Source organism: Paracoccus marinaquae (assembly GCF_018860165.1).
GTDB classification, from domain to species: Bacteria; Pseudomonadota; Alphaproteobacteria; order Rhodobacterales; family Rhodobacteraceae; genus Paracoccus; species Paracoccus marinaquae.
Genome location: NZ_JAHKNG010000025.1, coordinates 1 through 51,543, shown reverse-complemented (window position 1 = coordinate 51,543; position 51,543 = coordinate 1). Strand labels below are relative to the sequence as shown.

The 51,543-nt window shown below is 61.4% G+C and carries 55 protein-coding genes; 28 read left to right on the top strand and 27 right to left on the bottom strand.

Annotated elements, in window-relative coordinates:
- Positions 1-149: 149 nt before the first annotated feature.
- Complete coding sequence (locus tag KNW02_RS13700; RefSeq protein ID WP_216033846.1) at positions 150-1,352, bottom strand: DNA polymerase Y family protein; 1,203 nt, start codon at positions 1,350-1,352, stop codon at positions 150-152.
- A 72-nt stretch (positions 1,353-1,424) separates the two neighbouring features.
- On the opposite strand from KNW02_RS13700, the gene KNW02_RS13695 reads away from it, so the two are divergent.
- The 6 genes from KNW02_RS13695 to tnpC all read left to right on the top strand — a co-directional run bounded on the left by KNW02_RS13695 (position 1,425) and on the right by tnpC (position 6,286).
- On the top strand, positions 1,425-1,736 hold the full coding sequence (locus tag KNW02_RS13695; protein ID WP_216033845.1) for a hypothetical protein: 312 nt from the start codon (positions 1,425-1,427) through the stop codon (positions 1,734-1,736).
- A gap of 17 nt (positions 1,737-1,753) precedes the next feature.
- Positions 1,754-2,440, top strand: a complete 687-nt coding sequence (locus KNW02_RS13690; protein ID WP_216033844.1) for an SOS response-associated peptidase — start codon at positions 1,754-1,756, stop codon at positions 2,438-2,440.
- Positions 2,441-2,842: 402 nt separating this feature from the next.
- The gene (locus KNW02_RS13685; protein WP_216033843.1) at positions 2,843-3,592 is read left to right on the top strand and encodes a GIY-YIG nuclease family protein; all 750 of its coding nucleotides are present in this window, start codon (positions 2,843-2,845) and stop codon (positions 3,590-3,592) included.
- 324 nt (positions 3,593-3,916) lie between these two features.
- A complete protein-coding gene (tnpA, locus tag KNW02_RS13680) occupies positions 3,917-4,321 on the top strand; it encodes an IS66-like element accessory protein TnpA (RefSeq protein ID WP_216033842.1) in 405 nt (134 codons plus the stop codon).
- The gene (tnpB, locus tag KNW02_RS13675) at positions 4,318-4,671 is read left to right on the top strand and encodes an IS66 family insertion sequence element accessory protein TnpB (RefSeq protein WP_216033841.1); all 354 of its coding nucleotides are present in this window, start codon (positions 4,318-4,320) and stop codon (positions 4,669-4,671) included. Before tnpA ends, tnpB begins: the two co-directional genes overlap by 4 nt.
- A gap of 55 nt (positions 4,672-4,726) precedes the next feature.
- Positions 4,727-6,286: an IS66 family transposase gene (gene tnpC / locus KNW02_RS13670; protein ID WP_216033840.1), complete on the top strand. Its 1,560-nt coding sequence runs from the start codon at positions 4,727-4,729 to the stop codon at positions 6,284-6,286.
- A 297-nt stretch (positions 6,287-6,583) separates the two neighbouring features.
- Here tnpC and KNW02_RS13665 read toward each other — a convergent pair whose 3' ends face one another.
- The 4 genes from KNW02_RS13665 to KNW02_RS13650 all read right to left on the bottom strand — a co-directional run bounded on the left by KNW02_RS13665 (position 6,584) and on the right by KNW02_RS13650 (position 12,447).
- Complete coding sequence (locus KNW02_RS13665) at positions 6,584-9,685, bottom strand: phosphorylase family protein (protein ID WP_216033839.1); 3,102 nt, start codon at positions 9,683-9,685, stop codon at positions 6,584-6,586.
- 299 nt (positions 9,686-9,984) lie between these two features.
- Positions 9,985-10,560 carry a recombinase family protein gene (locus tag KNW02_RS13660; protein ID WP_216033838.1) on the bottom strand — a complete coding sequence of 192 codons (576 nt, stop codon included), beginning with the start codon at positions 10,558-10,560 and terminating at the stop codon, positions 9,985-9,987.
- 169 nt (positions 10,561-10,729) lie between these two features.
- Positions 10,730-11,932, bottom strand: a complete 1,203-nt coding sequence (locus KNW02_RS13655) for a DUF1173 family protein (protein WP_216033837.1) — start codon at positions 11,930-11,932, stop codon at positions 10,730-10,732.
- 5 nt (positions 11,933-11,937) lie between these two features.
- On the bottom strand, positions 11,938-12,447 hold the full coding sequence (locus KNW02_RS13650) for a hypothetical protein (RefSeq protein ID WP_216033836.1): 510 nt from the start codon (positions 12,445-12,447) through the stop codon (positions 11,938-11,940).
- Positions 12,448-12,503: 56 nt separating this feature from the next.
- Here KNW02_RS13650 and KNW02_RS13645 point away from each other — a divergent pair, with 56 nt between their 5' ends.
- Entirely contained in the window at positions 12,504-12,938 is a 435-nt protein-coding gene (locus tag KNW02_RS13645) for a thermonuclease family protein (protein WP_216033835.1), read from the top strand.
- Between the two features lie 61 nt (positions 12,939-12,999).
- On the opposite strand, the gene KNW02_RS13640 is transcribed toward KNW02_RS13645, so the two are convergent.
- From KNW02_RS13640 to KNW02_RS13625, 4 genes are all read right to left on the bottom strand, one after another.
- On the bottom strand, positions 13,000-13,320 hold the full coding sequence (locus tag KNW02_RS13640; RefSeq protein WP_216033834.1) for a hypothetical protein: 321 nt from the start codon (positions 13,318-13,320) through the stop codon (positions 13,000-13,002).
- A complete protein-coding gene (gene repC, locus KNW02_RS13635) occupies positions 13,317-14,573 on the bottom strand; it encodes a replication initiation protein RepC (protein WP_216033833.1) in 1,257 nt (418 codons plus the stop codon). Before repC ends, KNW02_RS13640 begins: the two co-directional genes overlap by 4 nt.
- Before the next feature lie 310 nt (positions 14,574-14,883).
- Positions 14,884-15,462, bottom strand: coding sequence for a hypothetical protein (locus KNW02_RS20890; RefSeq protein WP_431356758.1), 579 nt, complete (start codon positions 15,460-15,462; stop codon positions 14,884-14,886).
- 383 nt (positions 15,463-15,845) lie between these two features.
- The gene (locus KNW02_RS13625; protein ID WP_216033832.1) at positions 15,846-16,466 is read right to left on the bottom strand and encodes a helix-turn-helix transcriptional regulator; all 621 of its coding nucleotides are present in this window, start codon (positions 16,464-16,466) and stop codon (positions 15,846-15,848) included.
- Positions 16,467-16,591: 125 nt separating this feature from the next.
- Between KNW02_RS13625 and KNW02_RS13620 the strand changes: the two genes are divergently transcribed.
- The 17 genes from KNW02_RS13620 to KNW02_RS13540 all read left to right on the top strand — a co-directional run bounded on the left by KNW02_RS13620 (position 16,592) and on the right by KNW02_RS13540 (position 29,610).
- Positions 16,592-16,840 (top strand): hypothetical protein, encoded by a 249-nt coding sequence (locus KNW02_RS13620; RefSeq protein WP_216033831.1) that lies wholly within the window; start codon positions 16,592-16,594, stop codon positions 16,838-16,840.
- Between the two features lie 4 nt (positions 16,841-16,844).
- Complete coding sequence (locus KNW02_RS13615; RefSeq protein ID WP_216033830.1) at positions 16,845-17,447, top strand: acyl-homoserine-lactone synthase; 603 nt, start codon at positions 16,845-16,847, stop codon at positions 17,445-17,447.
- 406 nt (positions 17,448-17,853) lie between these two features.
- Positions 17,854-18,228 (top strand): hypothetical protein, encoded by a 375-nt coding sequence (locus KNW02_RS13610; protein ID WP_216033829.1) that lies wholly within the window; start codon positions 17,854-17,856, stop codon positions 18,226-18,228.
- Between the two features lie 103 nt (positions 18,229-18,331).
- Entirely contained in the window at positions 18,332-18,868 is a 537-nt protein-coding gene (locus KNW02_RS13605) for a lytic transglycosylase domain-containing protein (RefSeq protein WP_431356757.1), read from the top strand.
- A 12-nt stretch (positions 18,869-18,880) separates the two neighbouring features.
- Positions 18,881-19,192, top strand: a complete 312-nt coding sequence (locus KNW02_RS13600) for a TrbC/VirB2 family protein (RefSeq protein WP_216033827.1) — start codon at positions 18,881-18,883, stop codon at positions 19,190-19,192.
- Complete coding sequence (locus tag KNW02_RS13595; RefSeq protein WP_216033826.1) at positions 19,192-19,461, top strand: VirB3 family type IV secretion system protein; 270 nt, start codon at positions 19,192-19,194, stop codon at positions 19,459-19,461. Before KNW02_RS13600 ends, KNW02_RS13595 begins: the two co-directional genes overlap by 1 nt.
- Positions 19,454-21,796 carry a VirB4 family type IV secretion/conjugal transfer ATPase gene (locus KNW02_RS13590; RefSeq protein WP_216033825.1) on the top strand — a complete coding sequence of 781 codons (2,343 nt, stop codon included), beginning with the start codon at positions 19,454-19,456 and terminating at the stop codon, positions 21,794-21,796. Before KNW02_RS13595 ends, KNW02_RS13590 begins: the two co-directional genes overlap by 8 nt.
- A complete protein-coding gene (locus KNW02_RS13585) occupies positions 21,793-21,945 on the top strand; it encodes a hypothetical protein (RefSeq protein WP_216033824.1) in 153 nt (50 codons plus the stop codon). Before KNW02_RS13590 ends, KNW02_RS13585 begins: the two co-directional genes overlap by 4 nt.
- Positions 21,942-23,078, top strand: a complete 1,137-nt coding sequence (locus KNW02_RS13580; RefSeq protein ID WP_216033823.1) for a lytic transglycosylase domain-containing protein — start codon at positions 21,942-21,944, stop codon at positions 23,076-23,078. Before KNW02_RS13585 ends, KNW02_RS13580 begins: the two co-directional genes overlap by 4 nt.
- A gap of 2 nt (positions 23,079-23,080) precedes the next feature.
- Entirely contained in the window at positions 23,081-23,881 is an 801-nt protein-coding gene (locus tag KNW02_RS13575) for a type IV secretion system protein (RefSeq protein ID WP_216033822.1), read from the top strand.
- A gap of 3 nt (positions 23,882-23,884) precedes the next feature.
- Positions 23,885-24,115, top strand: a complete 231-nt coding sequence (locus tag KNW02_RS13570) for a hypothetical protein (RefSeq protein WP_216033821.1) — start codon at positions 23,885-23,887, stop codon at positions 24,113-24,115.
- The gene (locus KNW02_RS13565) at positions 24,112-24,891 is read left to right on the top strand and encodes a hypothetical protein (protein ID WP_216033820.1); all 780 of its coding nucleotides are present in this window, start codon (positions 24,112-24,114) and stop codon (positions 24,889-24,891) included. The genes KNW02_RS13570 and KNW02_RS13565 overlap by 4 nt, the downstream gene beginning before the upstream one ends.
- A gap of 3 nt (positions 24,892-24,894) precedes the next feature.
- The gene (locus KNW02_RS13560; protein WP_216033819.1) at positions 24,895-25,923 is read left to right on the top strand and encodes a TrbL/VirB6 family protein; all 1,029 of its coding nucleotides are present in this window, start codon (positions 24,895-24,897) and stop codon (positions 25,921-25,923) included.
- Positions 25,920-26,573: a VirB8 family type IV secretion system protein gene (locus KNW02_RS13555; RefSeq protein WP_216033818.1), complete on the top strand. Its 654-nt coding sequence runs from the start codon at positions 25,920-25,922 to the stop codon at positions 26,571-26,573. Before KNW02_RS13560 ends, KNW02_RS13555 begins: the two co-directional genes overlap by 4 nt.
- A gap of 4 nt (positions 26,574-26,577) precedes the next feature.
- Entirely contained in the window at positions 26,578-27,309 is a 732-nt protein-coding gene (locus KNW02_RS13550) for a TrbG/VirB9 family P-type conjugative transfer protein (RefSeq protein WP_216033817.1), read from the top strand.
- A 4-nt stretch (positions 27,310-27,313) separates the two neighbouring features.
- Complete coding sequence (locus KNW02_RS13545) at positions 27,314-28,576, top strand: TraB/TrbI/VirB10 family type IV secretion system protein (protein WP_216033816.1); 1,263 nt, start codon at positions 27,314-27,316, stop codon at positions 28,574-28,576.
- The gene (locus tag KNW02_RS13540; RefSeq protein WP_216033815.1) at positions 28,576-29,610 is read left to right on the top strand and encodes an ATPase, T2SS/T4P/T4SS family; all 1,035 of its coding nucleotides are present in this window, start codon (positions 28,576-28,578) and stop codon (positions 29,608-29,610) included. Before KNW02_RS13545 ends, KNW02_RS13540 begins: the two co-directional genes overlap by 1 nt.
- A gap of 58 nt (positions 29,611-29,668) precedes the next feature.
- Here KNW02_RS13540 and KNW02_RS13535 read toward each other — a convergent pair whose 3' ends face one another.
- The 3 genes from KNW02_RS13535 to mobC are packed head-to-tail and all read right to left on the bottom strand — an operon-like array spanning position 29,669 to position 34,323.
- A complete protein-coding gene (locus KNW02_RS13535) occupies positions 29,669-31,672 on the bottom strand; it encodes a type IV secretory system conjugative DNA transfer family protein (RefSeq protein WP_216033814.1) in 2,004 nt (667 codons plus the stop codon).
- Positions 31,673-31,684: 12 nt separating this feature from the next.
- Positions 31,685-33,748, bottom strand: coding sequence for a relaxase/mobilization nuclease domain-containing protein (locus tag KNW02_RS13530; RefSeq protein ID WP_216033813.1), 2,064 nt, complete (start codon positions 33,746-33,748; stop codon positions 31,685-31,687).
- Positions 33,745-34,323, bottom strand: coding sequence for a plasmid mobilization relaxosome protein MobC (gene mobC / locus KNW02_RS13525; RefSeq protein ID WP_216033812.1), 579 nt, complete (start codon positions 34,321-34,323; stop codon positions 33,745-33,747). Before mobC ends, KNW02_RS13530 begins: the two co-directional genes overlap by 4 nt.
- 693 nt (positions 34,324-35,016) lie before the next feature.
- Here mobC and KNW02_RS13520 point away from each other — a divergent pair.
- The 3 genes from KNW02_RS13520 (at position 35,017) to KNW02_RS13510 (ending at position 37,048) form a co-directional block, all read left to right on the top strand.
- Positions 35,017-35,763 carry a nucleotide-binding protein gene (locus tag KNW02_RS13520; RefSeq protein WP_216033811.1) on the top strand — a complete coding sequence of 249 codons (747 nt, stop codon included), beginning with the start codon at positions 35,017-35,019 and terminating at the stop codon, positions 35,761-35,763.
- Entirely contained in the window at positions 35,756-36,391 is a 636-nt protein-coding gene (locus KNW02_RS13515; RefSeq protein ID WP_216033810.1) for a hypothetical protein, read from the top strand. Before KNW02_RS13520 ends, KNW02_RS13515 begins: the two co-directional genes overlap by 8 nt.
- 273 nt (positions 36,392-36,664) lie before the next feature.
- Entirely contained in the window at positions 36,665-37,048 is a 384-nt protein-coding gene (locus KNW02_RS13510; RefSeq protein WP_216033809.1) for a hypothetical protein, read from the top strand.
- Between the two features lie 218 nt (positions 37,049-37,266).
- Here the strand turns inward: KNW02_RS13510 and KNW02_RS13505 are convergent, their stop codons facing one another.
- From KNW02_RS13505 to KNW02_RS13435, 15 genes are all read right to left on the bottom strand, one after another.
- Positions 37,267-37,434 carry a hypothetical protein gene (locus KNW02_RS13505; protein ID WP_216033808.1) on the bottom strand — a complete coding sequence of 56 codons (168 nt, stop codon included), beginning with the start codon at positions 37,432-37,434 and terminating at the stop codon, positions 37,267-37,269.
- Positions 37,435-37,445: 11 nt separating this feature from the next.
- On the bottom strand, positions 37,446-37,631 hold the full coding sequence (locus KNW02_RS13500; protein ID WP_216033807.1) for a hypothetical protein: 186 nt from the start codon (positions 37,629-37,631) through the stop codon (positions 37,446-37,448).
- Entirely contained in the window at positions 37,628-38,521 is an 894-nt protein-coding gene (locus KNW02_RS13495; protein WP_216033806.1) for an ArdC family protein, read from the bottom strand. Before KNW02_RS13495 ends, KNW02_RS13500 begins: the two co-directional genes overlap by 4 nt.
- A gap of 602 nt (positions 38,522-39,123) precedes the next feature.
- Positions 39,124-40,416 carry a chromate efflux transporter gene (chrA, locus tag KNW02_RS13490; protein WP_216033805.1) on the bottom strand — a complete coding sequence of 431 codons (1,293 nt, stop codon included), beginning with the start codon at positions 40,414-40,416 and terminating at the stop codon, positions 39,124-39,126.
- 3 nt (positions 40,417-40,419) lie between these two features.
- Positions 40,420-41,238, bottom strand: a complete 819-nt coding sequence (locus tag KNW02_RS13485) for a chromate resistance protein ChrB domain-containing protein (RefSeq protein ID WP_216033804.1) — start codon at positions 41,236-41,238, stop codon at positions 40,420-40,422.
- Between the two features lie 357 nt (positions 41,239-41,595).
- Positions 41,596-42,384 carry an N-6 DNA methylase gene (locus KNW02_RS13480; RefSeq protein ID WP_216033803.1) on the bottom strand — a complete coding sequence of 263 codons (789 nt, stop codon included), beginning with the start codon at positions 42,382-42,384 and terminating at the stop codon, positions 41,596-41,598.
- 61 nt (positions 42,385-42,445) lie between these two features.
- Entirely contained in the window at positions 42,446-43,057 is a 612-nt protein-coding gene (locus tag KNW02_RS13475; protein WP_216033802.1) for a DUF6927 domain-containing protein, read from the bottom strand.
- Position 43,058: 1 nt separating this feature from the next.
- Positions 43,059-43,685, bottom strand: a complete 627-nt coding sequence (locus KNW02_RS13470) for a hypothetical protein (RefSeq protein ID WP_216033801.1) — start codon at positions 43,683-43,685, stop codon at positions 43,059-43,061.
- A gap of 474 nt (positions 43,686-44,159) precedes the next feature.
- Positions 44,160-44,351 (bottom strand): hypothetical protein, encoded by a 192-nt coding sequence (locus KNW02_RS13465; RefSeq protein ID WP_216033800.1) that lies wholly within the window; start codon positions 44,349-44,351, stop codon positions 44,160-44,162.
- A gap of 843 nt (positions 44,352-45,194) precedes the next feature.
- Positions 45,195-45,782, bottom strand: coding sequence for a hypothetical protein (locus tag KNW02_RS13460; protein WP_216033799.1), 588 nt, complete (start codon positions 45,780-45,782; stop codon positions 45,195-45,197).
- 269 nt (positions 45,783-46,051) lie between these two features.
- Positions 46,052-46,306 carry a hypothetical protein gene (locus tag KNW02_RS13455; RefSeq protein WP_216033798.1) on the bottom strand — a complete coding sequence of 85 codons (255 nt, stop codon included), beginning with the start codon at positions 46,304-46,306 and terminating at the stop codon, positions 46,052-46,054.
- A 584-nt stretch (positions 46,307-46,890) separates the two neighbouring features.
- A complete protein-coding gene (locus KNW02_RS13450) occupies positions 46,891-47,307 on the bottom strand; it encodes a hypothetical protein (RefSeq protein WP_216033797.1) in 417 nt (138 codons plus the stop codon).
- 3 nt (positions 47,308-47,310) lie between these two features.
- Positions 47,311-47,544, bottom strand: a complete 234-nt coding sequence (locus tag KNW02_RS13445; RefSeq protein WP_216033796.1) for a hypothetical protein — start codon at positions 47,542-47,544, stop codon at positions 47,311-47,313.
- Positions 47,545-47,614: 70 nt separating this feature from the next.
- A complete protein-coding gene (locus KNW02_RS13440) occupies positions 47,615-49,465 on the bottom strand; it encodes a ParB/RepB/Spo0J family partition protein (RefSeq protein WP_216033795.1) in 1,851 nt (616 codons plus the stop codon).
- Between the two features lie 262 nt (positions 49,466-49,727).
- Positions 49,728-50,201, bottom strand: coding sequence for a DUF3768 domain-containing protein (locus KNW02_RS13435; protein ID WP_216033794.1), 474 nt, complete (start codon positions 50,199-50,201; stop codon positions 49,728-49,730).
- Positions 50,202-51,200: 999 nt separating this feature from the next.
- On the opposite strand from KNW02_RS13435, the gene KNW02_RS13430 reads away from it, so the two are divergent.
- The coding region (locus tag KNW02_RS13430; RefSeq protein ID WP_216033793.1) for a DNA methyltransferase at positions 51,201-51,543 on the top strand (343 nt) is incomplete at its 3' end.

The window sequence follows — 51,543 nt, the reverse complement described above, 5'->3', positions numbered from 1 at the left end:
GAGAAAGAGCTGATTGGCCAGCAGTGGGCCAAAGCGTCAGCGGGCAAGGCGGTGTTCGTCATGGCGACGATGGAACGCGGTGATCCCAAGGAGGTGCGGGAGCAGGTGATGGACGCCTTGGGCGATCATAAGCTGGGGTGACGCCAACCCTACCCCCGCTCGAAGAATCCCGGATGGGGCGTGTTCAGGCCGAAGCGGATCGCACCGTCGCCGTGCCGGGCGTTGATCTGATCGAGCGCGCGCGACACCTGCTCGCCACGGGTCAGCTCGGCCGGGGCGAGGGGCAGCAGCAGATCCCCGCGCCGGTCCAGCAGCAAGCCCACATCCCCAAGATGGACGCTGATGCTGATGACCGCGCCCGGTCGTGCGGTGCGCCAGAGGCGCACCCACAGGGCGCGGTGAAGCCGCAGGAAAATCGCGGTATCCTGTGTCGGAAAGCAGCTGACGTTCCGGGACCAGACCCCGCCGGCCATGAAACTGACCGACAGGCTGAAGCGTCCGGCCACGCGACCTTCGCGGCGCAGTCGCGCCGTCGCCTTTTCGACCAGCCAGCGGCCGACCAGATAGGCGCGGCGCGGATCGCGATATTCGGGCGACAGAACCTTGCTGTTGCCGAATCCGCCGCGCTCGGTGGCGACCAGGGGGATCTCCATGCCCTGAAGCATCCGCACGAACCGTTCGCCTTCGACGGATCTCCAGATCAGCCGGGCGTGCCGCGGATCGAGCGCAAAGAGGCCGGGAACATCGAAGACGCGGGCGCGAAAGAGCCGCGCCTTGATGGCGGTGGAAATACCCGGCAGATCGTCCAGGGACAGGTGGGCGATGGCCTCGGGCATGTTTTCCGGCCCAAGCCATTGGCATCCGTCCGGCTTCTCCAGCTTGCCGGCGATCTTGGCGAGAAGATGGTTTGGCCCGATCCCGGCCGAGAAGCGCAGGCAGTCGCCGACCTCGGCGGCGACGGCGGTCTTCAGGCGCGCGACCAGATCGACGGCGCCGGCAAGGGTCCGGGCCTCGCCGGACAGGGCCAGCTGGAACTCATCGACGCTGCGGATATGGGTCAGTTCGGCATGGCGGTCCAGAACATCGGCGACGGCCAGGTTGAAGCGGACATAGAGGCGATGGCGCGAGGGGCGCAGGATGATGCCGGGGCAAAGGCGCCGCGCATCCCGGACATGGGTGCCGGTTCTGACACCATGGGCTTTGGCCTCGTAGGACGCGGCGACGCAGGCGCCGCTGTCCGAATCGACGGCGGTGATCGCCACCGGCCTGCCGCGCAGCGCGGGATCGAGCTGCTGCTCCACGCTCGCGAAGAAGCTGTTCATATCGAGATAGAGGACGCGGAAGGAGGACATGACACCAGATGTCGCGGATGGGCAGGGCGCCCCTTATGTTCTATGTTTGTTCTCCTACAGCAAGGGGGCAAAATGGACAGGTCCGGTCAGCTTCGCAATGTCGCCTTCGGCGGCGCCTGGTCGGAACAGATCGCCGGGCGGGAGGCCCAGGCCGCCGCGATCGCGACGCTCGACGCCGCGGCCGCCGGCGCGGCGCGGCGTGATCCGCTGTCGCGCGAGGTCATGGCCGCGGTCGATGTGCTGTGCGAACGTCACCCGAAAGGGCGCATGTTGCGGGACGCCTGGATCGTGGCCAGCCGGTTTGAGCCGGCACCGCGCCGGATCACGGAGCTGGCCCGCATTTCCGCGCAGATCGCGGCGGCGTATGGTGGGATGCAGGGCTGAGAACCGCGGGGGCGAGCGTGTGCAATCTTTATGCGAACACAACGTCACAGGCGACGATGCGCGAGATATTCGAGGTGATGGGCGAGCACGATCATCTCGGCAACTATCGGGGCCAGACAGCCATCTGGCCGAAATACGAGGCCCCCGTTGTCCGCCTTGGCACAGACGGCGGGCGCGAGCTGGTCGAGATGCATTGGGGATTCCTGACGCCACAGGTGAGCAAGAAGACCGGCAAGCCGATCCAGCCCGCGGCCTGGAACAATGCCCGTGACGACAAGCTGCGATCGTCGGGGCTATGGAAGGACAGTTTTCTCAATCGGCGTTGCCTGATTCCGGGCTCGGCATTCCGCGAGGCCAAGGGCAGGAACCCGGCGACGGACTACTGGTTCGCGATCACGGGCAGGGACGCGCGGCCGCCCTTTGCCTTCGCCGGCCTCTGGCGCGCGGGGCAGCCAGGCATCGACGGTGACGCCGGCGATTGGCTGACGCATACAATGGTCACGACAACGGCCAACGATCTGGTCAAGCCAGTGCATCCGACACGGATGCCGGTGATCCTGGACGAACAGGACTATGACACCTGGCTTACCGGCAGCGCCGAGGATGCTGCGCGTCTCTTGCGACCGTTTCCTTGTGATCGGATGCGGATCGTCTGCGAGGGCATTGGGATCACGGCGGATGACGTGGCCGTAGGCGATCTGTAAGCGGTGGACTCTGCGCCGAACGGCGGTCGCCACCTGTCTGGGAGCGAACCGCGCATCGACTCCATCGGCCGACGCAAGGTCCGGCCCATAGCTGCCGTTCATCGGGCTTGCCATCGCCGCGTCGCACCTCCCCAATGCGGTCACTCGCATTATCATACAGCACGACCAAGTACGGGAAGGACCGCAACGCGGACAAAGCGGAGGTAGCTAATGAATAATTATCAGCAGATGTATCTAGAGTACGGTCAACGCTTGTTGAAACTGAGACGAGAATCAGACGACCTTATCGATCGCATAGGGGGGTCTTACGACAGACAATTTGGTCGCCGAGTAGTCGAAGAGGGACTCCATGTTGACCCTGTCACTGGAAAGAAAGCTGATCGACCAACGCGAATGGCTTGTATGTGGGCAGCCGAGGATATCGATCGCTTCAAAATTTATATTGCGCGCTATCCCAACGTTAAAAAGGTCAGAGGACTCTATGACCGATTTAATCAAGAGGAGAGAGGGGAGGATTTGGACCCCTGCGTGTACATCTACAGAATGAAGAGCCCTCTCTCCGGACAGATACTTGAGCCAAAAATGTGTAAGATCGGCTACGCGAAGGCGGGAGCCGCCGAGAGGGTCTCGTCTCAATCTAAAAAGGCCGCAGTCGGATATATTCCAAATATAGAAATCACGATTAAGTGCGACAATCCGGAGCGCTTAGAGAAACTATTGCACAGGGCTTTCGAGGACAAACAAATCAAAGTTGCTGGCCGTGAGTGGTTCAACGTTCTTCCTGACGACATCGAAGCAGCACTAGAGAAGTTTGAAAGCGATGGCATACTGTGGCGCAGAGGTGGATGGGTGCATTTCGGAAAGCGGGCAACAAAGAAAAAAAAAGAATGGAGCGCAGAAAAGACTGCAGCCTATGTTCTTTACAAGAAAATTCTTCCGCGATGGTATCCACTCGCTAGCGATGACCCCTCGTCTATTCGCATGATAGCGGAGGACAGTGGACTTGGTGAAGATGCGGTAAGGGCCGGACTAGCTTGGTTGATAGAGCATAAGTACTTGTACAGATGGGAGGGCGGGCAGCTTACGCCATCCGAGAAATTCCAGAAAGAGTGGTACAGGAAGCAAGCCGAACTGACACCGGACGATATCTGACGCAAGCGGGATAATGCCAGGGGTAACGACCGACCCGCGAGGATTGGTCGCTACTTATCGACGATAGTTGCCGTCAATCGTTGGAGCCATCGACGGCCTCCGTGCTTCGTCTCACCTTCCGGGATGCTCAGTTGGTGCAGAGGAAGGTATTTTGTAGTGAGGTGAAGGTCAAGGAGGCGGCAGTAAGATGGCAATCTTTCGGGTGACCCTCAAGCTTCTTCCAGACTACATCAACTAGCGTAAGCGCTGTCTGGCGATCACCTTCTGCTGAGGGGTGAGATTTGCAACTTGGCTTCTGCGGGATTGCAGGAGGTGAGTTTCTCCATGGATGATACGAGAGAGTTTCTCCCCGGGTTTGGAGGGGAGATATCGGCATCGGGTCGACGGCGGTGGCCGGATGAGGTGAAGGCCCGGATTGTGGCGGAGACGCTGTTGCCGGGCGCGAGTGTGAACAGCGTTGCCCGGCATTACGATCTGCGGCCGAACCATCTGTCGACATGGCGGCGTCTGGCGAAGGATGGTCGGCTGGTCCTTCCGGCGCTGCGGGAGGAGGCGGAGTTTGCGCCGCTGGTGCTGTGCGATGCGGCGGCGGGATCACCACCTGATCTGCCGGACCCGCAGGGCGGTCAGATCGAGATTGTCACGGGGTCGGTGACAATCCGGCTGGACGGTGCGACGCCTGCCGGGCGGATTGTCGGGATTGTGCGCGCGCTTGAGGACGGTTCGTGATTTTTCCGTCCAACCGGGTTCGCATTCTGGTGGCGACACGACCTGTCGATTTCCGCAAGGGACACGATGGTCTGGCCGCTCTGGTTCAGTCGGTTCTGCGCAAGGATCCGTTCACTGGTACGGTCTTCGTCTTCCGGTCCAGGCGTGCTGACCGGCTGAAGCTTTTGTATTGGGACGGCAGCGGATTGGTGCTGGCCTACAAGCGGCTGGAGGGCACGACCTTCACCTGGCCCGCGATCCGGGACGGGATGTTGGCGCTGAACCATGCGCAGTTCGAGGCGCTGTTCGCCGGTCTGGACTGGCGCCGGGTGAAGGCGCTGGAGAGCCGCCCGCCGGCTGCGGCAGAATGACTCGGGGTGCCGAATATTGCGGTTCCGGCATTGAAACCGATGTATGATTCCGGCCATGGATGCCGCCACCAGAACCCTCGATCTGTCCGTCCTGCCGCCGGAATACCGCGTGGCCTTCGAGGCGCAGGCAACCCGCGTTGCGGAACTGGAAACGATCAATCGCCGCCTCGAACATCTGGTCGCCGAGCTGAACCATGTGGTGCATGGCCGAAAGTCCGAGAAGCTGGACGAGGACGACCGGCAGCTGGCCTTCGAGGATCTGGAAATCGCCGTCGCCGAGACCCGCGAACGCAAGCAGGCACAGGCTCCCGGTGAGGACAGGCCTGCGCGCAAGAACGTGGCACAGCGCAATCGCGGCAACCTTCCCGAGGGGCTGGAGCGCATCGAACGGGTGATCGAGCCCGACAGCCTGGAATGCCCCTGCGGGTGCGGGCTGATGCATAAGATCGGCGAGGATCGCAGCGAACGGCTGGACATCGTACCCGCACAGCTTCGCGTCATCGTGACGATCCGTCCGAAATATGCCTGCCGCGCCTGCACCGACGGGGTCACACAAGCCCCCGCACCGCCCTGGCTGGTCGAGGGCGGGCTGCCCACCGAGGGCGCTATCGCGCAGGTGCTGGTCAGCAAATACGCGGACCATCTTCCCTTATACCGGCAGTCGCAGATCCTCGCCCGTTCCGGTATCGACATTCATCGTTCGACCCTGGCTGACTGGGTCGGCGTGGCAGCGTTCCATCTGGCCCCCGTCGTCGACCGGCTGGCCGAGCATCTGAAGACCTCCACGAAGCTGTTCATGGACGAAACCACTGCCCCGGTCCTTGATCCCGGACGCGGGCGTACGAAGACCGGCTATCTTTGGGCGCTGGCGCGCGACGACCGGGCCTGGGGTGGCGACGATCCGCCCGGCGTGGTCTATTTTTACGCCCCCGGGCGGCATGGCGAACATGCGGAAAACTTCCTGACCGGCTTTGACGGCATCCTGCAGGTCGATGGCTATCAGGGCTATAACCGCCTGACGCGCCCGACACGAAAGGGCGGCAGCCCGATCACCGTGGCGCATTGCTGGGCGCATGCCCGCCGCAAGCTCAGGGAGGTCTTCGACCGCGACGGGTCCGAAATCGCCGCCGAGGGTCTGCGCCGCATCGCCGAGATTTACGCCATCGAGAAGGACATCCGCGGCACATCCCCCGGACAGCGGCTCTCGGCCCGGCAGGCCCGCTCCGCGCCGCTGGTCGCAGCCTTCGGGACATGGCTGCAGGTGCAGCGCCTGCGGGTCTCGGCAAAGTCACGCCTCGGCGAAAAACTGGCCTATATCAACGCGCATTGGCAGGGCCTGCAGACATTCCTGAGCGATGGCCGCGTCGAGATCGACAGCAACAATGTCGAAAACCTCGTCCGCCCGATTGCCCTCAATCGCAAGAATGCATTATTCGCCGGCCACGACGAGGGCGGCAAAGCCTGGGGACGCATCGCTTCGCTGATCGAGACCTGCAAGATCAATGGCGTCGAGCCCTTCGCTTGGCTCAAGGCAACCCTGACCGCTATCGCAAATGGCCATCCTCAGAGCCGCATTGACGACCTGTTGCCGTGGAACTTCAAACCGTCAAGATGAGGCCGCTGTGCCAGTCAGACACCGCTTACCAACTAGCTGTCCTGCCTTCACTCCATTTGGAAGACAGAAACTTGCACGGTTGGGCTCTCTTCCGCCATTATATCGGTCAAAGCATTTCAACTCGATGGGCGAAACATCACCGGCAAGATCGGCCCAGAGCTGCCGCTCGCAGGCCGTCCGGAACGCGGCGGCGCGTCCCGCCATAGCGGTCATTGGCATTGAACTCTGAGCTGCCTTTAATTCCGACGAACACCACTTTCCTCAGATCCACAGGGCTCCTAGGCTGTTTCGGCGAACTCAGCCTGAACTGTCGCCCTTTCTCGTTTCATCTTTAATGACCTTCTTGATCTTTGAACTGTCGAGGTTCAGAGATACCTTTTTCAGAACAGATTCAGCTATTTCGAGCAATTTGAGACGGTGATCTTTCTTTGCGTGGGCCCAATACACCTGCTTGAGCAGATACTCAGAAATACAAATACGCAGCAAAGATATTTGCGGAAGCTTTTTGGTTGTTTTATTCAGAAGATCTTCACCATAGCCCAGCTCCAGATCAGACAACCAGATCGCTCTAATCAGCTCTGGGAACGGCTCGTTGATTTCAACTGCCACTAGGCTCTTGCCAAGAATGGGGTTCTTAGCATGGTCGCCGAGACTGCCCATAACCTTTCTAAAAGGGTCCGACACACAAAGGAACTTCATCATGTCAACGTAGTCAGAAATCGTTGATTTCAGCTTTTCTCGCTTAGTGTCGCTCGGATACTTGACCATCATCTCGTCTAGAAATTCGTCGGACGTCAGATCTTCCTTCATAGACCCAAAGTCAATTCTATTATTGAATTCAGTCCATTGATCGATCAGCCTCGAAGCGCTCTTCGTCACCAAAACAATTAGCCGTCGTTTTGTCCCAGCATCAAGATGCTCAGCACCATATCCTACAAGCAGAGTCCCGACCATGGTGCTAAAAGACAAGTCAGAGAGTCGATCCACTGCAGCTTCAAACTCCTCCCGATCAGAAATGCTGTCTGCCGGACTTTCGCTATCTTCGTCTGTCTCGAATGCGGCGACGCTGGACTTACTCGCTCTTTCCGAAACGCGTTCAGTTATGTCCACGAGCCGCTGTTTCTCGACGGTTGTGTTCTTGTCGTCGACAATGTCGCGAGCAGCTCTTTCGATCCGATTTTGTAGAGCGCCCAACTTGTCCATGGCAATGAGGTTTGATGGGTCTATTCGGTCCGAAAGCAGAATATGTGATTCTTCTAGATCGTCGCCAATTTTATCTTGCAGCAATCTTGAAACTGCCGAAATAACTTGCTCACAAGGTTGAATCTCGCAGTAAAGATCAAAGGTCGCCAGATCGAAGTTATAGTCTGTGAGATTAAAATACTGAACTGCGATCTCTGGCTTAGATGCCAACTCCTGTGCCAGCAGGAAGCTTTCAATAAACGGAATTGCAACTCGAACTCGATCGTGGTCGAAAAACAATATTCCTGCCTTAGTAAACTCCTCAATGAACGTTATTGGCTTTATGTCAAAGTCGTAATGCGCAGCAAACTCAGCGGTGTATTCTACCAGCGCAGCTTCATTGAACGTCCTCTTATTGACGTTCAATTCGACGACAAGTTGACGAAGGAACCTACTTCTAGTGGTTCGACTTAGCGCAATTTTGGCCTGATCGCCCGCCACAAGAAACGTCAGAAAGCCATCTACACCGAGTTGCATCAGTTCGGTTCGACGATTGGCTTGTATAAGTGCCGACAGCGTCTCCTTTGGAATGCCTGCGAAGTATGCCGGATGCGCATTCAAATGGAACTTTCTAAAAGTGTCCCTAAGACGCTTTGCAACTACTTCTGACTCTGACCCATTCATTTCGAAGTTGCGCTGTACGAAGTAGGCCATTTGCGAGAAGGACACTTCGCATAGCCGATACGCCGAAGCTGAAACTGCGCTAGCAAACTCGCTTTGCAGAAAGAAATTAGCTTCAGTTCGATCTGTGAAGATGAATTTAGCATTCTTATGCTGCTGGACCTGATCCAGAATAAATTTTGTCCGTGTTTTTGAGGACAACGGAAGGCCATCAAATATTATGACGACCTGACGGTTTTCCTGGTCACCCACGAATACATCCGGCGCAGCCACTTCTATCGAGTAGTGCGGCGGCTTGATGTCATCGCCATTGACCACAATCGGCAAGAGCTGGACATTGTCAATCTCGCTTCGGATCAAGTGGTCTGCTATGACCCAAGGAACACTTTTATCTGGATAGTTTTTATCGAGCGCGATGTAGATATGGTTTTCAGTTCGCAAGCACTCGACTATGTCATGAATCGGTTCGGACCTGCGCCCACTGCCTTCTTTGGGTTGTTCCGCCACTATGGACGGGAGAGGCATTTGATACCCCTTAGGATGAAGTCTGTATTCCGGAGATATCTCACGGAGCCTTTCATCAATAAAGGTAAATCCGCCGAGAACAAGCTCCTCCAAAGACTTTGTCACCGACAAGGTCTCGGTGGCCTTCTCCATTTTTTGCGTCGTTTCCTGTGAGGATTTAAGCCTCTCTAAAAACTTGTTGTTCCCTAACTGGAACTTCAGGAAGCTTGCGGCATTCTCCGCCGCCAACACCCTGACCAAGTCTTGCGTTCCGGCCTCCAGCTTAGCTTTGTTTGGATCAGCGTAGTCAGATATGCCCCTTATGATGAGTGTATTGACGCCCTTCCTTGATGTTATGTTGAAAACGCCACCAGATTCAGTCTCGATGGCGAGCACTTTGCGGTCTATTTGCTTAAGTTTTTCGTTGTAGTTATTTCCCGCGCTAACGACGCCGCACGCGATGGTACCGCTCAAAGAATTTGGCAATGGCTCTTGTGGATTCTGGCCTTTTTTATCTTGTATCTCCTCAATTCCAAGTTCGCGTGCTCTTGCTAAACGGCTTTGCTGCCATTCTTTGTACCCTATTCGCGAAACTGGATCGCGGCGAACAAAATCGAGGGCTAGTGAAAGCGCCTTGTCGGTTCGGTATGTGAATGGTGAAAGCTCTAAGTTGATTGCTCCTTCACCGCCGTCTGTAGTTTTGGCGTTATCATTTACATCCAAAACGTTTCCTGAATAGCAAACATCTCCAAGCTTCAGGTCCTTTGAGAGGCCGCCAGCGATACCTAGGCAAATGAACAGATCGCAGGTGAATTCGTTCAACGCTTCTGTAGCTGAGTTGGAGGCCGATGACCTGCCCATTTCATCCTGAACGACCACAAGCATCGTCACCTCGGTGCCCGTCTGCACTGTGCATCGGTATTGTGCGTCGTTTGAATAATCTTCTTTGTGTTCAAAGATACTCAAAAATGCATTTAGTTCTTCTTCAAGTGGAATGTTAACAATGATGTCAAAATGTATTTTTTCGCTCAATGGTACACGCCTCCGATCAGTCCACAAGGTATAGATGAACCTTGTTCTAGGGTCAGTAGAAAAATGTGTACTTGAGCGCCGGCTTCTTGAGTTCAAACGTTGCGTAACTTGACGTCCCCAGCGACGGTCTGCTGAATGGCACCTTTCTCCTTCTCGCCGAAGTCAGTTGCGCGGCGCAGCGAACGGCCGCTCTCCGCCCTTCTGTAGATGCCGCTCGCAGGCGCAGCGTGGATTGAGCGCACCGGCCGCCCGTACGCCACGGGTCAGCTCGACCGGTGCGAGGGGCGCACCTGCTTCTATTAGCCATCTACGCTTCGCGGCATCTGTGCCTTTGCTTTATAGACAGTGCCGCGCGAAATCCCCATCTCGAGAGCAATTTTCGTCGGAGAAATGCCTGCACTAAGTTTAGCCTGCACCTTTCCCATGTCGATCTTGGGCGGACGGCCACGGTAGACCCCTTTTCGTTTCGCGGCCTTGATACCTTCAGCCTGCCGCTCCCGTCGTAGATTGGTCTCGAACTCAGCAAAGACACCAAGCATGTCGAAGAACGCCTTGCCCGCTGCGGTTGACGTATCTACGGGCTGTTCGGTGGCTGCCAAATGGGCCCCCTTCGCCTTCAACCTGGCAACGATAGTCTGAAGATCCTGCATCGACCGCGCCAGCCGGTCGATCCGTGTGACCACCAGGGTTTCGCCTGGATGGATGAAGTCGAGTATCGTCCTTAACTCTGGGCGGCCTTCCAGCGTGGTCCCGCTGCGCTGTTCTTGGCGCACCATCCCACATCCGGCAGCCGTCAGAGCCTCGATTTGGGCATCAAGGTTCTGATCGACGGTCGATGTTCGGGCGTAGCCGATTCTAGGGCTCGGTTTGTTCATTTTGGGTATGACCTTGGCGAAATGTGTTCAATATACATAAACAGACCCAAAATGAACAGTCATTCCGCTGTAGGCGGTGTTCATGAAGAACGTCCATAATGGGTGTACCCAAATGGGACACAGTTCAAGATGGATGAGCACCGCTGCTCCGCCGACGCCCAGCCATAGCTCAGCCGCGGTCTATCATCGGTAATTCCGGCATCTCGAATTCGCCCACCGACCAGATCCAAGCAGGGTAGGCACCTTCGGCCGCGATCTCACGCAGATCCGCCTCAGCCTCCGGCGCAAGGTGGTGGGGTGGCACATAAAGCGCCGTGGGAGGTGTCGTATCGGTGAGTAGGACGCTCGCGACCGGCGCATCGGCCCGCAGATTGTAGCGGAGACATTTTACGAAGTTCCGGTCTGCCAGCGCTTTCACCAGGGTGATCTCGCGCTCGTCGTCAAAGGGAATCCAATCCGCCGTAACCGGCATCACCGCGATCTCACGGATCTCGGCGTAGTTGCCGCGCATACTGAAGGTTGCGATCGCCATCAAATGCGCGCCGTCAATGGCCTCGACCATTCTCGCCTTAGTTGTGGTCAGTTTGTCAAATCTTCGGCACAGGTCGTCATCCATAAAGAACGCCATATCCGGAAGGTGCTTGAAGCGCAGCCGGCGACCATATTGCGAAGGCTCCTGCGACTTGATCTCCGCGACCAGCAATCCGAGCGGAACCGGCTTGCCCTTCGCGGGCTGAAGATGGTGAAGGAACCTGTCCCGGTCTCTCGCCAGTGCCTCTTTGCGGTCGGGATGAAACTGCGGTGGCACCAGCAGGATCGAGGACAGCGGACCGGCCTTCGAGCTGGTGCGTTCGGCGACGGCGGTGAGTTCGCGATACACCAGCCACCAGCCACGCTTGCCCGCCCATGACGGCCGCCACTTGGTGAGTTCGGCGGTATCCCAGAGATAGTGCAGCATACCAAGCAGACCGAGCTTGTTGGGCGTGGCGGTTGCCGAGGTCGCGGCGGCCACCTTGCTGTCGGTCGGCGTCACCGCACGACCCGATCTCATCGAAAGCGGGAAATCGAGTTTCAGGACCGTCGCGCCTTCATGATCGCTGACGATGGCCTTTCCGTTGAGCTGTCCAAGCCCCGACAGCTCGGGCGGCGGATCGAAAGTGGGGCAGGAAGGGTCGTGCAGATGCCCGGTTCCGGGCATCCGCTTGAGCAGGAGATCGTCCCCGAACCGGGCGACATACATTTCCGGCTCGGCCGCAGTGCAGAGGCAGCGCGGCCGGACCTTTTTCTCATGTGCGGCAGCAAGAAGCCCGGACAGATCTGGCGCGTCACCGGCAAACTCCCGACCCGTCAGGCGGTAGCGGGAAACGCTCATGTTGACTACACGCCCCCGGCAAGGTCGAGGATCTTGCGCCAGCGAAGCCAAACCCAAAAACCGACATAGGCTGCGGCGATCAGGACCGGGACCGTGGCGTTCATGCCGATCAGGGCCACGAACTGAAGCGGCACAATCGAGATCAGAATATGCAGTGGTGCCACCTGGCCGACAGCCTGTCTGAACGCCTCTTTGGAGGTGATGCCGCTATACCTGGCCCGCTGGTCCGCTTCCGTCGGGCGCGGCCGCGCCGCTCGTTCACGGGCATCAAGGAGTTGTGCCATTTCCTGACGCGCGGCCTTGTCGCTTCCGAACAGATCACGGCCCTCATCCAGAAGCCGGGCGGCCGCATCTTCCCATGCCGTCGCCTCCATATCCGCGGCTTCGAGTTCCGCCTGGTGTTCACGCGCGCGATCGGCATTGCGCGCCACCGCTGCGTCTTCCGCGCGCTGACGGGCAACGAATGCAGCCACCTGGCTGCTACTGGCAGGTCTGATCTGAATGGGCTGGGTCATGGCTCGATCTCCTTTACATTCACTCTATCACAGGCGAGTCTCTTTAAGAACAATAAGTGAACGCCGATTGGTGTATTGACCTGGACCATGTGGCCTTGAAAGCTCGCATCATATCGTCGCTGAGCCTCGCGGCAGTCGCGTGTTATGCGCTCGACCCTGCCGAGCGGTTTCCCGAGTACGTTCCGTGGCTGGTCCCTATCCTGGCGCCTCAGACGATCGCAGGTCCGGTCACACATGTGCGCGACGGCGACACCATCGAGGTCCGAGGTCAGGCCATCCGCTTCGGCTCTCTCGACTGCGCCGAACTGGGCACCGCCGACGGGCGGAGCGCAAAAGCCGTCATGCAGCAACTGGTCAGGGGTCAGTCCCTCTCCTGTCACGTGACTGGCAGGCGCAGCTATGACCGATGGATCGGGAGCTGCATGTTGCCGGATGGCACGGATCTTGCCGGCATCATGATCGCGCAGAACATATGCCGCCGCTATTGGTAAGATGCTGGAATCGGCAGCGAGACGTCGAGGATCGAGCGCCGGACCGGCATCGGCCGGCACGTCACTCCGGATCGGCATCGGTTGCGACTTCCTCCGTCAGTCCCATCTCGTCGGCCCGTTTCCAGAACGCCTCGTGCTGCGCGGAAATCTCCCGCGCGCGGGCAAAGGCATCCTGCCGCGCGGCGTCGAGGCAGGCGATGTAGGGCCGGACTTCCGAAAAATACCGCTCGAAGTCTTCCGCCACCAGGTCGGCATATTCCCCGAAAGCTGCGTCGTCGGCCGGCACGAAGGGCTCTTCCGGCGGGATACAGATCGGCGCCTGTGCGACTGCCGGCTGCATGAGGGAAATCAGGATCGCCGCGGCTGCCAAGTCGCGCTTCATGACCCCTGCCCTGCCCTCTGGCGTTCGCTGAGCCCGATCAGGCTGCGGATCAGGTACAGCTCGCCCCGCCGGTATCGTTCCGTCATGGCCCGCAGGTAGCCGCCGGGTTTGAAGATGACATGGCCCGGCTCGGATTTGCGGGCATCGAGGATCAGGATCGACAGCATGGCGCTGTCCTCGCCCATCGCCTCGCGCGCCGTGTTCCAGGCATCGGGGCTGATCCCGAGTTCCGGCACCCGCCGCTCGGCAGCCCAGACGAAATCGTGGAACCGCAGATACTCCGGCTCTGCCCTTCCGCAGAGATAGAGCTGCATTTCCGGTGATGCGAGATCGAACAGCCTCTGTGGTCCAAGCCGGGCGATAAATTCGCTCTTGAGCGCTCCGCTGGCCGCCCCATCATCTTTTTCTCGGCAATTCGGGCCGCCGTCAGGCGGCACGACATGGGATTTGTCGTGCGCGGGCTTGCCCGCGCTCCGCCTATCCACGGTCTCGTTACAGGATACCAAGGATTCTTCAGTTGTATCTTGTATATAGGACCGCTTGTTTTCGAGCGGTCCACCGCTTGTTTTTTCTCTCTTTTGGAGAAGATCCAGTGCGGTTCTGCACAGCTGGTCCGCTTCATCCACATGGGATTCGAGTGCCGCGAGGTCCATACGGTGAAGCCGGTCCGCAGACGGCCACGTGTCCGCCTCGTGCCGGATCGCTTCAGCCTCCGGGCAATGGGGGCTGATCTCCGACAGGCCCTCCAACGCGCGGATCAGATGGCGCTTGTGCGTGCTGCGCTGGCCGCGCAGGAAGATCTCCTGCTGCCGTTCGGCCGCCAGTTGGTCATCCAGAACCTTCAATTCCGCCGCGCGGGCAATCGCCGCCCCGAAATAGAGCCCGGTTCCCGCCGCCCGCGACCGGCTGCCATTCGCGCCTGTCCGGCGCTCGACCAGCCCGGCGCGTTCCAGCTCACAAGTGATTGCGCGCGTCCGCGGCTGCGACAGACCCAACATCTTCGCGACTTCGCCGGCCTCCGCATAGATGAACGGGGTTCGATCCGGACTGGTCCAGTCGCTCGGTCGTGTCATGCTCGCCAGGCGCACAAAGGCATGCGCCGCGGCCGGCCCGACGCCAAGGCGCGGTGCCACGCGCTCCACTAGCGCCGCGAAGCTGTCCCGCTGCATATTGCCCGGCAGCGTCGGGTGTTCGTCTTCGGTGTCGCGGTAGGCCCGCGTCGCGGCGGGATGCGCCGCCCTCTGGAATGCCATCTCTGTCCTCATGTTTGTTGAGGCACAGGTTCCGCAGGCATATCGGATCTGTTCGCACAGATGCGTTTTTGCTCTTGATTTTCGGGGTTGGGAAGGTAACTATGCTCTTAACCTTGTGAGCAATGCAGGTCGCCAAACCTGTGTTACCAAACCGAACCCCCCTCGTGCGGACCCCGTGCGGGGGGTTTCCTTTTGGGGATTGTCTACCTGATTCTGCTCGTGCTCCTCTTTTGGGGCGTTAACTGCGGAGCCTACGACAACTAGGCGTTAACGGCAATTATTGTGTGTCCGCGCGTGACGCGGACAAGGATCAGTAGGGGACCCACTCATATGACGGGCTACCGCGGTAGTCTTGCGTCCGCATTAGGATTCCCCGGAAACTGCCGTACTCGCCCGCCATGCCCGCACCGGCATGAACCTCAAGTTGTTCCTCGACCCACCCCGGCAGGCTCGTCTCTTGGACTCCTTCGCGCCGGAACTCGCCACCCTCATGATAGAAATGCCGAATGGCCGTTCGGTACACCTCGCGACCACCGCTGCTGGTGATCGAGCGTTTCGATAGCTGCCAGACCTCTATCCCGGCGCGATAGCTCCGCACCTCATCCGGTACACCACCCGTACTCACGCTGGCCGAAATCGTCGCCCCGCCCATCGGGCAGCGCCAAAGCTGCAAGGGCGGCTCGATCGGCCATGGTGTAATGCGCCGGATCATCTCGGCATGTGCCGCCGAGCACTCGGCAGACGCCGGAAAACCACCTGCGAGACAGAGCAGAATGGCGCAGTCGATCTGGTATGATTGTGCTGGAAGGGTGGTCCAGGAGTAGGAGGCAAAGCCAACCCCGGCAGACACAACAACCGTTCGCAACAGACGCTTTGGGTCAACGCACATGAGCATTTTTATACCTCTTGTCTGAGATATATTATTGCCTACAGCAGAATGAGTTCAGCATCAAGTGATCCTATCTGCCGCGCCACGAACACGCAGCATGGATCGAGATGGGTCGAACTGAAGCGTCTCTGGCACCTGCAACAACGAGAGCTCGCCAGTATTCCACTTGTATAGCCAGATGTCCTCACCTGCTTCTGCGGTAGGTTGCAGCGGGATTGCTGTCAGTCGAGCCTTGGAGGTGTTCGCAGAAGACATGACGATACCAGTTCCCGTACAGATGGACCTGTAAGCTTCTGCGGCCAGCAAAATGGTTAATAAAGACCTAACGGAAACTTTGTCTCTTTAGACAGCCCAAAAGGACAGAATTCACTTTTCCCTTGACATTATATGATATTCTGTCGTGCCGCGAGCGCTATGACATTTGCGGTACGATTGGCGCCGAACTTCTTCTGAGCACTGCTTAGACGAAACTTGACGGTCGAAGTGCTTATCCCAAGTCGTTCAGAAGCTTCTCCTTGGGTCAGGCCATCGCGCAGCAGGCGTAGTACGTCAATTTCACCTTCGGTCAATGCAACTTGAGACCTCGCAAACAGCCGTGCCCACAGCTGAATCTGGGAATGCAGGTACTCCATTTCAGCATCGGTCATTTCTCTATCAGGCCGGGCAAGCGACATGAACGAACGCTTACGCCCGACCTTTGTCACAACGGTTGCCCCATAAATGAGACCGTGCTTCGCCGCTTCGGGCATCACGTTGCGGATGTCTGGGAAAGTTATCTCTGACCAGCGGATCGCCCCAGTTCGAGCGATCGTCCAGGCGGCGACCGGATCACCAAAGAAGTAGTTCTCTTCTTCGTATTTTGTTGTCCAGGCCTCTGGGTAACGATTCAGGAAGAAATCAGGTTGGCCGAACCTCAGTCCAAAGCCAATGACGAAGCCTGTGGTGCCGATTTCCGCCAGGCGAGCGAGTTCTTCCTCATGGTTTGGGATGGCTTGCTCAATCATGATCTCGAAATGTCAAGGGAAAAGTGAATTCTGTCCTTTCAGACTGTCGTTTTAGACAGCCTGCTGTCAATGCCCTATCTTCTGGATATGGTTCGTCGAAGAAACCTGACGAGGCAGATTCCGGGATGAAGAATGTCGCAGATCGTCTGCGTCCGAAGGGACTTAAGGTGCTTGCGCACGTCGAATTCACGCCAGACATGGCGGTCAACCTCATGAGTATGTGCGATTCCCTCCGTGAAGGGGAAAGGCTTGTACTGGAGATCTGCGATTGGGGGGTCTGGGGCAAGACAACGGAAGGCGTTCGACTTTTCCTTGGTTCGACAACGGTCCTTAACGAAGATCGCCTGAGCAATGACAATCCGATCAACCACTGAGGAAGTGAAACGCCGGGTCTCGAATGATGGATATGAGATCCATATCGTCCGTTATCCCGACGGCATCCCGAACTGGCACTTGGTGACCGCCTACCTCAAGCTCAGGAAAGAAGTGTTTGTCGATCGCCTCGAATGGCCTCTGTTTCACGCAGAAGAGCTTGAATTTGAGCAATATGACACCTTTGATACGACATACGTCATAGCGACCCAGAACATGCGCGTCGTCGGCGGCGCTCGCCTCCGGCGCACGGATCAAAGAAGCGGCGGGGGAAATCTACGGTATTCTTACATGATCCGAGATGCGTGTTTGGGGCTCTTGCCAGGGTTGCCCGAAGATCTCTGCTATCATCTGCCACCTGAAGATGAGCATGTCTGGGAGCTCACCAGAATGGTTGTTGATGGCCCCCCGGTCGTTACCAAGCTGATCCTGGAAACAACGAACGAATTTCTCAACGCCGTTGGTGCAAACTCGGTGCTCTTTCTTGGATCACCAGCTTTTCTGCGCATGGCTCGGGGCTGGCGATGGCCGGCCGCAAGTCTGGGCCCGATTTCGGGCAATCAGGATGGTCGCTTCCAGGTGATCGAGTGCCCCGTGCGACACCTTTAGGGCCTTCTAGCTATGTTTCCCATCACCGCGGATCTGAGTGCAGAGATCACCCGCGACACGCTTGAACAGATGTTGAAGCGCTTTGACGAACTGTCGGATACGACCGGAATCATGACTATAGAGCTGGCGGGCGCAGGTCTCGTTGTGAGGAACGCAAGGTCCGGCAAGCGAGAGCTGATGGGCATGGCGCCTCCGGCCGGTGCTTTCGCATACCTTAGGTAGTCCAAACCGCACTATCTCATGCAAATCCATCTTCGCGGGATGGTACTTGGAACAATTTCCGAGTGCGGGTAGGTATTAAGCTGCCAAATGGCCGCTTGTTCATTTTTATATCTTGAACAGGTCATATAAATTTGCAACGATGGCCCAATCGGTGCCGTCGCTGCCAGTCTGTGGAGACGTGCCCGTGAATCGGATCAACAAAGAGCCTCCGAATGTGGTCACGGTCGATGGTCTCAAGGACTTGCTTGATAAGGGCTGGGAGCTTTGCATTCATTGCGATGCGGAGCCTGAACTGCGCGGTCCGCAATGGCATGGGCGCTGGTACTTCTTCGGAATTGACCCGCAATCCCCAGCAAATTGGGCTGCGCTGGTTACAACACGCGCGCTCCGCAAAGCAGGCAGCTCTTCAGAAAAGAGCACTGTTGCCGAGTATACTTTCCGCGAAATCCGCACCCTCACCACTGTCACAACCCTGTGCAAAGAGCTTGGGTTCACGATATCAGCCGCACCTATCATCAAGGGTGAATCCATCATCGTGGACGGGAAATCGAACTCATAGTTCTTGCTCTGCGCCCTTAACTAAACGGCGCTTCATTGCGGTCCTGGCGGCTCTCCCAGTTGCCAGCCACGCCGATGTCCTCTCCGAGACCCGCGGCTTCGTCCTGAACGCCGGCGCAGCCCGCGATATCTTCGCGCGCCCCGAGGACGATCCCGAGTATTCCCGGACAGCAAGAGACGAGCCAGCACTGATCCGCTCGATGCTGGTTCCCACCGAAGCGCCAGCGTCGATCCGGGAGATGGTGACGGCCGCCGCAGCACGGTACGCATCCCATCCTGCGATCCGTGCCGCAGGCTTCTCGCCCCGGCATTGGGACGCCTACTTCCATTCGATGATCCAGGTCGAAAGCGGGTTCAAGATCACAGCCTATTCCTCGGCCGGCGCGATGGGGCTTGCGCAGCTCATGCCCGGAACCGCGCGCTTTCTCGGCGTCGATCCGCGCGATCCTGTCCAGAACCTCGATGGCGGGGCGCGCTATCTGCTGATGCAGCTCGGCGCTTTCGGCACGCCCGAACTCGCCCTGGCCGCCTACAACGCCGGCCCCGGCGCGGTCCGCAAGTATCGCGGCATCCCCCCCTACCGGGAAACCCGGAACCATGTCCGCAAGGTCATGGCGATCTATCGCTACCGTTTGACATAAAGGAATTGCCCCATGCCGAACTTCAGGCAAAAGCTCGTCGCCGCCGGGATCTGGTGCGCGGCGGCCATCCAGGCCCATGCCCAGGAAGTCGATCTGTCCGGGTTTGAGGATACCGGCGAAAGCATCATCGCGCAGCTGCGCGACAACAACCTTGCGCTGACCGCCGTCGTCCTCATCCTGCTGATCATCGGCTTTCTGGCGATCTTCACCAAGTTCATCGACTGGAAGTGGATCGGCGTGACGGTCGTCGGGCTGTTCTTCATCTTCGGCGGCGACAACCTCGCCGAGTCGATCATCGCGATCTTCCGCGGATCCGCCGAGTGATGCGGGAGAACGTGTATATCCAGGGGCTCAACCGGCAGGCCAGGTTCTTTGGCCTGCCCCTGCCGCTGGCCGGGCTGGCCTTCCTCCCGCCGTTCCTCACGTTCATCTTCCTCGACAGTCTCTGGTATCTCTGGGCGATCCCGGTTCTCTGGGCGGCTCTCTGGGCCGCCTCGGTCATCAATCCGCATTTCGCGCGCTTCATCGCCGTCGTGACCTCGCGCACGCCCGAGCGGCTTCTGCGCGCCAGTTCCGGATCCCGCTATGAATGATGTTTTCCCCAGTCCGATCCGGGCGCTGTTCGGCGGTGCCCGCGACCTCGAAGACATGCTGCCCTATCTCTTCGAAGAGAATAACCATGCCATCGCCACGCGCAGCGGGGCGCTGGTCTCGGTCGTGAAGGTCGCGGGCGTCAACCCGTTCACGGCCAGCGAAAGCGAACTGGCCCATATCAATGACCGCCTCGCTGAGCTGGTGGACAAGTCCGGCAACAATTTCAGCTTCCACTTCCACAAGATCCGCTCTGCCTATCACGATTTCGACTATCAACCGAAAGCCTTCGTCGAACCTGGCTTCGGCAAGGAGCTGGACCAGGCCTGGCGCACTCACATCACCTCGGCGGGCCTCTGCGTCCCGGTGCTGTTCCTCTCGGTGATCGAGCGCAAATCAATGGCAGAACGCATGCCGATCTTTGGCGGACTGCTTGGCCATGGGCGTCAGGATGCCCTGCCCGAGCGTCTGTCCGATCTCGCAGAACTCTCCCAGAGCGTGGCCGAGACCCTGGGCGATGGCTCGGAGCTGCTGGCGATCGACGACGGCACGCTGACCGGGTTTCTGCGCGCGATCTCGACGGGCGTCTATGCGCCGCTGGCCCGGTCCGAGACCGGCACCATCGTGGACGATATCCGCACGCCCATCGAGATCTACGACCGGGCCGTGGAAATCGGCGACGACTTCGAGACGCGATATGCTTCGGTGATCAGCGTGGCGAACCTCTCGCCCCAGACCCATGGCGGCATTCTCGACACGCTCTACACTGATCCCGACATTCTGATCTCCTGCACCTACCAGCCGCTTCTGCCTGACCTGATCTCGGCCAAGGCGACAACCCGGCTTGAGCAGACGCTTGAGGAAAGCGCCGGCGGCAAGATCGCCGCGCAGCTTCAGGAGGCCGCCGAGGATCTGCAAATGGGACAGATGGGCTTTGGCGACAGCCAGACCATCGTCACCGTCTATGCCGCAACCCCCGATGCCCTCAAGCGCAAGGTGACGGCGGTCACGGCCATCCTGCGCTCGAAGAAGCTCAAGATCGTCGTCGAAAAGCACGGGCTGGCCGCAGCCTGGTTCGCGCGGTTTCCGGGCAATCACGAGTTCCAGAAACGCCCGCTGACCATCTCCAACCGGAACTTCTCGGACTTCGCGGCGCTGCACATGGTCCGGCTCGGCAAGCCCGCCTCCGAATGCTATTGGGGCACGCCGATCACGACCTTCAAGAGTTGTGCAAATTCGCCCTATGATTTCTCGTTCCATGGCCGCTTCGCCCATGCGGAGTCCGAGCCGCCCTTCGCCAGCACCCTGATCGTCGGCCCGCCCGATGCCGGGAAATCGACGATCATGGCCTTCCTGGCCGCGCAGGCGCGACGCACCGGATGCCGGATCATCGCCTTCGACAAGGACCAGTCGCTGGAAATGCCCCTGCGCGCGCTTGGCGGCACCTACACCGCCGTGCGTGCCGGCCGGAATACCGGGCTCAACCCGCTGGCCTCGGAAACCGACGAGGAAGGTCAGGCATGGCTGCGCAGCTGGCTGACCGCGCTTCTGGAACGGAAGGGGCATCAGCTTTCGGTCAGCGATTCCGAGAAACTGGCGCGCACCGTCGAAAGCAACGCGACGGCACTCGCCTCTTTCAGGGACTTCACCAACTTCACGACACGTTTCCGCTCCTTCGAGGGTGATATCGGGGCGCGGGTCGGTGAGTGGTCCCCCAACGGCCAGTACGGCTGGGTCTTCGGCCAGGATAGCGCCCCGATCGTGGATTTCAGCGCCTCGGATATCGTCGGTGTCGACATGACGGCGCTTCTCAACATGGAGATCGAGCGGACCGCATTGCTGGCCTATCTCTTCCGGCAGATCGAGAAGACCGTCAGCGCCCGCACCCCGACCCTGCTGGTCCTGGAAGAGGCGGGCGTGTTTCTCGACGATCTCTACTTCCAGCGCGAGCTGAAGACCTGGCTGGCGACGCTGCGCAAGAAGAACGTCGTCGTGGTCATGCTGGTGCAGTTCGTCTCGCAGATCCGTGACTGCGCCGCCGGGGCCTCGATCCTCGAAGGCTTGCAGAACCAGCTGATCCTGCCGCACCACCAGGCGGGCCGTGACAGCTATGACGGGCTGTCGCTGTCTGACGCCGAACTGTCCTTCCTGCTCGGCTCGCAGGCCGGCGGCCGCCGGGCGCTGTGGCGGGACGGGCAAAGCTCGAACATCCTCGACACCGATCTCTCGGCCCTTGGCCCCTATCTCAGTGTCCTCGGCGGTGGTCGCTCGGCCGAACGGCGCTTCGGCAGCGACTGGCGCGACAATCCCGAATTCTGGAAAGGAAACACGGCATGACCCGTATCGTGATGAGCCTCCTTCTTGCGCTGGCGGTGGCCGGCTGTGCCGCACAGAGCGGCGAGTTGTCCGAACGCCGCTCGAACTGTTTCGGCAAGCTGAAGCCCGGTGCGCTCAGCTCGGCGCTGGTGGCAGTGCCGAAGTCATGATCCGGAGCCGGCGCATTGCACTCGGCCTCATGCTCGGGGCCTCCGTGGCGAGCCTGACGCTCGCCCAGGGGGTTCCCGTGAGCGATGCCTTGCGGACCCTGCGCGCCGGAACGCTTTCGGTGCTGCAGGGCCGGATCTCGGGCGAGGCCGAAGACGGAAACAGCGTCCGCATCGACATGAATGCACTTCATCGCGATCAGCTGGCAGCCATCGACGCAGCCATTGCCTCGATGAATACCAGCGGCTTCGCGCCCACCGATTTCGAGGACCTGGACGGTGCATCGGTGTCCGCCGCCTATGATACCTCCGCCGTCGCCGGTGCGGAAAGCCGGCTCTTCGGCGAAGGCCGGGTGACGATCGAACAGATGATCGTGGAAACCGTCCAGCGCTACCAGACGCATCCGGCGCTGGCCCGTGCCGGTGTCTCGCCGGTCGGGTTCCGGGCCTGGTTCCAGGCGCTCGTGAAGCAGGAAAGCGGGTTCCAGGTCCGGGTCTGTTCGCACAAGGGCGCCTGCGGGCTGACCCAGATCATGCCGGGCACATTCGATCAGCTTGGTATTCCGGCCTCGCAGCGCAACGATCCCCGCGTGCAGCTCGATGGCGGCGCACGTTACCTGCTGATGCAGCTCGGCAGCTTCGGCTCGATGCCGCTCGCGCTTGCGGCCTATAACGCCGGCCCGGGCGCGGTCCAGCGCTATGGCGGGATTCCCCCTTATGCAGAGACACAGGATTACGTGGTCAAGATCACCGGGTATGCGAATGCATACGCCGCTGGCATGGGCTCTTCGGACGATCTCGGAACCATGGTCGCGGGCGACATGGCCCTGGCCGAGCTTGGCAACCTGTCCGATGCGGGCATGGAACTCGGTTTTTCCATGTCGAACCAGCTGGAACTCTCGGCACGGCGCGTCCGTGCCCTGATCGCCCGCATTCCCGAGACCACGACCACCCGCGAGGCCATCGACCTCAACACCTATCTGCGCGCCGAGATTACGCGTCTGGCGTCGATGATGACGATCATGGAAGCCACCCAGCGGCGCGTCGAAGCGCAACGCTTCGCAGCCCAGGTCCAGGCACAGATCGCCGACGAACAATTCCTCACCCTGACCGACACCCCCACGACAGGAGGCTGACCATGAGCATGTTCCGCAATCTCGCCGCCGCAACGGGTCTGTGCCTCTCTGCGGGCCTGGCCTTCGCCCAGGGCGTGCCTACCCATGATCCGCGTTCGCTGGCCGAACTGATCGCGCTCCTGAACTCCAGCCAGGACGAGCTGGCGCAGTCGATCCGGACGAACGGCATTCTCGACGAGCAGACCCGGCAACTGATCCGGCAACTCGAAGAGATGGAGCAGGTCGTGTCTTCGCTGACCGATGGCTTCGATCTCGACACGCTGCTGGCCGGCCTCGATCTCGACGACCTCCTGGGCGGCCTCAATCTCGGCAATCTTCAGGATCAGCTGGCAGCGGCCCGTTCGGGCGATTGGGGGGCCGTGTTCGGCAACGGCACGGTCGGCGGATCTCCTGCTGGCGACGTCATTGCCGGGATCTATGAAAGCGCCGGCCTGACGCAGGACGGTGTGGACGCGCTGACCGCCAGCGACAAACCGGACCTGCAACGTGTCGGCACGCAGGCGGCGACCAGTGCCTATACCTCGGCCGCGGCCGAGAACGCGATCGAACAGACCTCGGCCTCGCTCGACCGCACCGCCACGCTGATCGGGCAGATCGACGACGCGACCAATCTGAAGCAGGCGATCGACCTCAACACCCGTGTAACGGGCGAATTGGTCATCGCGCTTATCAACCAGGCCAACATGGAGGCGATCCAGACCGTCTCCATGGGCCAGGCCGGTGTGATCGACGCCGCGACGATGGCCGATGACGAGAAGTTCCTGTCGCTCACCGGCGACGACGCTCTAATTGAGGACGAGTGACGGATGAAGCATGTCTGGATCGGTTTCTTGCTCGTCGCGCTTGCGCTCGCCATCGGAGGCTGGCTCTGGCTGCGGAACGTTACCGCCCTGCCGTTCTCGACCCCTCAGCCTGAACAACCCGCCGATCCTGAAACGGCCGCCGTCATGGAGCGTGTGCGTCAGGAACAGGCCGAAGCCCTGGCCGATGATGCGGCAAAAACGCCCGAAGAACCCCAAACGGAGGACCTGGAATGACGACCCCGAAGTCACGCCTGATCGGCGCCACGGGCATTGCCGCCCTTGCGCTTGCCGGGGCGCTGGTCGCCTGGCAGGCATCCTCCGACAGCCCCGCCGATCTGGCGCAGCTCTCGTACGACGACAAGCTGGAGATCCTGAACAGCGGCGATGCCGACGCAGTCTCCGATCTGCTGGAGGCCGAGGAGGCCGACGCGCAGGCGCATTTTGCGCGCGAGCGGCTGGAACGCCAGAAACGGGAGGCCGAGATCGAGGTGGAGCGCGCCGAGGCCAAGGCGCGCGGCGCGGCCTATTGGGACAGTTTCGATCCCGACAGCATCGACCTGACAAGCTTCGAATTCGCGATCACGAGCATCTCACCGCCAGAGAAACGTCGGGAAAAGCTCGCCGAACTGCCTATCGTCAATGGCTTTAATCGCGCCGCCGAGATGAGCCATCCGCCAAGCAAATCCGACTGCAATCCATCTCGATATAGCCGGATCGACAAGCTTCTTAAACGCGAAGCCGCCCTGCCGATGCCTGTAGACCGCCAGGACGTAGCCCGCGTGCTGGACTATCTGGCGGACCGTGCCGCGCTCGAAACAGGCGATTGCTCCTGCGCAACTCAGACCGTGCCAATCGAAAAGGGATGGCGCTTGCTCATGCGGCTGGCCAATCACCCAAGCGGTGAAACGATCAGTGGAAACTTCGCGAAAGACCGCGCGATGAACGAGATTGCCATCTTGTTCCGCACGGCGATGGACGTTGAAGCGCGCAGTTTTTGTGAGCGAGACTGAGCAATGGAGTTCATCGGAACTATCGTTGGACTGATCGACGATCGTGTTGCAGCGATTGCGGAAAGTACATTTATCCGACTTGCGTCGATCCTGACGGGCGGACTGGAAATACTCGCGGTGCTGCTGATCGTCCTCTATGGCATCAACGTGCTCTTCCGCTTCACGGAATTCTCCTTCCCGCAGCTGATCGGCATCATGATCCGCATCGGCGCGATCTACACGTTCCTGTTCTCCTGGGGCAATTTCAACATCATCTACAGTGCCGGAACGTCCCTCTTCGATACGGTCGGCAACACCGTGCGCGACTTCGTGGCCGGCCCGGCGTCCGACACCAGCGGTGATGCGGCCACCAACATGTTCCAGACACTGGCCGAGGTCATCGACCTGGTGGTGAACGGGAACTCCGTTCTCGTGCGGGCGCTGGTCGGCGCGTTCCTCTTCGTGGTTCTCGGCATCCTCGCCGTCATCTATATCCTTGTCGTGGCTTACGCCAAGCTGCTGCTGGCAGTCCTGATCAGCATTGCGCCCCTGATGGGCTTCTTCCTGCTCTTCACCCGCACCCGCTCGATGTTCGAGGCCTGGCTGGCCGCCGTCTTCGGCTACCTGATCTATCCCATCGCCATCGGGGCGGTGATCGGGATCATCGCGGGGCTCTTGCTGCACATCACCGTCGAGATCGAAGCCAATACGACCGTGCTCAGCGTTCTGGGCTTCATCACGGTGGCAGGTCTGGGCATCAAGATGCTCGCGGACGTGCCCTCCATTGCTGCGAACATGGTCGGCCAGATCAATCTCGGCTCCATGTCGGGTGCCGCCTCGGCAGCCGTGAACCCCATGGGTGCCGTGCGCAGCCGCGCCCGCAGCTTCGGGACCGGCTATCTGACCGGACGCACACCGATGATGCAGGCCCGCGCGACCGACAAGGCCTATGCCAACATGGGCATGGCCGCGCGCGGCGTCTCAGCCGAGCGGGGCCGGGCCATGCAGGCCAAGTTTTCAGAGATCGACCGTTTGAGAAAGGCATCGAAGTGACCGATCAGGCCCTCAGATCCCAACTGAACCGCGACATGTATTTCGGCATCAGGCGGCGCGAACAACTGGCCTGGATCGTGGCAATCATCGCCGGCCTGGCTGCATTGCTGCTGGCTGCCGCGATCCTTGTCATGATGCCGCTCAAGACCACGCAAGCCTATCTCGGACTTGTGGACCGCCAGTCCGGCGACGTGATCCGAGCCTATGAAGTCGGCCGGGCCACGCTGACCGAACGGGATGCGGTGATCGAAAGCTGGGTCTACAACTATGTCCTCGATCGCGAGACCCATGACATTCACGACCAGCAACAGCGTCTCGAACGGGTGATCTCCCGATCCGTCGGCACCGCCCGCGACGATCTGCTCGATCTGTGGGACCCCAGGTCCTCGCGCTATATCCGCAAGCTCATCTCCCGCGATGCCCGTGTGTTCGTCTCCATCAACGCGATCACCCTCCTGAGCGAGAACACCGCCCAGGTCCGCCTGCAGAAACGCATCGTCGATGGCACCCGCGAAGGCACATCGAACTACATCGTCACCCTCTCCTGGCGCTTCAAACCCGCGAACACCGCCTCCGACCGGATGATCTGGGAAAACCCCTTCGGCTTCCAGGTGACGGATTATCGCATCGACCATCAATCGGAAGGATAAGGCCATGCCCCGTTTCCCGGCTCTCGCCGCATCTGCAATGTTCGGCTTTTGTGCTCTTTGCAGCGCCGCCACCGCCGAAATCACCCCCTCCGTCAGCCCAACCGACGATCGGGTCCGGACCGTCGTCTTCACCGAACGGCAGGTCTACCGGATCGACACGAAGGTGCTGACCGCCACGACCATCGAGTTCGGCCCGGGCGAGGACATCATCAACGTCGCCCTCGGCGACAATGTCGGCTTCACCTATGGTCAGCTCGGCGACAACAGCCTCGCCGTCAAGCCGACCCAGACCGGCGTCCGCACGAACATGTCGGTTGCCACGTCGCGCGGCACCTATGTCTTCGAGATGATCGAAGGCGCGACGCGGCCGATGTACCTGGTCGAGTTCGCCTATCCCAAATCCGGGGCCGCCACCCGCAGCGCCATCCGCAGCCCCGGCCCCAATTCGCGGACCTACTACGTCAAGCAGGCCAGCCGGGCGACGGGCTTCATGCCCGCCCGGATCTGGGATGATGGGACCAAGACCTACATGCAGTTCTCGCAGAACGCCGCGATGCCGGCGGCCTTTCGCGCCGATGGCAACGGTCGGGAATACTCGGTCCAGACCAAGATAGAGAACGGCGTGATGATCATTCCGAGCGTTCAGGACCGTTGGGTGCTGCGCCTCGGGGATTCGGAAATCTGTATCTGGTCGGACCGCCTGCGCGCTGCGCTGGCAAAGCAGGGAAAGGGGTGACGCCATGGCCGCACGCAACGAGATCCTGAACCAGAAGCGGACCCCGCGCAAAAGTGGCTGGATGCGGACCACCGCACTGGCGGCAGGCTTCGCCGCCGTCGGCGGCGCGGGGGTCTATTACGTCCTCTCACAGCCGGACGCTGCTGACGGGGCGCTTCTGGAAACCTCGCAATCCGCCGCGATCCAGCAAAACGACCGCAGCGGCGTCATGGTGCCCGACCTCGGCGAGCCGGAGATCGAGGCCACGCCCGTTGCCGACGATCGGGGCGAACTTGACCGCCTGCGCACGGAGAACGAGCGCCTGGCCGCGCAGATCGCCGAGGAACAGGAGGCTGCCGCCGAACGTCGCAGGCTCTTCGAGGAACGGCTTGACGAGATCGAGCAGGAGAACGCCGACCAGCTCGCGGCGATGCAGGCGCAACTCGAATCCGATTACAGCCGCAGGCAAGCCGAGGCCGCGGCCGAACAGGCGGCGCGCCTGGCGGCCGAGCAGGCCGAAGCCGACCGGCGCAGGGCGCTGGAAGAGGAACGTGCCCGCCGCGAGGAAGAACTGGCCCGCCGGATGCAGGCGCCACCGGTGATGGGAAAGACCGGCTCGGAGACCTTCGCGAACGGAACAGTCGGCGCCGAGCGGCAGGCCATGTCCGGCGATCGGGAATTCCTGATCTCCAGTGCCGCCGCGACCGAGACCCGCCGCGCCACCGTGACGGCCAATCCCGCGAATACGGTCGGACAGGGCACCATCATCGAGGCGGCGCTGGAGGTCGCGATCAATTCCGACCTTCAGGGCCAGGTCGCGGCCATCGTCTCGCGCGATGTCTGGTCGATGGACATGACCCGCGTGCTGGTGCCCAGGGGCTCGAAGCTGTTCGGCACCTATAATTCCGAAATGGGACAGACCCAGAAGCGCGTCCTGGTGGCATGGACACGCCTGACCACCACGGATGGACAGACCGTATCGCTCAAGTCCTATGGCTCCGACCGCCTCGGCCGCTCCGGCATGGTCAGTGAGGTGAACAATCACTTTGCCTCCCGCTTCGGCTCGGCCGCGCTGGTCAGCGTCATCAGCGCCCTGCCGTTGCTGCTCTCGGACGATGGCGATGATTCGTCCGGTTCGTCGGGCGATGCGGCGGCGAATGTCAGCGCCAGCCTGTCAGGTGCCGTGGGCGATGTCATGAAGGGCTATCTCGGCCAGAAGCCGACGATCCTCGTGCACCAGGGTTCGAACGTGTCGATCCGCGTCGATAGCGACCTGGAATTCTATTGATGCTGGTCCCGCTGCTGATCGACGCGCTGACGCCCCTGCACCCGGTCCTGGTCCGGCCCGATCTGGTCGAATGCTCGATGAATGCCGATGGCCGGATCTGGGTGAAGCTGCAGGGTCATGCCCAGATGCACACACCGCAGGGCGTCCCGGTATTGCCGCCGCAGAAGATGATCGAGATCACCGAACTCTGCGCCGGCGCTGCCGGCGAGAAGTTCGATGAGGACCGGATTCTTGCGACCGGCACATTTGATTTCTGGATCGAGGGCATGGAGGGCGGGATGCGCAAGTTCCGCTTTCAGGCCGTGAGATCGCCGGCCGTCTATGGCGGCCCCGTCGCCATGTCGCTGCGCGCCTTCGTGACCGGAGATGCGCAGAAGGACTTCCGCTTCGAGCGGCTGCGCGATCTCGGCAAATCGCTTGAGGCAGAGATTGCCGAGAACGCCCGCGCGATCTTCGGCATGGCGCTGGACGGCAATTGCGACTTCGACGACGTTCTGGCGGCCCTCGCCCGCGAACGCATGAACCTGGTGATCTCCGGCGCCACCGACAGCGGCAAGACCGCCCTCACCCGGCGCTATATCTCGTTCATCGAACCCGATGAGCGCATCATCACCATCGAGAAGGGGGTGGAGCTGTTCCCGACGCAACCCAACAGCCTGATGCTGCAATCCGAGCTGGACCCGGCGAGCCAGCGCAATCCGACAAAGCTGCTTCAGGCATGCCTGCGCCTCAACCCGCGCCGGATCATCCTCGGCGAACTGCTGGGACCGGAGGCCCAGACCTTCATGGAGGCCATCAACTCCGGCCATGAAGGCTCCATGACCACGATCCATGCCAGCACTGCCCGCATGGCCTTCGAGAAACTGTCCTCGCTGATCCGCCAGTCCGGCGCGCGCATCGACCACAGCGAACTGCTGGAAAACTTCCGCCAGTCGATCCACTGCGTGATCCAGGTGATGGAAGACCGCCGGACCGGGAAACGCGGCATCGCCGAAATCTGGTTCCCGTCACTCGATACAATCGGGGCGCCGTGAGGCGCCACGCAACGTAACAACAACATCGTTCAGCCGCATTCTGGACGACTATCTGTTGTCAGGTGCCACCACCCATTTTTTTCGCCAGCTTTTCATTCATCGCAGCCAGTTGCGCTGCGGCCTCTTCCTTGTCGATCTCGATCGTCTCTTCGATCGTCGCCATCTGATCGTCCAGTTCGCCGCGCGCTTCCGGATCTGGTGCGCGTGCCGGGGTCTGGCGATCCGTTTTTTCGGCTGGTTTGAAAGTTTGCGCTTCAGCCAGTGCTTCGCGCATCTGCCGGTTTTCCACGGCTGTCCTTACCACTTGCTGTTCCAGTCTGTCGATATGCTGCAACTGGCGCGACGGATAGGGATACGCCCCCTTCTGGCTCTCGAAGATCGGCTTGAAGACCGGATCAGCGTAATAGACGATCTTGTCGGCCAGGATCGGCTGGTGCCCTTCCGGCATCAGCAGCACCTTTGACTTGGGCAAACCCCGCAGCTGCGCGGCCGTGAACAGCGGCAGCTCTTCGGTCGAGACATTGACGCTGCGGTTCGAGAAGTCGTTCAGCGTATAGCTGTAGGACGCCTTGAAGCCCGTCCGGGTGCCGAGCGCCTTGGTGATCTCTTCCGTGGTCGAATGATCGTTGGGAGAGATATAGATCTTCATCTCGCAGCCGGCGATCAGGCTTTCGACCTCGGCATCGCTGTAGCCCACCGATTTCAGGCCGGGGATCGACTGCGTGACCACCGTCGTGCGCGCACCGTGACCGGCAAGCTGCTTCATCGACTGCTGGACGATCGGCATGTAGCCAAGCTGGTCGAACTCGTCGAGCATGATGAACACCTGCCCCAGCCCGCTGTCGTGGTCCGAGCTGGTCTGCCGGATCGAGGCGATCAGGTCCGTGAACATCAGCCGGATCACCGCGTTCAGCGGCGAGATATCGTCTGATTGCACCACGATATAGATCGACTGCCGCCGCGAGCGGATATCGTCGAACCGGATATCGTCGCGCCGGGTCACGGCCTGGATCTGCGGGTTGGCCCACTGCTTCAGCCCGCTGTCGCTCATGACCTGGCTGTAGGATTGCCGGATCTTCGGATCGAGGTTCCCGTAATTCGAGAACTCCCGCCGCACGATGGGATTGTCCGACGCCCTCGCGATGGCGTTGTAGCGGTCGCTGTCGCTCACCCCGACCTCGCTGCCATCGCCGAACATCAGCGCATGGACACGGGTCAGCGTCGGATCGCCCATCTCGATGGCACGCAGGCAGCCGGCGATGAACCATTGCTTTGCCCCGCCAAGGAAGTTCGAGGCCGATCCCTCCCCCTTCGCGACCAGGAAATTGTCCGCGAGCTTGTCCAGTTCCGCGTACCGCCGGTTCGGATGCGTGATCGCGGCAATGCGCGCCAGCGGATTGTAGTGGTGCGAGCCATGCTCGAAATCATAGGGTGCGAAGCGAAACACCTCGTCGCCCAGCTCCACCCGCATCCGCGACGTGTTGCGGAAGATCTCGCCCTTCACATCGAGCACCACCAGCGAGCCATCCGCCAGCAGGCAGTTGGGCGTGAGATAGGATACCCCCTTGCCCGAGCGCGTCGGACCGATCAGCAGGCATTGCGGAAAGGCGTCGATCGGTGCCGAGATGAACTCCGCCTTGAGCGCTTCCTTCGGCGATGTTTCCACCACCTCCAGCGGTCTGCCGCGCAGCTCCTTCGGCGGGCGCGCGACCTTGCCGAAGATCAGACCGCCCTCTTCCAGCGGCGTGATGAAGCCGTTCCGCCGCATCTCCCTGATCCCCTGGAAATGCGCCGTGCCGTAGCGCGTCGTGGTCGTTGTGTAGATCATCACCCCGATGAAGACGATGCAGAGCGCAACCACGCCGACGAAGATCGCCGCCGCGATCTTTTGCGCCTCGGTCTGAAGGCTCAGATCGCTCAGAACACCGACGATCGAGATCGGACTGCCGCTGAAATCGCGGTTCATCCCGTTCAGCACCAGGCTCGATGCGATCACCGCGATCAGAAGCGTCATGACAATGCCGGCGACGATCCGCGCCCGGTCTTTCAGGTCAAGTTCCATGCTGCCCTCCCCTCAGAGCGAGAAATCGTCGCCGGTGCTGCTCTGGCTGAGCACACGCCGCGCCTTGTGGGGCTCATCCGCCGCCTCATAGCCCTTGGCAATCTGATCACGCGACAGATCGAACTTCGCGGCATGTTCCGGACGCTCCGCCATCGCCATCACCGAGGCCGCCAGCTCGCGCTGGTGCAGCCGGTTCGGCGTGATGGCTTGGAGATCCCGGTAATCCCCTTCGGCCATGCGCTCGAAGCCCTTGGTTCCGAACTCGGCCCGAAGCGCCGCCACGTATTCACGCTCGCTCTCGCGGTTGGCGAACTCTGGCGCCGCGGAGGGATACTCGCGCTCGGTGAGCCGCTGCATGAAGGACCGCAGGTAATCCCTGTCGGGCGTCATGATATTGGCCCGCATCTCGCCACGCACCTCCTGAACCCTGTCGAACATCTCGTCGGCCGAGATCTTCGGGCCGCGTTCGGGATCGACCGCCGAGGACAGAACATCACGCTTCTGATCGTCGCTCAGCAGGTCGTTCTCGAACACGCCCTTGGCGAATTGCCGGTCGATCCCGGCATCACCCGACAACTCGTCGAACTTCTGCCAGAAATCCGCGACCGCGCCGGGGCGGGCCTCGAAGCTGTAATCGACATTGGCAAGCTCGACCGCGCGCAGCGCAATACGATATTCAGGCTCTCGGGCCTTTGCTGCATCTTCGATTTCCAGCAACCGCTCTCCAAGCGCCGTCCGGTCGTAACCGAGCTGGCGCATATCTTTCATCTCGTAATCGAACACTCGCTGACTGATCTCTTCGTCAGAATTGACGCCCGCCGAGTACATCTCGACTGCCCGATCCATTGTCTTGTCGAACGTCTCATCCCATCCGACGTCATCAGGCTCCAAGCCAATATTGCTGTTTGGGTGGTACTCGACCGCGCGGTCGCGCAAGAGCAGTCCATCGGCATGCAGGCTGTTCGCCATAGGGCCGGGATGCGCGATCCCCTCAACCTCGACAACAACGCCGTATTCCTGCTTCACATCGTCAAGGAAGCTGCCAATCGCCGTGAAGTGCTTGCCCTGCATCTCCGGGGGAAGTTCCAGGACCTTGTCCCGCATCCGCTCCGCCCATCCCTGGATCGCCGCTTCGAAATCTTCCGGGGTCTCGACATTCTCAAGTGCCATCTCGAATTCCTTTCTTGAAATCGGGTTCTGCGTGGCGATGCCCTGGATCATCCGGTCCGCAACCTCCGCCACGCGCGCGTTGCCCACCATCTTCGCGGCTTTCGCCACCTCTCCCCACTCGTCCGCCTCGTCGATCAGCATCCCCAGAACGCGATCCGTCAGCGCCCGCTGGCCCGGCACCCTGCCCTGCCGCCACTGCGCCGAGGATGGCGAATACTGAAGATCGCCACGCTCGTAGCGCGTCGTCGCCTCCAGGTGGACGCCGTAATCCTGCGCCACCGACACCATCAGGTTCCGGAACCCCTGGTAGGTGAACGGCGCATCCAGCTTGTTCGACAGATAGAACCAGCTGCCGTTCTCGACCCCGCGATTATTGACCAGCACATGCACATGCGGGTGCGACCGGTCCGTGTGCAGCGCCGCGATGTATTCCCAACGATCGTCGGCGAATTCCTTCTCCGACCCGAACGCCCGCTCGCACATTTCCTCGGCGATGGCCGCCGCATCGCGCGGCGCCGTGTCAGGCGGAAACGAGATCAGCAGATGCGACGTGTGACCATTCTTCGGTGTGCCCTGCCAGCTGGCCTCCCAGCTATCCGCGATGGCCTCAAGGGTGGCTTCGGACTGACGCCGCTCGTCGGTCAGCGCATCGCTGAACCCGAACGTGTATTGCGCCTTGGTGTTGATGTAATCCATCTGCCGGCGCATCTGGTGGCGCGTATGCGTCCCGCCGCTAGCGATCTTCTTGAAAACGGCGGCCCGCGAGCCTTCCGCGAAATTCCACTTGTTCAGCAGGCTGCCCGACAGCCCCGACCCGCGCCGACCACCCGAGCGACTACCGCCCCGCACCTTCCGCAGATGCGGGCGGATCGTGACGCCTTCATCGTCGTCGGCAAGGAAACTCACTCGTTCTCCCCCTCACCCGCCGCATCAGCGGCCCGCGCCGCCGCCCAAACCCGCTCGTTGGACCGCCGCGCCTCCTGGACAACAGCATTCAGCGCCGGCAGAACCTTCCGAAGCTGCGATTTCAGCTCCGCCAGATCCTTGCCCGCCTCCCTCAGAGGCGGCGCCTGGCCGCGGTTCACCGCCCGCGCGATCTGGTTCACATTGACCCCGATCGCCGACACCTCGTCGTAAAGCGCCTTCACCTCGCCCACGAACGCGAAGTTCCGGTCCAGCAAACCGACCGAATTGCGCACCAGCGCCCGCAACGCATCCGACCGATCCTTGAACCCGGCACGGGCCAGCTCCTGCTCGAACGCCTCCTTCTCCCCCACCGAGATCCGGAAGTTCACCATCTCCGTCGGGGAAAATGCAGGGCGCTTCGGGGCAATGGCGCCACTGCGAAGCCGGTAGACCGTGCTCTTCGCGACCTCGAACTCCGACGCAATCCGGCCCACCGGCACGCCCTCCTTGAGCCGCGCCACGATCTGATCGCGGGTCGCCGTGGTCAGGTGGGTCGCCTGCCCGCCCTTCGACAAATCGGCTCTACGCGAATTTTGTCTTACAATACGCACTTCCTGCCAACCACTTATCTACAACCTTAGACCCAAATAGCACGAACATCGTGAGTTCCATAGCCCTTTTTCCACGCGTCAAAGGCCCAGCCTGAAGCCAAGCCGACGACCAAAGCGCGTCGCCAGACGGCCGTTAGTGTGCCCTGACAGCCGCAAAAACAGTTCTGGCTGGGCGGGGCCGCGCGAGGCCCTTACCGTCCGCTGTGGGCCAAAATAGAGCTTTTTTGCAGATACAGTGTTTGGCGTTCGGCGTTTTGCGTAGTTCGTTAAGCGTTACGGGGCATAGGCTTGGCGTTCTGGCTTTCGCGTTTTAGTTTTACGCTTGTGGTTTAATCGTTGTCCGTTTTGGTGTATTGGTATCGGTTTACATGTTTCGGTTATTGCGTTCTGCGTTTTCGCTTTCGCGTCATGCGTTCTACGGTTTGCGTTCGGCGGTCTGCGTTCGATGGTCTGCGTTCGATGCTCTGCGTTCGATGGTCTGCGTTCGTTGTTTCGCTTTTTGGTTTAATAGTATCGCGTTTTGCTTTATGTGTTCTGCGTATACGGTTTCGCGCTTTGCGTAATGCGTTCTGCGGTTCGCGTTACTATGCCGTGGATGCAACGATCGGCGGCATGACTTGAGAGCAAAGCGCACCGAAAAATGAGTAGGGGCGATGAATGGAAGAGAAGAAAGAAGACGGCCCGAACGGCATCCGCGTCGTCATGGTGATGAACAGGAAAGGGGGCTGCGGGAAATCGACTCTCGTCAAAGGCCTTGCCAGTGCCGCGGCCGAACGCGGGGAAAGCGTCACGATCTTCGATACAGACAGCAGCGAAAGTGCCTACCAGTGGATGCTCAATGCCAAGGAGCTGGGAAATTGGGCTGGGGATGTGACGGTCATCAAATCTCTGGACAGCGCCGAAATCGGTGAAACCATCGACCGACTATTTGACATGCCCGACCAGGAGCACCTGGTCCTGATCGACACGTTTGGTGGAGCCTCAGAGGCCATCGACGACCTTGCAATGATCTCGCATTTCATCGTGATCCCATCGAAGTTGTCACGGTCCGACGTCACCGAAACCACGCAAACCCTGAAATGGCACGCGAACCTCAAAAGGCGGGCCGCGGACCCGGCCGCTGTCCCGCCGAGCCGCGTCATGCTGAGCGCAGTTCCAGTACGCCGGAATGAAGCCGAAGAGACGGCTTACATGCATATCATGACGACGATGCCGACACTCACCGAACCGGTGATGCAGCGAGCGGCCTATGTCCGCATGGACCTTGAAGGAATGCTTGGTGCCATTCGGGATAATTTGGTCAACAAGGCGAACGCCAAGCACATGGATGTGGCAATTGCCGAGATGGAAAGCGTTCTGGGTGCCATAGACGAAATCATCAAGAAGGGGCAGGCCGATGGCTGAACGAAAGCGCTTCACTCCAGTCGTCAAGCCGGATGAGGACTATACCAAGCGCATAGAGCGCAAACCGGCTGCGCAGAAATTCATGTTTCGCGAAGATCCGGAAGAGATCGAGGCTCCCATGGAGGCCGTACCAGCGAAAGATGACAAGCGTCAGGCAGAGGCTCCGCCATCTACCGCGATCGAGCCATCAGACGAACAAATGACCGAAGGGGCCGCCAGAGAGCCGGCCGCGCCGAAATCTGCACGATCCGTAGATACACCAACGACAACGGCAAAGCTGCGTTTGCATATCGCTGTTCCGGCAGAGCTTGCCGCTCGGGCGAATAGGGCAGCTGAAAAGGCACGCTGTCCTGCAAGAAAGGTCGCGCTGGCCGCTCTCAATGAAATCAAGCCGTCATTGCTGGAACGCCTGAACAGCATCCGCTACGGCCAGATTGAGCCTGAGCGGCAAGAAAATGTCGGATTCAGCATCAGCACGACATGGCAGATCCCGGCGAAAACAGAGACCCACCTTAAGTCAGAGCTGGATCCCGTCGGAATTGGACAGGTTAACCGGCTGGTCAGCCACTGGATACGCGGACAATTCCTGGATCACTTCGAGAAATATCTGAAGAAACTCGGGCACTAGCGAACAACCAACCCTTGGTCCGAAGAGCTAAGGGGCTTTGCCCCTCGCGCCGGCAAGGACAATAGACAGAACCGTGTCCTCGGCTGCGCCTGCGGGCCGCACCACTTCCGTCGATTGTCCTTGCCTCTGCTACCCCCACTCTCGGCGAGGCCAGACCCCGAAAACCGAAGTTTTCGGGGCAGGCTCCATTTGGGGGCACCCCGATGGAGACGGGGGGCGCAGATGACCTATCGACGCGGTAACGATTGCCAGGCGGAAGGGCAGGGGGGCCACATGTCCCGGCTGGAACGGTTTCAGAACCTTCTGGACGCGATTGAAGCATGTGACTGGCAGGATGCGGAGATGGTCATGTCCGCCGTCCTGGAGGAAGCACGCGCGGATACACCGCTGGTGCCCTTCGGCCATATTGAAGACGATGCGGAGTTCTGGGCCGCGATGGCGACATATGAGGAACTGCGCGCGTATTTCCTGGCCTGTGGCAAGCGCCTCGCGCGCCGGCAGCTCGGCCGCCGTGGGCAGATCCGACTGGCGCAGCTATTGTTCGCCGATATGCCCGATGAAGACCGCAGGGCGGTGATCGCCACGCGCCGGTCTGGCGGCGCCGGCCGGCAGGTTATCCAGCCCGAACGCCACCAGGCGGAAGGGCCGCGCAGATGAACGAGCGAGACGCGCCCCCAAAGAGCGAAGGGACGCGAGGAAATCTGTGGGTAACGTCCCGGGTGGCATAGCCAGAGAAGGCTGCGACGCGGCGCAAGCCGCGTCTCCGCTTCCGGCGCTGCGCCAGCGGCGCCGACGCGGCCAGGAGGGGCGGCGCAGCGTCAATCCTGGCCGCGAAAATCACCCCCGGCCAGAACGCTGCTGGCCGGGGATCGTCCTCAGTTGATTTCCTCGATGAAGCGTTCGCCCCTGAAGGGGTCCATTTCATAGATCAGGACCGGGATACCGAACCGCTCGGCCCGATGCCGCGCCCTGCGGCGGGCTTCGTCCAGCGTATCGCAGGGGATCGGCAGATCGTCGGGATGGTCTCGCAATTCATAGATCATGGCACGGCCTGCTAGAGCTCGATGCCGGGTTTCAGGTTGCCGTCGCGGTCGAGCCAGCCGCGCGCCTGCGCGCAATCCATGCAGATGCAGGTTCCGTCCGGATCGCCGGGCAGGATTACCGGTGCAAGCATCGCCATCGGGTTGACGCTGCCGCATTTGCGGCAGGTCAGGACGGGCAGGGGGGTCGGGCCGCTCACGCGGCGTCCCTTTCCTCGATCATCCCGGCGGGGGCGGTTTTCATGAGCCAGTCGGCGGCCTTCTGGGCCTCGGTCGTGGCCTTGAAAATCATCCGCTTGTCGTCTTTCAACGCCCGCAACCAGGATGCGACATAGGCCGCCGATTGCCCAAAATCAGGCGTCAGGCCGAGTTGCGCGCAAACCATGACCTGCCCCAATTCGGCGCAAAGTTCCTCGAACGCATACGCCGCCCGGTCGCTGAACCGGGAAAAGCGGTCCAGCCGGTGCGCTGCGCCGCTGGCATGGCAAAATTCATGGGCGAGGGTGGCATAATATCCGCCCGCATCGTGAAAGGTCGAAACCGGCGGCATATGCACGAAATCCCCGGCGATATCGTAATAGGCGCGCGGATCGTCGCTGGTGCGGCGTTCGATGCCGGTCGCGTCAAAGAACGCCTCAAGCGCCGGATCTGCCTCGGTGCCGAGGTCGCGGGGTTCCTCGATGGGTGCGCCATGATAGGCTTCGGGCAATCCGTCGATCTGGTCGCCGTTGAACACCCGGTAAGACTTGGCATAGCCAATGGTCTTTTCCTCCCCGGTCTCGGGGTCTTCACGGTCCACGGTGCCATATTTGACGACGATGGCGGATTTCTCGCCCTTGCGGACCTGTCCGCCAGCCTCCTGCGCCTGCCGATAGGTGAACCAGTAGGGGCTGCGGAAACCCTTCTCCGCCGCCTCTGCCCACAGCATCAGGATATTGATGCCCCGGTAAAACTCGCCGGTGCTGCGCCGGGGGAAGGGGATACCGCCAGCATTGCCGGTCCAGGGCTTGCGCCATGCCGGCGTGCCCGCCTCGATGCTGGCAATGATCTGATCGGTGACATGCTGATAGATATCGAACTTCGCTGCCATGTCGGCCTCCTTTGCGACGGGCGGCGCGGGCTTGGTGCCTGCTTTCCGCCGATGGGCGAGACCTCTCTGCGTGTCGTCGAAAGGCCCCATGCCTTTCGGACGGCAAAGCGGGGAGGGCGCAGCCCTGCCCGCGGCCGGGGGGATGACTGTCACGGGGTCGGGAAGGCGGGGTGGTGCGGCCCGCAGGCGCAGCCGAGGACACGGCCCGCCTGGACGACGACGCGCGGCACGCGCGGCGCTGGCCCCTTGACCGGCATCCCACCGGATGCGTGGCGGACAAGGGGAAAGGAAACATCGTCGGGACGGGGGTGAGCGCGGGCGCAGCCCGCGTCGATCCCCCGGCACGTCCTCAGCCCATCACGGCCCGCGCCTCGTGGGCGGGCCGCCGAACTACTGTTGGTGCGGCATTACGTCAGTCTGCTATGCGGGACGAAGCGCCAGTTCGCTGCGGTGGCTTCGAATGACCGCTTCTGACGTTGTCTCGAAACCAAAGTTCCCTTTCTGGATGCCGCGCACAGGGTGAGCCGTTCTGATCCGGACCGCACTACGGGTACGGCGCATCGCAAAGGCAGTCCGAGTTTTTCATGTTCTTCGGGTAGACCTCAGAGAAACAACCTCAAACCAGCTCCAAGAAGCGACGCCACCAACAGAATCCTAATGATACCCCAGTGTAGCCGGAAAGCCAGGAAGGCGCTGAGGATGAACAGGGCTACGGCGAGCCATTCGATGGTTGCAAGGTCAGGCCGCCAAAGCGTTATGGGTCCCAGCTTCTGCCGGTTCACGCCAGAGAACAGAACATGCAGCGCAAACCAGATCGAAAGATTTAGGATGACGCCCACGACGGCGGCGGTGATTGCCTTGAGAGCGCCTCTCAGTCGTGGTTGGTTCGATATCCATTCGATGTAAGGTGCGCCAACGAATATCCAGAGAAAGCACGGCGCGAAGGTGACCCAAAGCGCCACCACGGCAGCACTCAGGCCAAGCAAAAGCCCACCGTCCTTAAAACCGGCGAGAAACCCGACGAATTGTGTGACCAGGATAAGCGGGCCAGGTGTCGTTTCCGCCAACCCAAGGGCGTCGACCATTTCGCCTGCGGTTAGCCAGCCGAACTGGACAACGACATCCTGTGCCATGTAGGCGAGAACAGCATAAGCACCGCCGAAGGTCACGACGGCAAGTGTGGAGAAGAACCTGCCGACCTCAACCAGGATGTCCGGCGCGCCCAACCATCCGAGGGCGAGCAGCGGCAGTAGCCAGATCGCCAGCCATGTTGCGATCGTAAGGCTCGTCTTACCCACCGACACGTGCGCCATGTCCACGGCCTTCCGATCCATGTCCACGGTTCCCATGAACCAGCCGAACAGGCCCGTCATTAGGACGATCAACGGATAGGGGATCGACAAGAAGAATATCCCGATAAACGCCAATGCCGCGATCAGCCAATGCGCGCGCTGCGAAAGTGCCTTTTTCGCGACCCGCAACAATGCCTCGACCACGATCACCAGAACGGCAGCCTTGATTCCGTAAAACAGCGCCTCCACCAGCGGTACATCGCCATAGATGCTGTAGATTGTCGCCAGCAACATGATCACGGCGGCACCGGGCAAGACGAACAGCAGCCCGGCGATCAAGCCGCCGAGCGTGCCATGCAGCCGCCACCCGGCATAGGTAGCCAACTGCATCGCCTCGGGGCCGGGCAAGAGCATGCAAAAGCTCAGCGCATTCAGGAACTGCTGCTCAGAGAGCCAGCTGCGGTTTTCGACGACCTCCTTGTGCGTGAGCGCGATCTGGGCGGCGGGACCGCCAAACGACAGGATGCCGATCTTCCACCAAACCCGTGTCGCCTCCGCGAGCGTCGGGGTTTTGTCCATCAGGACGTCACTGGAACCACTCATAACCTACGCCTTCGTCAATGCAGCGGGCCAGGCATGCCCTTCATCCGTGGCATCGCGCGCCCACCGATAGAATGCGTCGTAAAGCAGCATGCCAGCTTCGAGCTGTTCCAGATCGTCACGATACATTCGAGACAGACCCAGTGAGGCGGCCAAAAGTCCCGCCGCTTCGGGTGCCAGATCATGCCGGTTGGTGTCGGCACCACGCACGATTACGGCCAATCTCTCAAGCGCATCATGACTGATGCCGAACTCTTCAATCATCGTGTCGAACGTGCATTTTTCGTCGCGGTGGCTCCAGAAAACGTCTTCAATGTCGAAGGGCGTCGCATTGAAACGCTCTGCGACACTGGCAACCTGCGATGCGGCGACAAACAGTATTTGGGCATTCGGGTCGACAAACCGGCGAATAAGCCAGGGACAGGCAATCCTGTCGATCTTTGGCCTGTGACGTGTAACCCAGACTGTGCGTCCGCTGGCATCTAGTGGCGGCAGCTTTTCCGCAAGGACCATCGGAAGCCCGGCATCTCTCCAGGCGAATTGCCCACCTTCGAGGACTTCCGCCTTCGCACCGGCTGATCGCAACAACGCGGCGGCACCCTGGCTGATTTTCAGGCCCTTCTGGCAGTAGACAACGACCGGACGGCCCGTGAGATCGTGGGCAAGTTTAATCACGTCAAGAAATGGTTGACGCACCGCGCCAGGGATCAGGTGCGGGTCCGCATCGAAGTCTTCATCAATGCGCACATCAAGCAGTACGGGACAATCAGGTGTGCCCACCAAGCGGGCCAATGTCGATACGGGGATTTCATTGTATGACGCCATTAAGCATCCTCCTTAAACAGGTTGGAAGGATGCAAGATTGGGCTGGCGCCTCACGGGGTTCTTGCGGACCCCTGAACCCCCTGTCTAAACTCGGGTTTCGCAACCGTCAAGCTCCAGAACAGACCTTTGCTGCATCGCAAAACAAATGGAAAAAAGGGCTCGAAGCCGCCCTTCGGCATTGTGCTATCCCCGGAACGATCCCCAGAAACTGTGGATAAGTTCACTGGCAAAGAAAGGGGCCGCCCGAGGGCGGCCCAGTTGAACCTTCGTCGCAGAAGGATTTGAACAATAGAGAAACGAATGCCAAAACAATTCAGCAGGATCGAGCGTAAGCGGCTGATCTGCCTGCGTCAATCGTCATTGCCAGACGGCGCGTGCGGTGGCCGGCACTGAGCCGCGTAGCAGCTCCTGGCGCATCGCCTGAGCAGCCTTTTCGGCTTCCGCCGCCTGCCGTTCGGCCTCGCGCTGCTTGGCGAATGGATGGCCGTTCAGCGCATGAAACATCGGCGCGGCAGGGGTGAATACCTGATCGTAGGTTTCGAGCGACAGGCTGTTCCCGTTGATCACGCGCCCGGCGACGCCGCGCGCGGCGATCTGGACATAGGCCATGTGAAACGTCGCGCGGGACAGCTCGACGGCCTCCACCCAGATATGGCGAGCCGGATCGAAACCCTGTTCCTCGATCACATCGGCCACGGCCAACACCATGCCGCCCGCGCCAGCGGCGGGTTCCGAGATGGTGATGAAACCCTGCGCCTCGATCTGGGCCGCCACATCGCCAAGGGTCATCATCGCCATCATGCGGCTGACCTCGTAAGGGGTGAAGAACTGACCCATGCGGGCATCGAGCGCGCCGATCTCGGCCGCGACCTGGCCGAAGAAATCGACGCCGCCGGCGGCGATGGTCTGCAAGGCCAGGCCCATCATGTCCGGCATCCGGCGCACATCGTCCTTGTTCGGGAACATCCCGACACAGGACATGTAGTCGGCCTCAAGCCGGTCGCGCTGGTCGGGGAAGGGCGAGGCGCGCTTTGCCAGGGCGCACCAGGCCATTTCGCAGAAGATGCGGAAGATCTCGGTGCGGGTCTTCGAGCGGTCGAAGCTGTCGAGCGCGCGCAGGAAGTCGGTCACGGCGGGATGGGCCATGTGATATTCCTTGAGATACGGGGGAACGCGCGCCGCGCCCGCCAGGCGCGGCGCAGGACGGTCAGATGCGGGACCAGTCCCGCGCCATGACGCGGCTGATCCGGCAGTCCTTCCCGGTCTCGATGCAGGTAAAGAAGGTGGTCGCGCGGTTCGCGCCGGCGAAGCGCTCCTTCTTCACGCGGAAGGTGCAGCCCTCGGTGCCATCGCTGAACCGCAGCGGCTCGGCAAAGCGGATCACGTCGCCGGGCTTCAGCGGGCGTTTTTCCCTGGCCGCGTGATCGCGGCACCGCTGCCGCCAGTCGGTCGCATGATCATTGACCGTCTCCGACAGCAGCGACAGCAGCTTTTCCGGGGCATGGGCGGCGGCATCCGTGGGGCCGGCGGTCTCCGCCATCGACTTGTAGCCCCATTTACCGCCCTTGGTCGATGTCAGGAAGATCGCGGCAAAGACATAACCGCCGGTTGCGTCGGTCACGTAGTCGCCATAAGGGCAAAGCCCGTCCTCGCGCCGGCCAGAGGTCTTGGGTTCCGACCTGACGGCTGCATACCAGACCGATCCCTTGCGGCTGATCAGCACGGGATAGCTGCGGCGCTCTTCATCCTCGCCGCCACAAAGCCGGGCGATTTCGTCGCGGATGCAGGGCGGGGTGTGGTTATAGATAAGCCAGCCCATGTTAGCCCCTCCGCTTTTCGATTGCGGCGCGGATCTGTTCGCGCAGATAGGTCAGGGGGTGCGTGTCTAGATCGTCGGCGCGGGCGGCGGCATCACCCTGATCGAGGATGTCATCGAGGATGCGCTGCGACAGCAGGTCCACCAGATCGGGCAGGCGGGTGTTGGCATAGGCATGCGACAGGTCGCGATACTCGACCAGCTCGCCGGTCAGCTCCACGATCCGGGCGAGGGATTCGCCGATATCGTCCGACAGCGCGTCATGGACGATCTGCCATTCCTCTGCCTCCCGATGAAACCCATAGACCGACCAGAACGCATGTTCGCCGGGATCGCAGACCTCGATGCTGCCACCCATGTCGCGGACGGGCGAGACGCGGAACCCGGTAAAGTCGAGAATGCAGGTGCCGGACGGCAGCCCGTTCCAGTCATGCGCCAGCGCGGCGTCATCAATGCGCTGGCCCGCCCCCAGATACTGAACGGCGCTGACCCATTTGGCTTTCACCTGCGCCTTCTCGCGCAACTCATCGAGGGTGAAGGTGCCGAGATATTCCCCGGTCACATCGAATGCGCCCCAGAGATTAAGCCAGCGGCCCTCGTTCCGGGTCAGGTCGTCAAAATTGCGCAGCATCTCGCATCGTCCTTCTCTTGCGACGGGCGGCGCGGGCCTGGTGCCTGCTTTCCGCCGATGGGCGGGACCTCTCTGCGTGTCGTCGAAAGGCCCCATGCCTTTCGGACGGCAAAGCGGGGAGGGCGCAGCCCTGCCCGTGGCCGGGGAGATGACTGTCACGGGGTCGGGAAGGCGGGGTGGTGCGGCCCGCAGGCGCAGCCGAGGACACGGCCCGCCCTGGACGACGACGCGCGTCCCGCGCGGCGCTTGCCCCTTGACCGGCAGATCCCCGGATGCGTGGCGGACAAAGGGAAAGGAAACATCGTCGGGGCGGGGGGTGAGCGCGGGCGCAGCCGGCGTCGATCCCCCGGCACGTCCTCAGCCTATCATGGCCCGCGCCTTCGCGCGGGTCGCGCATGATCTGTCTGGCCGCAGGCCGTCGCGGCAGCGACGGGATGGAACGGCGAAGGGGCGGCTTTCGCCGCCCCCTTGCCGTTACTCCTGGTCGTCGTTCCGCTTGGGGAAGGCGACCATATCGACGCCGGGGAACATGTTGTGGCGGACCTGGATCGAGGTGATCTCGCCGGCGGGGTTGCGGTTGATGAAGAGGACCCCGCAGTCGTCCCAGAAGTTCTTGCCGTCCTTCTCGCCGGTTTTGACCTTGAGCTTCATGATTTCGGTGGCCATTGGATTTTCCTTTCCTGCCTGGCGTTTCGATGAAACCCCTGCGGACAGGGCGGAAAGAGCGGCTGTCAAAGGCGAATTTGGTTCGCGCGGAATGGCCGCAGGCCAGGGGAAATTCGTCGTTGAAGGCCGAAGGCCGTCAGCCACGCTGCCCTGTCATGTTTCATCAGAAAGAAACGCCCCTTGCAGGACAGGACCAACCGGCCACGGAGCCAAGCGATCGACCGATCCGGCAGCGGGAAGGATGGCAAGGGCTGGGACTGCGCATGTCGTGTCCGGGTCAACCGCAATCCAGCCGGCATCCCCCGAAACCCCCGCCGCCTGTGTCCCCGGCACGACGCTCGCCCCGCGGGAGGGTGACCGACCGGGATTGGCAGTAGGCGCCGAAATCCTGCCCGATGATCCGGATGTGCGCGACGGCTGAAGGCCAGTCCGCGAAAGTGACCGACACCCGGATGGGCCGAGACGGGCAGGGCAGGGCGGTCAGGACCGGCGATCGAGGATCTGGCTCGGGACGAGACAGACCGCAGGCGCCGCAGACGACCGCATCGCCCTGGCTGGCTCGGGTCGCGCGAAAGCGCGACTAGGGCACGGTCGCCGGCCTGCCGGCGATGCGCCATTGTCCGGCGAGCAATCCGACAGCCTTGGTCATCGATTATGTTCATGCCAAAGCGTTCAGCACACACTAAGGATGAAAAGCCGCCCTTCGCCTCGGCCTGGCGTCCGCTATGCGGAAAGCTGCTGTTCATGTCGTCAGCTTCAACGTTTCCTTCTGGGCGAGAAAAGCGCATCGGGTTCAATGTCTTGGTAATCGGCAATGTCTGATCGTGCTTGGCGCTACTGAAATCAACGCTCGCAAGTTACAGAGACTTCACCTTTTCCATCAGAAAGGTCCGCGCTCATAGTGGCCGTGGGCTTTCCACCATCTTCGTTACAACTGAATATTATCGCCGCACTTACGCCTGTGAAACTCGCGGCGCCCGCAATTATTAGCCAGCCGACGATAGCGGGCAGTGGTTCATCGGTTATCGTGATCGAGCCCGCTGACTGATCTACATTGCTGTTAATCGTGTAGATTGTCTTTTCAATTTCAACGCCCTCGATTGAGGGATTGAATGTTGTTCGCCCGGTCAAAGAAACGATGCCAGTAGCTTCTGCATATTCTTCAAGGGAAGGTGCCTCAGCACGTCCTGCTGTTTGAACGCGAACTGTCAGAGGCGTTGCTATTCCGTCAGAGGTCAAGGCTTGTCCTTCAAAAGAAACAAAACCATCCGCATCGGTTTGCACTTCATTTCCGGCACTAAGGCTGGCGACGACTTGTCCGTCTGGTCCAAAACGAACGGACTCCATGGTGACAAACTCGTTGCCGGCCAAGGCCGCCATAGGGTTCAGTGAAACTGCCACAATAGAAAAAGCTTGAAGAAAAGGACGCATTCATTCCTCCAGACTAAAGAAGATGGAACGAATAATATGACATGTGCTTAACTATACAAAGCAAAACTTTATCCGTCACGCAGCATACAGAACTTCGGGCTCGGAGCCGTCCTTCTCTGCTCTCTGGACGAATGTCCGCGCTGGTCCGGTTGGTTGTTTCCTGCAAGCTGGCTCAGTGCGGGGAGGGGCGGCGTCAGCCGCCCTTTGTTTTCCTGCGCCATCCGGGCTCGAAACATGGTAAAGCGGCCCCCGAAGGGGCCGCCGATCATTCAGGGCAGTATCTTGATCAGCGTAACGGTCAAACCGACGATGCCGGCCGCCATGATCCAAAGGTGCCGAAAGAGATCCGCCTTGAACTCAGCCATATCGCGGCGCACTTCGGCCAGATCCTGCCTGGTCGCGAGCGTCGAGGTATCTGCCTCGGCCATGCCTTCCGCGATTGCCTCCGCGGCCTTCTGATCGAGGCCGGCATCCGCCAGCTTGCGGGCGAATTTGAGAGTGTCGATGTGCAAGGCGTTCGCCATGTTGGTCTCCTTGGTGTCAATATAGGTGATTGCCGCGTCCCGGAGAAGGCATATCGCCCGCCCTGCGCGGTCGTCGGTTTCGGACACGCGAGGTCAGGGACGCCCGGCACGGGCGCTTGCAAGCCGCGCCCCTTCGGCGCGGCGCCGTCCTTGACCCGTGTGGGAGAATCCAGAGACCGTGTGGGGTGGTGCGGCCTGGCCCCGGCCGAGGTTCGGCCGGGTTAACAGCCAGGCACGATTGTTGCGGCGGTTGCTTGGAACTGCCGCGCCAAGGGGCGCGGCTCGGCGCGAAGCGCCGGGCCTGTCCTGTCTCCCGGCGCTTTGCCGAGGGCAGGACAGGGCAACCCCTGCCTCGTCACAAAAAGAGCCCCGCACGAGGCGGGGCCAGTCAACCTTCGTCGCAGAAGGAAAGCGTAAGGCTCAGTCGCGATAGCGTCCGCGCGGGCGGCAGCACCATGCGCCGACACTCGCCTGACAGGTCGGGCAGGGGACGGCAAAAACAGGATGGCGATGTGTCGTGCAGTCAGACATATTGAACAAACCTCCCTGTTGGACTGGCGGCGGGTGACTCCCGCCGCCGTTTTTCAGGCGATCGCATGACCGCGCGGGTTCACGCGCCGCCGAGTGAAGGGCAGGGCATCGAGGGCGATGCGCCCGGCCTCAAGACTGTGCAGGAAATCCAGCAGATAGACCGGATAGGCGGGATAGGGTGCGCCGTCCCATGCCGCCCGGACCCTGCGCCGCTGCCGTGGTGGCATGGCGTCGATCAGGCGGCGGGCACGCCGCCACTGATCGGCGCGGCGCTGACGGCTGCGGGCCTCGTGCGCGGCCCAGGCATTCGCGCGGGCCTGCATCACGTCGTCGGGGCTTTTCTGCCGGGCCGCGATCTCGGCGGCAAAGAGCGGCAGGGCCTCCCGGTCGGCTTTCTGTCTGCGGGCCAGCGCGGCCCGCTTGCGGGCGGTGTCGGTAAAGGGGTGACGGGACGATCTGACGAAGCGCATCGGTCAGCCTCCCGTGGCGGAACGTGCGGCGACGGCCTCGATCCCGTCCCTGATGCGGCGCAGATCGGCGGCTTCCGCATGATCGCCGTGGGCCACGGCACGCGCCAGATCAGACTCCAATTGGCCAAGATTGTCTTGGGCGGTTGCGTATGCGCAGCCGATGGCATGGCCGACGCGGTAGCCCCCGCCGCAGGCACAGGACAGCCCGTGCCATGATTTTTCGTGTGCATAATCCATCTGTGCTGTCCTTTCTCAAACCGGGTTGCAGGGACCGGGGCGCGCGATGATCACGCGCGCCCCGCTGTTATCAGGCCATGCCCTCGGGCAGCCACGCCGCGATGCGGGCCTCCTGCGCCTCGGTGATCCCGAGCGCCTTGCGCGTGTCGGCATCGCTGAACAGGGTTTCCAGCTTTGCCGCCTTCTCGCCCTTTTTCAGCTTGGCGAAGCTGGTGGCGGTGGGGTGATCGGTGGCGAGGTCCAGCAGATCGCGCCACAACCCGTTGAGGTAAGGGCCTCCGACGCGGGAAAAGAAGTTCGCGGCGGTGGGCGTCCAGACGTCGCGGATCGCGGGCTTCGTCTCCTTGTCGATCAGCGCGGCCAGTTCATCGGACCCGCCCCTGTAATGCGCGGCCAGCATCCGCACCAGTTCGCCCCGAACATGCTCGGCCCCCTTGGCACGGAAGGCGCGGAAGGATTTGGCAAGGTCCTTGCCATGCATGTCCCTCGGCGGGTTGGCGGTCAGGCGCTCGTCCAGCGCATATCCCTCGGCCTCGGTGGTCGGCCAGTTCGGCACGTCCTCCATTGAGATCCCGAACGGCTTGCGCCATGCAAGCCCGTGGCTCAACTGATAGGCCAGCAGGTCGATCAGCAGATCGGGATCGCGCAGCGCCGCATTCTGCCGCGCGCCCTGCGCCACCCGGCCCAGATCGTCGCGCAGCGCGTTGCTGATGGGCGATTTCGGGGCGGCATCGGCGGCGCTGCCGTCGCGGCTCCGGGCGGCGTGTCCGGTCAGCACCTCCGCCGCAATCGCGGCCTCGCGGTCCTCGGTCCGGACGTAAGCCGCCTGCACGGTCAGTTGACCGCGACTGTCCACGAAGATGAACAGCCCGGCATGGTCGCGCTGCGCGTCGGTGAAATCGCCTTGGGCGATGGCGTCCAGCGCAGCCAGTTCGGCCTGTCCGTCCGCGTCCAGCGCCTCGGCCTCGGCCAGTTCCGACAATTCGTCGAAACGCTCGGCCTGTTCCTCGGACAGTTCGCCCTCGATCCGGTAAATGCGGTCCAGCTTCGAGGTCACATCATAGCTGATCCACGACTCCGGGCTGGCCTCGACCCATGTCCAGCCGTGGCCGATGGCCTCGGCGTCCATCGCCAGTTTCTCGGCAAAGAGCCGGTCCAGCAGCGCGCCATCGCCCAGAAACACCTCGTTTGCGAACAGGTCGCGGGTGATGGTGCCGCCCGCGCCTTCATAGGCGGCAAGCCCGACATAGACGGCGCGGCGGTCGGTGTCGCGGATCGCTTCGGGTTGCAGAAGCTGTTTCAGGCGGTGGGCCGACACGTCCTGACCGCGCAGCCGGTCCAGAATATCGAGTGCAAGGGCTTCGTCCTGGGCCACGGTGAAGCATTTCGCGGCCTCAAGGGTGATCTCGCCCGCTTTCAGCGCATCGAGGATCGGGGCGGGCAGGGCCGCCAGCGCAAGGCGGCGATAAACATGGGCCTCGGTCACGGCGAACACGCGGGCGATGGTCGGCACGTCGCTGCCGGTGTCGGCCATCCGGCCATAGGCGCGGATTTCATCGGCGGGGTGCAAATCCTCGCGTGCCGCGTTCTCGACGCTGGCCCATGCCCGCGCGGTGGCCGCGTCGGGGGCCAGACGGACCGGGATTTCGGCCAGTTCCGGGCGGCGGTCCAGCAGGTCGGCGTGTTTCTCGAAGGCCCGGATCAGGGCGCGCAGGCGGCGACCGCCCGCAACGATCCCGACCTTTCCGGCCTCGTCGGCAAGCCCCGCGAGGTTCTGCAACAGGCCCACGGCCACGATGCTGTCGGCCAGCAGGTCGATGCGGTCGGCATCAACGTCCTGCCGTGGGTTCATGTCCGAGAGATAGAGCGCGTCCAGCGGGAAATACTGGATCGGGGCGGTGGTGATGGCACCTTGTTTCATGGGGTCATATCCTTGTTTGCGACTGTGGTTTCGTGTTATCGGTGCCCCACCCGTGATCGGGTGAGGCGTGAGGTCAGATGACCCCGTGCTGGTTCAGGAAGGCGCGGCCGATCTTTGCGGAGTGACCGCCCTTCCTGATAAGCGCCCACGCTTCCGCGATGCGCTGTTCAAGCCATTGGTTCGTTGTTCTCACCTCCTTTCCGGTTGCCGTGGCAGTTGACCGGCCCGCGCGGAACGCATGATGCGGGCCGGATTGCGGCGATCAGTAATCGGAGGGGAACATGATGGTCAGGACGCGCCGGGTGACGGCGGGGTTGGCCGGTGCGGGCGAGCCGTAAACCAGTTCCTCGTCGTAAAGGTCGAGCTTCCAGAACAGCTTGAGGGTCAGCACGGTGACGGTGCCGAAACCATGATCGCCGTAAGGGTCATTATCCGGGGTGAAGGTGCTATCCCCGGCCACCGCCATCAGCGCGGCGGTCAGGAAATCCCTACCCATGCCGTTGACGGCAGAGGTCACGACAACCTGGCCGCGCAGATCGCTTGCGGTCCCGGTCAGCAGCGCTGCCCGGAAACGGTCGTTCTGCTCCGCAATTGTCACGGCCTCGGCGGTCGGGAAACCGTGATCGGGCGCGGCGGCGTGGCATTGCGGGCAATGGCTCGGGCAGGTCAGGGCGTTGATGATCTTGCCGCAGGTGGTGCAGCAAAAATCCACGGCAAAGTTGTCTTCGGCCAACATGGGCATCGTCCTTCTCTTGCGACGGGCGGTGCGGCCTTGGTGCCTGCTTTCCGCCGATGGGCGAGACCTCTCTGCTTGTCGTCGAAAGGCCCCATGCCTTTCGGACGGCAAAGCGGGGAGGGCGCAGCCCTGCCCGCGGCCCTGGGGCTGACTGTCAAGGCTCGGGAAGGCGGGGTGGTGCGGCCCGCAGGCGCAGCCGAGGACACGGCCCGCCTGGACGACGACGCGCGGCACGCGCGGCGCTTGGCCATTGACCGTCAGACGCAGGGATGCGTGGCGGACAAGGGAAACGGAAACATCGTCGGGGCGGGGGTGAGCGCGGACGCAGGCCGCGTCGATCCCCCGGCACGTCCTCAGCCCGTCATGGGCCGCGCCTCAAGCGCGGGTCGCGTCTGTCCTACTGCCCATCGCCCTGGGTGGCCGATTGCCGTCCGCCATTCGCCACCTGCTATCCGCCATCAGCGGATCGCTGCGGGCGCAAAACCCGTTCCGCGTTTCGCGTAATTCGTTCTGGGTGGATCGCCTCCCGGCGCTTCGCTCGATCCATGCTGTCTCGCTCAGCGCCTTGCGCCTGCGTCAGCGGGCCCGCCCGCGAGGGCCGAGATCGTCGGGGCAGGGCGCGCATGACCGGGGTTCGGGGGGATGGCTCGGGACGAGACATTCAACCGGATGCCGCAGCCGCGCGCAGCGACCCGATCAGCTCGGGTGGAGGCCGCAGGCCGGAACCGGGGGCGCGGCCCGCGAAGGGTGACGCCACCACGCTGCTTCCCGGAATCACTCTATGGCAACGCCACAGCGTCACAGGAGGAGGTCCATTAATTCGGAGAGCAAATAGTCGTGCGGTGCGCCGCTCGCGATTTGTCGTCATCAGGTGGACCTTCAGCCGCAAATTGAGTCTAAAGCGAGGGGCATCTCTGCATTGCGCGATGCTGCCGCATCCAGCGGTTTTCTTGCCCATTGCGGATTATATCCGCCCAGGAATGAACGAGACCCGAGCAGATGCCCACGCTACGCTGGTTGACCCGAGACGACGATGTGCGCGCCGCCGACAAGGTGCCCTACCGGCTGCTGGAGGAGGTCGAGGGGCTTGGCTATGGCGACCGGGATGCGGGCAATATGCTGATTCAGGGCGACAACCTTGAGGCGTTGAAGGCGCTGCTGCCCTATTACGCGGGGCAGGTGAAATGCATCTATATCGACCCGCCCTATAATACTGGCTCGGCATTCGAGCATTACGACGACAATCTGGAGCATTCCCAATGGCTGGCCATGATGTGGCCCCGGCTGGAACTGCTGCGGGAGCTGCTGGCAGAGGATGGCTCGATCTGGGTGAGCATTGATG

What these genes read in the sequence shown, in the direction of transcription:
- KNW02_RS13700 (WP_216033846.1), bottom strand. Translation starts at nt 1,352, where the DNA reads ATGTCCTCCTTCCGCGTCCTCTATCTCGATATGAACAGCTTCTTCGCG.
- KNW02_RS13695 (WP_216033845.1), top strand. Translation starts at nt 1,425, where the DNA reads ATGGACAGGTCCGGTCAGCTTCGCAATGTCGCCTTCGGCGGCGCCTGG.
- KNW02_RS13685 (WP_216033843.1), top strand. Translation starts at nt 2,843, where the DNA reads ATGTGGGCAGCCGAGGATATCGATCGCTTCAAAATTTATATTGCGCGC.
- tnpA (WP_216033842.1), top strand. Translation starts at nt 3,917, where the DNA reads ATGGATGATACGAGAGAGTTTCTCCCCGGGTTTGGAGGGGAGATATCG.
- tnpC (WP_216033840.1), top strand. Translation starts at nt 4,727, where the DNA reads ATGGATGCCGCCACCAGAACCCTCGATCTGTCCGTCCTGCCGCCGGAA.
- KNW02_RS13660 (WP_216033838.1), bottom strand. Translation starts at nt 10,560, where the DNA reads ATGAACAAACCGAGCCCTAGAATCGGCTACGCCCGAACATCGACCGTC.
- KNW02_RS13655 (WP_216033837.1), bottom strand. Translation starts at nt 11,932, where the DNA reads ATGAGCGTTTCCCGCTACCGCCTGACGGGTCGGGAGTTTGCCGGTGAC.
- KNW02_RS13650 (WP_216033836.1), bottom strand. Translation starts at nt 12,447, where the DNA reads ATGACCCAGCCCATTCAGATCAGACCTGCCAGTAGCAGCCAGGTGGCT.
- KNW02_RS13640 (WP_216033834.1), bottom strand. Translation starts at nt 13,320, where the DNA reads ATGAAGCGCGACTTGGCAGCCGCGGCGATCCTGATTTCCCTCATGCAG.
- repC (WP_216033833.1), bottom strand. Translation starts at nt 14,573, where the DNA reads ATGGCATTCCAGAGGGCGGCGCATCCCGCCGCGACGCGGGCCTACCGC.
- KNW02_RS20890 (WP_431356758.1), bottom strand. Translation starts at nt 15,462, where the DNA reads ATGTGCGTTGACCCAAAGCGTCTGTTGCGAACGGTTGTTGTGTCTGCC.
- KNW02_RS13625 (WP_216033832.1), bottom strand. Translation starts at nt 16,466, where the DNA reads ATGATTGAGCAAGCCATCCCAAACCATGAGGAAGAACTCGCTCGCCTG.
- KNW02_RS13620 (WP_216033831.1), top strand. Translation starts at nt 16,592, where the DNA reads ATGAAGAATGTCGCAGATCGTCTGCGTCCGAAGGGACTTAAGGTGCTT.
- KNW02_RS13600 (WP_216033827.1), top strand. Translation starts at nt 18,881, where the DNA reads ATGCCGAACTTCAGGCAAAAGCTCGTCGCCGCCGGGATCTGGTGCGCG.
- KNW02_RS13595 (WP_216033826.1), top strand. Translation starts at nt 19,192, where the DNA reads ATGCGGGAGAACGTGTATATCCAGGGGCTCAACCGGCAGGCCAGGTTC.
- KNW02_RS13590 (WP_216033825.1), top strand. Translation starts at nt 19,454, where the DNA reads ATGAATGATGTTTTCCCCAGTCCGATCCGGGCGCTGTTCGGCGGTGCC.
- KNW02_RS13585 (WP_216033824.1), top strand. Translation starts at nt 21,793, where the DNA reads ATGACCCGTATCGTGATGAGCCTCCTTCTTGCGCTGGCGGTGGCCGGC.
- KNW02_RS13580 (WP_216033823.1), top strand. Translation starts at nt 21,942, where the DNA reads ATGATCCGGAGCCGGCGCATTGCACTCGGCCTCATGCTCGGGGCCTCC.
- KNW02_RS13575 (WP_216033822.1), top strand. Translation starts at nt 23,081, where the DNA reads ATGAGCATGTTCCGCAATCTCGCCGCCGCAACGGGTCTGTGCCTCTCT.
- KNW02_RS13570 (WP_216033821.1), top strand. Translation starts at nt 23,885, where the DNA reads ATGAAGCATGTCTGGATCGGTTTCTTGCTCGTCGCGCTTGCGCTCGCC.
- KNW02_RS13565 (WP_216033820.1), top strand. Translation starts at nt 24,112, where the DNA reads ATGACGACCCCGAAGTCACGCCTGATCGGCGCCACGGGCATTGCCGCC.
- KNW02_RS13560 (WP_216033819.1), top strand. Translation starts at nt 24,895, where the DNA reads ATGGAGTTCATCGGAACTATCGTTGGACTGATCGACGATCGTGTTGCA.
- KNW02_RS13550 (WP_216033817.1), top strand. Translation starts at nt 26,578, where the DNA reads ATGCCCCGTTTCCCGGCTCTCGCCGCATCTGCAATGTTCGGCTTTTGT.
- KNW02_RS13545 (WP_216033816.1), top strand. Translation starts at nt 27,314, where the DNA reads ATGGCCGCACGCAACGAGATCCTGAACCAGAAGCGGACCCCGCGCAAA.
- KNW02_RS13540 (WP_216033815.1), top strand. Translation starts at nt 28,576, where the DNA reads ATGCTGGTCCCGCTGCTGATCGACGCGCTGACGCCCCTGCACCCGGTC.
- KNW02_RS13535 (WP_216033814.1), bottom strand. Translation starts at nt 31,672, where the DNA reads ATGGAACTTGACCTGAAAGACCGGGCGCGGATCGTCGCCGGCATTGTC.
- KNW02_RS13520 (WP_216033811.1), top strand. Translation starts at nt 35,017, where the DNA reads ATGGAAGAGAAGAAAGAAGACGGCCCGAACGGCATCCGCGTCGTCATG.
- KNW02_RS13515 (WP_216033810.1), top strand. Translation starts at nt 35,756, where the DNA reads ATGGCTGAACGAAAGCGCTTCACTCCAGTCGTCAAGCCGGATGAGGAC.
- KNW02_RS13510 (WP_216033809.1), top strand. Translation starts at nt 36,665, where the DNA reads ATGTCCCGGCTGGAACGGTTTCAGAACCTTCTGGACGCGATTGAAGCA.
- KNW02_RS13505 (WP_216033808.1), bottom strand. Translation starts at nt 37,434, where the DNA reads ATGATCTATGAATTGCGAGACCATCCCGACGATCTGCCGATCCCCTGC.
- KNW02_RS13495 (WP_216033806.1), bottom strand. Translation starts at nt 38,521, where the DNA reads ATGGCAGCGAAGTTCGATATCTATCAGCATGTCACCGATCAGATCATT.
- chrA (WP_216033805.1), bottom strand. Translation starts at nt 40,416, where the DNA reads ATGAGTGGTTCCAGTGACGTCCTGATGGACAAAACCCCGACGCTCGCG.
- KNW02_RS13485 (WP_216033804.1), bottom strand. Translation starts at nt 41,238, where the DNA reads ATGGCGTCATACAATGAAATCCCCGTATCGACATTGGCCCGCTTGGTG.
- KNW02_RS13480 (WP_216033803.1), bottom strand. Translation starts at nt 42,384, where the DNA reads ATGGCCCATCCCGCCGTGACCGACTTCCTGCGCGCGCTCGACAGCTTC.
- KNW02_RS13475 (WP_216033802.1), bottom strand. Translation starts at nt 43,057, where the DNA reads ATGGGCTGGCTTATCTATAACCACACCCCGCCCTGCATCCGCGACGAA.
- KNW02_RS13470 (WP_216033801.1), bottom strand. Translation starts at nt 43,685, where the DNA reads ATGCTGCGCAATTTTGACGACCTGACCCGGAACGAGGGCCGCTGGCTT.
- KNW02_RS13465 (WP_216033800.1), bottom strand. Translation starts at nt 44,351, where the DNA reads ATGGCCACCGAAATCATGAAGCTCAAGGTCAAAACCGGCGAGAAGGAC.
- KNW02_RS13460 (WP_216033799.1), bottom strand. Translation starts at nt 45,782, where the DNA reads ATGCGTCCTTTTCTTCAAGCTTTTTCTATTGTGGCAGTTTCACTGAAC.
- KNW02_RS13455 (WP_216033798.1), bottom strand. Translation starts at nt 46,306, where the DNA reads ATGGCGAACGCCTTGCACATCGACACTCTCAAATTCGCCCGCAAGCTG.
- KNW02_RS13450 (WP_216033797.1), bottom strand. Translation starts at nt 47,307, where the DNA reads ATGCGCTTCGTCAGATCGTCCCGTCACCCCTTTACCGACACCGCCCGC.
- KNW02_RS13445 (WP_216033796.1), bottom strand. Translation starts at nt 47,544, where the DNA reads ATGGATTATGCACACGAAAAATCATGGCACGGGCTGTCCTGTGCCTGC.
- KNW02_RS13440 (WP_216033795.1), bottom strand. Translation starts at nt 49,465, where the DNA reads ATGAAACAAGGTGCCATCACCACCGCCCCGATCCAGTATTTCCCGCTG.
- KNW02_RS13435 (WP_216033794.1), bottom strand. Translation starts at nt 50,201, where the DNA reads ATGTTGGCCGAAGACAACTTTGCCGTGGATTTTTGCTGCACCACCTGC.